The sequence below is a fragment of the Streptomyces canus 299MFChir4.1 genome (genome assembly GCF_000383615.1).
In the GTDB taxonomy this organism is placed as follows: Bacteria; Actinomycetota; Actinomycetes; order Streptomycetales; family Streptomycetaceae; genus Streptomyces; species Streptomyces canus_C.
This window is the reverse complement of sequence record NZ_KB911610.1, coordinates 1-56,433: the sequence shown is the minus strand read 5'-3', so window position 1 is coordinate 56,433 and position 56,433 is coordinate 1. Positions and strand designations below refer to the sequence as shown.

Genomic DNA, 56,433 nt, shown 5'->3' with positions numbered 1-56,433 from the left:
GCGACTTCGTCGACCAGGAGGGCTTCGAGAAGCTCCTGTCGACCAAGGGCATCGCCAACGACACACTGGTGATCCTCTACGGCGGCAACAACAACTGGTTCGCGTCCTACGCCTACTGGTACTTCAAGCTGTACGGCCACGAGAACGTCAAGCTTCTCGACGGCGGCCGCAAGAAGTGGGAGCTGGACGCCCGCGAGCTGGTCGAAGAGGTGCCCGAGCGCCCGACGACCGACTACAAGGCCAAGCCCCAGAACAAGTCCATCCGCGCCTTCCGTGACGACGTCGTCGCCGCGATCGGCTCGCAGAACCTGGTGGACGTCCGGTCCCCCGACGAGTTCTCCGGCAAGCTGCTCGCCCCGGCCCACCTGCCGCAGGAGCAGTCGCAGCGTCCGGGCCACGTCCCGTCCGCGCGCAACATCCCGTGGTCGAAGAACGCCAACGACGACGGCACCTTCAAGTCGGACGAGGAGCTCAAGGAGCTCTACACCGAGGAGCAGGTCGACCTCGCCAAGGACACCATCGCGTACTGCCGCATCGGTGAGCGCTCGGCCCTGACCTGGTTCGTGCTGCACGAGCTGCTCGGTGTCGAGAACGTCAAGAACTACGACGGCTCCTGGACCGAGTACGGCTCCCTGGTCGGCGTTCCGATCGAGCTCGGCGCCAACAAGTAAGACACCCCGTCCAACCCGACCGGCCTTCCTTCCGGTCAGACCCTTCTGAATCTGGAGAAAGACATGTGTGGAGCGAAGGCCGGCGGCCCCGACGCCTCGACGATCAAGCCCGGTGAGACCACGATCCAGGGTCAGGTGACGCGTGACGGCGAGCCTGTGGTGGGTTACGTCCGCCTCCTGGACTCGACCGGCGAGTTCACGGCGGAGGTCCCGACCTCCGCGACGGGCCAGTTCCGCTTCTACGCGGCCGAGGGCACCTGGACCGTCCGCGCCCTGGTTCCGGGCGCCACCGCCGACCGCACGGTCGTCGCCCAGCAGGGCGGCCTGGCCGAGGTCGCGATCGCCGTCTGAGGCAGCCGACCAGCTGATCGGCCGAAGGGCCGTACCCCGGATCACGGGGTACGGCCCTTCGGCCTTGCCGGGCCTACATTGGACGTATGCTGGCACGCCGACGTCATGTCTACTTCGCCATGATGGGCACCTGTATCGGGCTGTTCGTCCTGGCCTGGGGAGTCGTGCGGCTCTGGTCGATCCCGGTGGCCGTGGGGATGTGCGTGGTCGCCATGGTGATCCCGCCGGTGGCCGCGATGGTCGCCAACCGGCGCGGACCCGACGACCGCTGGTGGGACGACCCCTCCGGCGACCCCAAGTCCGACGAGTGGTGGGACGAGCTGGACGGGAAGCGGCGGCGGCAGTAGGAAGGCGGGCAGGTCCTTCTCCGCGCGGCTGTCCACCGTGGTCCTCAAGGAGCCGAACTGGACGTCCCGCCGGTCTGGCCCACGCGCAAGCCCGGCGACCAGCAGATGATGCCGCACCTCGACGTCGAGGTGGACGATCTGGAGGCCGAGACCGCGCGGGCGGTGACGGAACGGGCCCGGCTCGCCGAGCACCATCCCCAGGACGACGTACGGGTGCTCTACGCCCCGTCCGGGCACCCGTTCCGCCCTGGACCGAGACGCCCCCGCCGACGCCCCCGCCGACCTAGCCGATCGCCCGGCCCAGCACGTACACCGCCGGGGCCGCCGCGGCCAGCGGCAGGGCCACGCCGGCCGTGAAGTGCACGAAGCGGGAGGGGTAGTCGTAGCTCGCGACCCGGTGGCCGATCAGCGCGCACACCGCCGCGCCCGCACCGAGCAGGGCGCCCTTCGCGCCGAGGCCCGTCATGCCGCCGACGGCGATGCCCGCACCCGCCGCGGCGAGCAGCGAGACGACCACGGAGGCCGGGGTGGGCAGGGGCAGCGCGCGGGCCAGGACCGCCACGGCCACCGCGGCCGCGCCGACCGTCACCGCGTCCGGGTCCGCCGCGAGGTGGCCGGTGGCGACGATCGCCAGGGCCGCCGAAGCGACGGTCGCCATCAGGCCGTACATCCGCTCGTCGGGGTCGGCGTGCGAGCGGAGCTGCATGACCAGGCTGAGCAGGACCCAGACACCGAGGGTGCCGAGGATCGCCGCGGGCGCGTTCTCCCGGCCGGCCGTCAGCAGGGCCGCGTCCGCGACCAGCGCGCCGAGGAACGCCAGCGCGATGCCCTGCCGGGCGGGCCACATGCCGTTCAGCCGGAACCAGCCGGCCGCGGTGACGGCCTGGAGGACGACGAGCGGTACCAGGAGGGCGTACGACCCGACGGCCGCCGCACCGGAGAGCAGCAGGCCGAGCAGCGCGGTGAGCGCGGCGGGCTGGATGCCGGGTTCGATGATCGGGGACCGGCCTTCGAGCCGGGCACGCTGGGCATCGGTGACGCGGGCGTTGCCGGCGACGGTGGCGGGGCCGTAGCCGGAGGAGTCGGCCCCGGGGGCGGCGGGTGCGGGAGCCGTCGGCGCGGGTCCGTAGGCGCCCGGACCGGGAGCACCTGCCGGGGAACCGTAGGGGGCGGAGCCGTAGGGGGCGGAGCCGTAGGGGGCGGAGCCGTAAGGGCCGGGCGACGGTGCCGGGGCGCCGTACGCGCCGGGGCCCTGTCCGGGTGCGGCGGCCCCCTGCTGCCCCGCGCCGTATCCCTGGGCCTCCGCGTCGTACGTCTGCTGGGGCGGATACGCCGTCTCCGCGGCCCCCGCGGCCGGTGCCTGGACCTGGGTGTCCCAGGTCTGGCCCTGCCACTGCTGGGTGTACTGCTGCTGGGCGGCCTGCGGGTCGTCGTACTCCTGCTCCTGCTGGGCCGGCCAGCCCTGCTGCGAGTACGGGTCGTAGCCCTCGTACGGCTGGTTCGTCATCGTCACCCTCCTGCGAACGGCGGAAGCACCTCGACCGTGCCGCCGTCGGCCAGCCGTACCGTCTCATGTCCGCGGGTGCCCACGGGGTCACCGTCGACGAGGAACGAGCATCGCCGCAGGACGCGCACGAGTTCACCCGGGTGTCGCTCGCGCGCCGCGTCCAGCGCCTCGGCGAGGGTGGCCGCGTCGAACGGCTCCTCGGCGATCCCGGCCGCGGCCTTCGCGGCGGCCCAGTAGCGCACCGTGACCTTTGGCATCCGCTTCCTCAATCGTTCGGTGGTGTACGGGGCCAGGCTAGCCGCCCGCTGTGACAGCCCAGTCCCCGATCCGGCCCAGCAGCTCGTCGCCGACCGCGTGCTCGGCGTGACCCATGGGCTCGATCCACAGCTCCCCGTGGTCGCCGGCGGCCTCGGCGAGCATCCGCGGGTGGTCGAGGGGGAAGTACCCGTCGCGGTCGCCGTGGACGATGAGCAGGGGGGTGGGGGCGATGCTCGGGACCGCCTCGACCGGGGAGAGCGGGACGGGGTCCCAGTCGCGGTGGTGGATGCGCGTACGGAATCCGTAGCGGCTGACCAGGCGGCCCGAGGGGCGGGTCACCAGCCAGTGGAGCCTGCGCATGGGGGCTGTGCCGCGGTAGTACCAGCGGGCCGGTGCGCTGACCGAGACCACCGCGTCCGTGTGCGCGTCCGTGCCGGCGCTGGTCTCCAGGCGGTACAGCGCCGCGTGCCGCAGCACCACCGAACCGCCCATGGAGAAGCCGACGGTCGCCACGCGCGCGTGGCCGAGTTCGCGGGCCCACGCCACCGCGGCGGCCAGATCCAGCACCTCGCGGTCGCCGACCGTCGAGCGCCCGCCGGAGGCTCCGTGGCCGCGGAAGGAGAACGTGACCACGCCGCCGTACCGCGTGAACGCCTCCACCACCCGGCGAACATGAGGGCGATCCACGTCGCCGGTGAAACCGTGCGCGATCACGAACACCAGGTCACGCGCGGGTGGCCGGGAGGCGTCGTATACGAAGGAGGGCGGATCGTATACGGAATCGATCGTCACGCCGTCGTCGGTGTGCAGAAACGTCCGTATAGGTGCAGGTCTGCGCGTCTCAGAGTGCGGACTCACGATGGAACGAGCCACACGACCTGCCGGATCAATGCTCATGTGGGCTATTCTCGTCGGAACAGGACTCGGGCAATGCAGCCCCCGGGTCCTTTTGTGCTTTCGGATACCCCTGTATACGAAGCCATGACCTCGCGGGACCGAGGAGGAACCAGACATATGAGTTCTCTGCTGCTCCTGACCAATGCCCTCCAGCCGTCGACGGAGGTGCTTCCGGCCCTCGGCCTGCTCCTGCACAACGTGCGCGTGGCTCCGGCGGAAGGCCCCGCACTCGTCGACACCCCCGGTGCCGACGTCATCCTCATCGACGGACGCCGTGACCTGCCCCAGGTCCGCAGCCTGTGCCAGCTGCTGCGCTCGACCGGGCCCGGCTGTCCGCTCATCCTCGTCGTGACCGAGGGCGGCCTCGCCGCCGTCACCGCCGACTGGGGCATCGACGACGTGCTCCTCGACACCGCCGGTCCGGCCGAGGTCGAGGCGCGGCTGCGTCTCGCCATGGGCCGGCAGCAGATCGTCAGCGACGACTCCCCCATGGAGATCCGCAACGGCGACCTGTCGGTCGACGAGGCGACCTACTCCGCGAAGCTCAAGGGCCGGGTCCTGGACCTCACCTTCAAGGAGTTCGAGCTCCTGAAGTACCTCGCCCAGCACCCGGGCCGCGTCTTCACGCGCGCGCAGCTGCTCCAGGAGGTCTGGGGCTACGACTACTTCGGTGGCACCCGAACGGTCGACGTGCACGTACGACGGCTGCGCGCGAAGCTCGGCCCCGAGCACGAGTCGCTGATCGGGACCGTCCGGAACGTCGGTTATCGATTCGTTACGCCCGAGAAGGGCGACCGGGTCAGCGACGAGGCGAAGGCCAAGACGGACCGGGCAAAGACGGAGGATGTGGACGAGAGCGTCGCCCTTGAGGACGTAGAGGCGTAGCGGGCCCCGAGCATGGGCATGGCTTCGGCACCGACGTACTCCCGTATGCCGCTCGGCGGGAGTGCAGGGACCTCCTTCATGCCCTGCCCAGAGCGGGTTTATCCGCGTAGACTCCGCGCGTGGCCAAGGTAACCAGGGATGACGTGGCGCGGTTGGCGGGAACGTCCACCGCCGTAGTCAGCTATGTCATCAACAACGGACCCCGGCCGGTCGCCCCGGCCACGCGCGAGCGTGTCCTCGCCGCGATCAAGGAGCTGGGGTACCGGCCCGACCGGGTCGCCCAGGCGATGGCGTCCCGGCGCACCGATCTCATAGGCCTGATCGTGCCGGACGCGCGCCAGCCGTTCTTCGCGGAGATGGCGCACGCGGTCGAACAGGCCGCGTCCGAGCGCGGCAAGATGGTGCTCGTCGGGAACTCCGACTACATCGGCGAACGCGAGGTCCACTACCTGCGGGCGTTCCTCGGGATGCGGGTCTCCGGGCTGATCCTGGTCTCGCACGCGCTGAACGACAACGCCGCCGCCGAGATCGACGCGTGGGACGCCCGGGTCGTGCTGCTGCACGAGCGGCCCGAGGCGATCGACGACGTGGCCGTCGTCCTCGACGACCTCACCGGTGCCAAGACCGCCGTCGAGCACCTGCTGGGCCATGGCTACCCCTACGTGGCCTGTATGGGCGGTACGGCCGACACCCCCTCCGTCGGCGACCCGGTCTCCGACCACGTCGAGGGCTGGCGCCAGGCCATGGAGGAGGCCGGACTGCCGACCGAGGGACGGCTCTTCGAGGCGCCGTACAACCGCTACGACGCGTACCAGGTGGCGCTCGGGGTGCTTTCCGGGCCCGATCGGCCGCCCGCGGTCTTCTGCTCCACCGACGACCAGGCGATCGGCCTGCTGCGGGCCGCGCGCGAGCTGCGCATCGACGTGCCGGGGGAACTGGCGGTCATCGGGTTCGACGACATCAAGGAAGCCGCGCTCGCCGATCCGCCGATGACGACCATGGCGTCGGACCGGTCGGCGATGGCCCGGGCCGCGGTGGATCTGGTGCTCGACGACGGGCTCCGGGTCGCGGGGTCCCGACGGGAGCGGCTGAAGGTGTTCCCGTCGAAGCTGGTCGTGCGGCGCTCCTGCGGCTGCGAGTGAGTTTCTGAAGACCGTCTGAGAACACCTGGCCGGAGGCCGGCGGCGGCTTTATATCGGGCATACGAGGTTCTGCCGGGCTTCTCAGCCGGCACTCAGGAAGCTCTCATGGTCGCGGGACAAGCTTTTTGTCATGACCGAGAGCTTCCGCCGCGACGGCGAGTACGAGCAGTACGAGAACCCCCACCAGGGCGCCCAGCAGCAGCACGCTTCGTCGCCCGTGAACCCCGAGTGGCCGCCCCCGCCGGCCCAGCCGCCCACGACGCCCCCGCAGCCGGTCGTCGAGCCGACCACCGTGTGGCCGGGACACCAGCAGCCCCAGGCGCAGCCCGCCGCCTTCGCCTCCGGGGGCGCCGGCTCCCACGGCGGCGACGGCGATGGCGGCGGAACCGCTCTCCTCACCGCGGCCCCCGCGGAGCCCGGCGCACCCGCCCCCGCTCCGAAGAGGCGCACCCGCGGCCCCCTCGCCCTCCTCGCCGCCGTCGCGATCGTCGCCGCGGCGATAGGAGGCGGCACCGCCTACGGCATCCAGGAGCTGACCGGCAACGACACCGTCGCCTCCAGCAGCACCAGCACCAACGTGGTGCCGTCCTCCGCCAAGGGCACGGTCGCCGGGGTCGCCAAGGCGGTCAGCCGGAGCATCGTCGAGATCAACGCCACCTCGAACGCGGGGGAGTCCACCGGCTCCGGTGTGATCATCACCAGCGGCGGCGAGATCATCACCAACAACCACGTCGTCTCCGGCGCCTCCACCATCAAGGTGAGCACCAGCGACGGCAAGTCCTACACCGCGAAGGTCGTCGGCACCGACAGCAAGAAGGACCTCGCCCTCATCAAGCTGGAGAACGCCTCCGGCCTGAGCCCGGCCATCCTCGGCAACTCCGCCGGCGTCCAGGTCGGCGACCAGGTCGTGGCGATCGGCTCCCCCGAGGGCCTGACCGGCACCGTGACCAGCGGCATCGTCTCCGCCCTCAACCGGGACGTCACCGTCTCCACGGACGAGGGCCAGAGCCAGGGGCAGGGCGGCGGCAGCGGCCAGTGGCCGTTCGAGTTCGGCGGGCAGCAGTTCAACGGCGACACCGGCTCCTCGACGACGACGTACAAGGCGATCCAGACCGACGCGTCCTTGAACCCGGGCAATTCCGGCGGCGCGCTGATCGACATGAACGGCAACATCATCGGCATCAACTCGGCGATGTACTCGGCCAGTTCGGACTCGTCCACGGCCGGAAGCGCGGGTCTCGGTTTCTCCATCCCGATCAACACCGTCAAGTCCGACCTGACCACGCTGCGGGCCGGCGGCACCGACAGCTGACCCCCTGACCCTCGCGAGGAGTACGTCGTGATCAAGCAGGTTTCGCACACGGTGGCCGGCACCGACCCGGCCGGAATCGCCCTGGCCCTCGACGTGGCGTACGCACTGCACGCCCCGGCACCCCGGGCGCCCGAGGTGGCGTCCCCGGCGGTGGCCCGCCGCGGGGCGACCGCCGCCCGCAGCCGCCGCCGTACCGTACGCGGCTGACCCCCCGCACAGCACGTCCTTCAGCGCCGGCGGGGAACCGTGCGAGGCTGAAAGCGCTCACTCCCTTCAGTCCCCGTTCTCCGACCGCACCCGAGGAAACCCCAGCCATGAGCCCCGCCGAAGGCGACCGTGACCCCCAGCGCATCCTGATCGTCGACGACGAGCCGGCGGTGCGCGAAGCACTCCAGCGCAGCCTCGCCTTCGAGGGCTACGACACTGAGGTCGCCGTGGACGGAGCCGACGCCCTCGACAAGGCGACCGCGTACCGGCCCGACCTGGTCGTCCTCGACATCCAGATGCCCCGCATGGACGGGCTCACGGCCGCCCGGCGCATCCGCGGCGCGGGCGACACCACCCCCATCCTGATGCTGACGGCCCGCGACACGGTCGGCGACCGCGTCACCGGGCTCGACGCGGGCGCCGACGACTACCTGGTCAAGCCGTTCGAGCTGGACGAGCTGTTCGCCCGGGTCCGTGCGCTGCTGCGGCGCAGCTCCTACGCGGCGGCGGCCGGGGCGGCGGCCGTCGACGACGAGGCGCTCACCTTCGCCGATCTGCGCATGGACCTCGCGACGCGTGAGGTCACCCGGGCGGGGCGGCCGGTGGAGCTGACCCGGACGGAGTTCACCCTGCTGGAGATGTTCATGGCCCACCCGCGCCAGGTGCTGACGCGTGAGCAGATCCTGAAGGCGGTGTGGGGCTTCGACTTCGAGCCCTCCTCCAACTCCCTGGACGTCTACGTCATGTACCTGCGCCGCAAGACGGAGGCGGGCGGTGAGCCGCGGCTCGTGCACACGGTGCGGGGCGTGGGGTACGTGCTGCGGCAGGGTGGCGCGGAGTGAAGAGGCTCGTACGGCGGTACCGCTCCCTTCCGATCCGGTCCCGGCTGGCGCTGCTGGTGGCGGCGGCGGTGGCGTTCGCGGTGGCGGCGGTTTCGGTGACGTGCTGGTTCATCGTGCAGGGGAAGTTGTACGACCAGGTCGACGACGACCTCACCAAGGCTTCGATGAGAATGCCGGGCCAGCTCCAGGACGCCCTCAACAACTGCACCGAGACTCCGTATGGCAGCGGGGTCTTCCGCAACTACTCCCAGCTGGTCCAAGAGAACGGGACCGTCTGCATCCTCCAGGACTCCGTGGCAGCGGTGAAGGTGACCCAGGCCGACAAGGACGAGATCAAGCACGGGGACACCGGCAAGATCTACTATCGGAACGGGAGCACCGGCGACGGAACCGATGTCCGCATCCTGACCCGGCCGCTGGGCCCTACCCGCACATCCACCGGCGAAGCCGGACCCAACGTGGGCCTCGTCGTGGCCGTCTCCCTCAAGAGCACCCAGGACACCCTCAACGACCTCGCCCTCATCCTCCTCCTCGTCTCCGGCATCGGAGTCCTCGGTGCCGGGGCCGCGGGTCTCTTCGTGGCCCGGGCCGGTCTCCGGCCCGTCGACAAGCTCACCGAGGCCGTCGAGCACGTGGCCCGGACGGAGGACCTCGGCATCCGCATCCCCGTCGAGGAGGACGCCGAGGACGAGGTCGCCCGGCTGTCCCGGTCCTTCAACTCGATGACGAGCTCCCTCGCCAGCTCCCGCGACCTCCAGCAGCAGCTCATCGCCGACGCGGGGCACGAGCTGCGCACCCCGCTCACCTCCCTGCGCACCAACATCGAACTCCTCACCCGCAGCGAGGAGACCGGCCGCCCCCTCCCCGAGGCCGACCGCAAGGCACTGCTCGCCTCGGTGAAGGCACAGATGACCGAACTGGCCGCCCTGATAGGAGACTTGCAGGAGCTGTCCCGCTCGGAGGGCCAGCGCGGCGAACGGGTGCAGGTCGTCTCGCTGGAGGACACCGTCGAGGCGGCCCTGCGCCGGGCACGGCTGCGCGGACCCGAGCTGACCATCAACGCCTCGCTGGAGCCCTGGTACACCCGCGCGGAACCGGCCGCTCTGGAGCGCGCGGTGGTCAACGTCCTCGACAACGCGGTGAAGTTCAGCCCCGGGGCCGGCACCGTCGAGGTGCGGCTCAGCGACGGCGTGCTGACCGTCCGGGACCACGGCCCCGGCATCCCCGCCGAGGAACTCCCGTACGTCTTCGACCGCTTCTGGCGCTCCCCCAGCGCCCGCGCCCTGCCCGGTTCCGGCCTCGGCCTGTCCATCGTGGCCCGCACGGTCCAGCAGTCCGGCGGCGAGGTCACCCTCGGTCGCGCCGAGGGCGGCGGCACCATCGCGACCGTACGACTGCCGGGGGCGCCGACTCCGCCACCGGAGGGTCCCGCCGTCGCGCAGTGACCGCAAAGCTGTCGATGTCCTGTCAACACTCACGCGTTCTCGACCCTACTCGCGGGTTCTCTGCCAGCTTCCTGAGTCGTCGAACAGGTGCCCCACGCATCTGTCCTGAGCACTCAGGAGTGAAGAACCCCCCATGCGTTCGTTTCGTACATCGACTCTGAAGAAGAGCCTCCTCGCCGCCGCGTCCGCGGCCCTCGCCGTCACCGGCCTGCTGGCCGGCGCCGGGGCCGCGCAGGCCGCCGGTCCCGGCGGGGCCCAGAACGTCCGGGGCGTGGACCCCGGGAACACCGACGTCATGCTGGACCGGCTGTGCGGCCAGGAATCCAGCCTCACCGGCGTCTACGGCGCGCTCAACGTCGACACCGGCGAGTTCAAGACGCGGGACGAGTACCTGCGGGGCGTCGTCGGGCTGTGGGTGCCCGCCGGGCCGTGGGAGCTGTTCCGCGGCTGGTGCGGGTACGCGCAGGCCTCGACCTGGTCCGTGAAGGGCGAGCCCGTCCGCACCTCGGAGTGGACCGGCAACCACGGCACGACCGAGGACAAGGTGACCTTCGTCAGCGGGTACAGCACCAAGACCTTCGCCAAGAAGAGCGTCGGCGCCAGCATCAGCCTCTCCCTGGCGAAGAGCATCTTCTCGGGCACCCTGGGCGGCAGCGCCGGCTACGAGTGGGGCTGGGAGAAGACCTCGTCCTTCGAGCGGCGCAGCGAGAAGTCCATACCGCCCTGCACCCAGGTCGCGACCACCTGGACGCCGTACCAGCGGGTGGTCCGCGTGAACCCGGTGTTCTACGTCGAGGACTACCAGTGGAACAAGGGCGACGGGGACGTCACCGCGCACACCTGGCGTGGCCGGGACGCGAGCTGGAAGACGATCTACTCGTACGGCTACTACATCGACGGCATCTCCGACAAGCTCCTGCCGAACGGTCAGCCGGACGGCCGTGAGGACAAGTGGCAGGAGAACCTCGACCCGAAGTCCTGCGCCAAGTAGGCGAATTCAGGCGGCAACCTTCCGTGCGGGGGCGGCGACTGCTCTGGTGTCCCTGCCCCCGCACGGAACGGATTCCCCCCATGGCCCAGCATCGCCGACGCCGAACCACCGCACTCGCCCTCGGTGTTCCGCTCGTCCTGACGGCCGCCGGAGGGCTCGCCCCCGGCTTCCTGCCAGGCACCCAGCCCCAGGACCTCCGCCGCCACCACCGCCGCCCCCGCCTCACCCGCCTGGGCCACCGCCACCGCGGACGGCTTCGCCTCCGTCGACGCGCTGGGCCAGAACGGCACCTACGGCGGCCGGGACGGTCAGCTCGTCACCGCGAGGACGCTCGCGGACCTGGAGGTCTACATGAGGAACTCCTATGTCGTCGGCAACGTCGACTTCATCTTCGGCCGGGCCACCGCCGTGATCGACAAGTCCGTCATCACGCTGAAGAAGCGCTGGAACGGCACCTCGGCCGGCTACGTCACCGCGCCCAGCACCGCCGCGAACCGCAAGGGCATCCTCATCGCCGACTCGACGGTCAACGGGGACGTCTCCTCCGCGAGCTTCTACCTGGGCCGCCCCTGGCACGCCGGCGGCGACACGACCCTCGACCCGCAGACCACCGTCCGCGACACGTCGTTGAGCGCCGCGATCAAGTCCACGCCGTGGACCGACATGAGCGGCTTCTCCTGGAAGGACGACCGGTTCGCGGAGTACAAGAACACCGGCGCGGGCTCGGGTGCGGCCTCCTCCGACCGGCCGCAGCTGACCGACGCCCAGGCCACCGGCCAGGAGATCGCGTACTGGCTGGGCGACTGGACGCCGAGCACGGCCTGATCTGCCCGGCTCCTCTGTCAGTGCCTCGATCTACGCTGGTTGTCCGGATCGAACAGGACTGACGGGGGAGCGGAAAAGTGATGCGTATCGAGAGGCATCGGGTCGGCGAGGCAGCCGTTTCGGCGGTGCGGAAGGACTTCGCGAACAGGATCGGTTCGCAGGTCCACTCCATGTCCAAGGCCGGCCCGGTGACGGCGTGGGAGTGGTGGCTGATCGCCCAGGAGTTCGTCGAGTACCTCGGCGCGCTCTCGGTGGAGACTCCCGACCTCCACTCCCCCGAGGCCAAGGCGGTCCTGGAGGACGCCGCCGAGGCGGCCGCCGGCGCGGTGGCGTACGCGGCGTACTTCCCGCGCGACCACTTCGAGGTCTTCCTCACCTACCCCGACTGGGGCCTGGTGTACGACCGCGAGCCCGGCGGCACCCCGGAGCCGGTCACCGCCGCCAAGTGGCTGGACGCCTTCTGCCTGGCGATCCTCGTCGAGAAGGCCCAATGGCACGGCGAGGCCTTCCACTTCGCGCGCGAGGTGCCCCAGCAGGGCCGCTCCGGACGCCCCGACACCGAACTGATCAACGGCTTCATGGCGTACGTCATCGGCGACACCGGCGACGACGACGCCGACCGTCCGCCCTCCCGGGAACAGAAGCTCACCGCGCTCGACGCGGCGCTCGACCGGGTCCGGGCGCTGGAGAAGGAGACCGGTGAGCGGCTCGCCGACCAGCCGTACGGCATCGGGCTGAAGGCGCTGCGCGCGCTGACCGCGGGCGACCGGGAGGGGTTCGGCGAGGCGGTCGTCCGCCTGCTGAGGCCGCTGACCGGCACCCCCGGGCCGGGAGCCCGGCCGGGCAGTCTCCTCCCCCTCCTGCCGATCGCCCTGACGGCGCTGGCGTACCGCGACGAGGGCTGGCCGCCGGCCGTCGACAGCGACTATCTGCCGGACGCGCTGGTCACCGGGTTCAGGGCCACCCCGCCGCGGGTGGGGCCCTACGGCCGGGACCGCCGCCCGGACGCGGTGGCCGAACTCGCCGCGGGAGTGGTCGAGTTCGGGCGGGCCCTGGAGCCGCGCCCCCTGGACCCGGACAGCGAGGAGCAGTTCGAGCGGTACACCCGCGACGCCGTCACCCCGGTGCCGGGCAAGTCGCTCACCACCTTCGAGCTGGCCTACGCCGTCACCTATCAGGAACTCCTCTTCCGCACCCGGGCCTCGCACACGCCCGACGCGAGCGACGCCCAGCTGCGGAACCTGCGGCTGGCCGCGGAGCTGGGGGCCGCGCTGTTCCGTACGACGCTGGCGGAGCCCGGCACCGACGTGCCGGTCACGATCGACGGCAGGACGGTGACGTACCCCGCCTGCCGGGACGAGGACGCCGGGCCGGGGGCGTGGCACCGGGCGGTGCACCTCGCGCTGATCACGGGCCGGCGGGAGCATCTGGCGCCGCTGGTCCTGGCGGGGCCGGAGCGGGTCGGCCAGGACCGCTCCGTGTCGGCCTCCTACCGGCGGGCCCTGCACGCCTATCTGCGCGGCGAGGACCCCGGACCGGCCACGGACCAGGCCCTGAGGGACGCCGGGAAGACCCGCGACCAGGGGTTCCTGCCGCCGCCCGCGGTGCTCTTCTCCCAGTTCGTCGAGGGCGACGAGGAGAGCTTCAACCTGGCTCTCCTGGACGCGCTCACCGCCCACCGCGACTACTACGCGGTCGCCGACCGCCCCTCCGACCCCGACGCCGCCCTCAGCCTCGACATCCTGGCCCTCGGCTGCCACGCGCGCCGGCGGGGCTGGGAGATCAGGGTGCGATCGCCGTATCTGCCGGCGCGGATCGTGGCGGCGGCCGAGCCGTTCTGACGTGTACAGACTGCGCGTCAGCGCCTGAGGGTCATCGTGTCGTCGGGCGGCTTCCTGAGGACCATCCTGTCCTCCGGGAGCGGGCCCAGCGGAATTCAAAGGCGGACATCTACGGACCGACCGCCAGCCCGGAGCCCTCGACACGCACCCGGATGCCGTCCTTCACCACGCGCACGTCCCGCAGGCGCAGCTCGCCGCTCGGTGGCTCGGGCAGCCGGAAGCCGAGGGAGAGGCGGTCGGCGAGGACCGGGCGGGTCAGGTGGGAGAGCGCGCCCAGGAGCGCCGGGTCCAGGCCCAGGCGGTCCAGGAGTTCGGGGTGGGCCAGGGCGAGGTCGAGGAGGTTCAGGCGCATGACCTGCCGTACGAACGCCGGGCGGCCGGTCAGGCGGGACAGCGCGGTGTCGGAGCGCTGCGCCTCGCGCACGGTGGCGTCGGGCACGCCCAGCGCCCGCACCAAGGACGGGACCGCCAGCACGGCCCGGGCCCTGTGCGCCTGTCGGGCCAGGGCCGCGGCGGACCCGGGCGTCAGGTGCAGGCCCTCCGAGGCACGGCTGCCCGGCCGGTAGGTCGCCAGGTCCCCGATGTCCAGGCGCATCCCGCCGATCCGGGTGTCGACACCCCGCTCCCCGTCGCGCGCCACGCGCACCTCGGCCCGCAGCCGCAGATCGTGCCCGGCGACCGGGAGCGTGCCGCGCACGGCGACCCGGTCACGGCCGGCTCCCCTGAACGTCACCTGGGACGCGCCGAGTTCACGGTTCATGTCGGCGAAGGAGAGCAGGGCGTCACCGTGCACTTCGGGAACGCGCGCCCCGCGTACGGAGGTCGGCCCGTCGCCGAGGAGCCGTAGGTCATGGGCGGTGGCCGACACCGCGGCCAGCGTGACCCGGTCGGCGGCCACGTCCGGGACGGTCACCTTCACCGAGTCCAGCCGCCCGCCCACGAGTTGGGGCAGGAAGGGGAAGCCGCCGATCTCCACCTCGGGCGCCGCGGTCAGCCGCAGGCGGTCCTTGAGGGTGTCCGCGGCCCGGTGCTCGGCGTAGAGGACGGCCCAGCGGTCGGCGAGGGTGAGGAAGGCGGCCAGGACCAGCAGGGCGGCGACCGTCTTCAGCGCGAAGGGCAGGCCCGTGAAGCGGCCCCGCCGACGCCTCCGCCCGGTGCGGCGGTGGGTGGTCGGCGGGGCCGGAGGCTCTTCGTACGGGACGTCGTACGGGTGGGGATGCGTGGGTATGGGGTGGGGGGAACGCATCGATCCATCCGATCATGCGAACGCCCCCCACCCGCAACCCGCTCCGGGCCGGTGCGACTCAGCTCACGATCTACTGAACGACCGTGATCCGGTTCGCGGCCGGCGGCGCGATCGGGCTGCCCGCCGACGAGTTGGCCGTCAGGTAGTCCACGAGAGCGGCGAGGTCGTCGCCGCCCACGAGGTCGTTGGTGCCCTGGCCCAGCGTGGTGAAGCCGTCGCCGCCGCCCGCGAGGAAGCTGTTGGTCGCGACGCGGTAGGTGGCCGCCGGGTCGACGGCCGTGCCGTTCAGCTTCACGGAGCCGAGGACGATCCGCTCCGCGCCGGTCTTCGTCAGGTCCAGCGTGTACGTGAGGTTCGCCGACGGCTGCAGGATCTTCGGCGAGGCCGTGTTCGATCCGCTCACCTGCTCCTGGAGGACCTTGATCAGCTGGGCCCCGGTGAAGTCCTGGAGGTTCACGGTGTTGGAGAACGGCTGCACGGTGAAGCCCTCGGCGTACGTCACCACCCCGTCCCCTTCGGTCCCCTTGGCCGCGTAGGTCAGGCCGGCCCGGACCCCGCCCGGGTTCATCAGCGCGAGGTCGGTCCCGGCGTCGAGCGACTTCCCGTACGCGAGCTGCGCGTCGGCGATCAGGTCGCCCATCGGGGACTCGGTGCCGGTGTTCGGGACGTCGGCGGAGATGTAGCCGATCGCGCGGTTGCCGATGGGCGCCGCGAGCGTGTTCCACTTGCTGATCAGCTGGGTCATGTCGGGCGCCTTGGCGACGGTCCGGGTGACCACGTGGTTCGCGGACTTCACGGCGGTGCGGGCGATGTCGCCGGTGAAGCGGTCGTACGTCAGCGTGGTGTCCGTGTAGAGGCGGCCGAAGGACGCGGCCGAGGTGACCATGCGGGGCTTGCCCGACGGGTCGGGGATCGTGCAGACGTACGCCGCGTGGGTGTGGCCGGTGACCAGCGCGTCCACGGACGGGGAGATGTTCTTGGCGATGTCGACGATCGGGCCGGAGATGCCGTCACCGGCGCCCGGGGAGTCACAGTTGTAGTTGTACGAGCCCGAGGCGGGCTGGCCGCCCTCGTGGATGAGGGCCACGATCGACTTGACGCCCTGCTTCTGCAGCACCTTGGCGTACTTGTTGATCGTCTCGACCTCGTCCTTGAACTTCAGGCCCTTGACGCCCTCCGCGGAGACGACACCCGGGGTGTCCTCCAGGGTGACGCCGATGAAGCCGACCTTGACGTCCTTCTTCTTCCACACCCAGTACGGCTTCAGGATCGGCCTGCCGGTCTTCTCGTCCAGGACGTTGGCCGCCAGGTACGGGAAGTCGGCGCCCTCGAACTCCTGGTCCGTGTAGCAGCCGGCCGTCGGGTGGCAGCCGCCGTTCTGCAGCCGGGCCAGTTCCTTCGCGCCCTCGTCGAACTCGTGGTTGCCGACGCTCGTCACATCGAGGTCGAGCTTGTTCAGCGCCTCGATGGTGGGCTCGTCGTGGAAGAGTCCCGAGATCAGCGGCGAGGCACCGACCATGTCACCGCCCGCCGCGGTGACGGAGTACGGGTTCCCCTTGCGCGCCTCGCGCAGATGGGTCGCGAGGTACTCGACGCCCCCCGCGTCGATCGTCTTCGTCGTCCCGTCCGCCTGGAGCTCGCTGACCCGGCCGGAGGAGCCGGACGGCGGCTCCAGGTTGCCGTGCAGGTCGTTGAAGGACAGCAGCTGGACGTCCTGGTAGCGGCTCGGCAGCGGCTTGCCGTGCTGGTTGTCGTGCGCTCCCGCGGGCAGCGCGGCGGCGAGGGCACCGGCGGTGGCGAGACCGGCGGCCGCGGCGACCAGACGGTACGTACGACGTCTGCGGCGCACCGTGTCCGACCGGTGCGGCTGGGATATGGCTGGCATGCGCCCCCCTGGGCTTGTACTGGCGGGAGAGGAAGTGGCCCCGTTCGGGCGCAGCCTAGGGTCAACGCGCGTAGCGCGACAGGGGTTTCGCGGTTACATCCTGGTTGCTTCTTTGCCGCCGCTTTGCCCGGACCTCCCCTTACCCTCGTAGCCATGACCAGCGACGACATCGCACGCCCCGGCATCTCCCGCTCCATCGAGACCGTTTCGGCGCTCTCGCCGGACCAGACCGAGGCGGTCCTCGGGCTCCTCTCCGAGGCCGCGCACCAAGACGGGCAGCAAGCGGTGTCCGAGCAGGGCCGGCTGCAACTGCGGGGCGGGGCCCGCGAGGGCGTGTCCCACCTGCTCCTCTCCGTCGGCGACGAGCTGGCCGGTTACGCCCAGCTGGAGGACACCGACCCGGTGGAGGCGCCGGCCGCGGAGCTGGTCGTCCACCCCGCCCACCGCGGCCACGGCCACGGCCGCGCCCTGGGCTCGGCGCTGCTCGCCGCCTCCGGCAAACGGCTGCGGGTATGGGCCCACGGCGGCCACAGCGCCGCCCGCCACCTCGCCCAGGTCCTGGGCCTGACCCTCTTCCGTGAGCTACGGCAGATGCGGCGCCCCCTGACCGGGTTCGAGCTGCCCGACCCGGTGCTCCCGGCGGACGTGACGGTCCGAGCCTTCGTGCCCGGCGAGGACGACACCGCCTGGCTCGCGGTGAACGCGGCCGCGTTCGCCCACCACCCCGAGCAGGGCTCCCTGACCCAGCGCGACCTCGACGACCGCAAGTCCCAGCCCTGGTTCGACCCCCAGGGCTTCTTCCTGGCCTTCCGGGACGGCGAACTGGTCGGCTTCCACTGGACCAAGGTGCACGCGGCCGAACAGCTCGGCGAGGTGTACGTCCTCGGCGTCCGCCCCGGCACCCAGGGCGGCGGCCTCGGCAAGGCCCTCACCACGATCGGCCTGCGCCACCTCGCCGCCCAGGGGCTGCCGACCGCGATGCTCTACGTCGACGCCGACAACAAGGCGGCCGTCTCGGTCTACGAACGGCTCGGCTTCACCACGTACGAGACGGACCTGATGTACCGCACGGAGACGTGAGGACCGATGGAACTGAGCGAGCTCGTCGCCCTGGTCCTCGCCGACCTGTCGGCCGGGACCTCCGCCGCCCCGAAGGTGTCGTACACCCCCCTCGACGAGGGCCGGGTGGAGGTGCTGCTCCGGGACGAAGACGGCATGGGCGTCGGCTTCGGGGTCGACCCGGCCCGCCCCGAGGCCGAGGTGCTGTGCACGCTCGCCGACCGGATTCCCGACGCCTACGTCGAGTTGTACGCCGTCGGCCTGCCGGTCGTCCCCGGCACCCCGCGCCCCGCCCGGGCCGACGTGGTGGACGGAACAGCGGTCTGGACGGACCCGGCGGGCGGCCCGTGGTCCTGCCCGGTGGGCCGGTACGGCGACACCGGGCGGGCGGGAGGCCGGGCGTGAACTGACGTCGGCACCGGGGACGTCAGGGGGCCAAGGCGGCCCGGCAACGCCACCGTCACCGTCGGGACGCGATGCCTGATCCGACCGCCGCCCACTACGGTCGGGACGCCGGGCCCGGTCGGACGCGACGCCGGGCCCCGGGCCCGATCCGTCACCGACACCGACACGACCGGGACCTCGATCCGACGCCGGCCACCGTCACAGACAGGCCCCCGGCCCCGACCCGACACCGTTCCGATCAGGTCGCCGGACGGAGTCTGAAGCCGCGCACCGGTTCCACCGTGCAGGCCGCTCCCAGCAGCGCCGCGGCCGCCAGCAGTACGGCCCACCGCATGTGCGCCGCCTGCCAGTTCGGGTCTCCCACCGCGACGAACAGGTCCCAGCGGGCGGGGAGCAGGAGAGGGGCGAGGAGGCCGAGGGTCAGGAAGCCGGCCGCCACCGAGGGTCCGGGTTCGGGTTCGTCGGTGAAGCGGACCGCCACCGCCGCGGCGGCCACCGCGAGGACGGCCGTCGCCGCGGCCTCCAGGGTGACCGCGCCGACCGGGGGGCGGCCCGGTGCGGGGACGAGGGCCACTGCCGCCGTCCACCACAGCGCGGCGACCGGCGCGACCAGCGCGACCCGCAGCCCGCTGCGGACCCAACGCCGGGTGGGGACCGGGGTGGTGAGCCGGCGCGCCGGGTCGTCCAGGAGGAAGGCCAGGCCCAGGGCGAAGACGAGAGCGGCGGCCCGGAGCAGGGTGAGGCCGAGCCACGCGTCGGGCGTGGCGGACAGCAGCCGTGGCAGACCCACGATCAGCAGCCCCACGACCGCCCCGGCACCGACCGCCCGCCACGGCACGGTCCGTGCCACGGCCGCCAGCAGCGCCCCGCGGGCGCCCCCGTCACTCCTCCGCACAGTCCTTCGCCCCCTTCGGCACCTCGGTCCCCAGCACCCGCGCCACCCGGGCCGTCGAGACCCCCGGCGCGGTCAGCTCGGTCCAGTGCCGCCTGACGGAAGCGGTCACCTCGCCGCGCGGTCGGTGCAGCAACTCCCGTACGACATCGGTCTGTCCGGCCGTCATGGACAGCCCGCTGGTCGGGGCGAGGACGTACGCCGACCCGGTCACGCTGTCGTCGAGGCGGACGTTCGCGAGGTCGGCCATCGGGTGCGGGTCCCCGCCCAGGGCCAGCCACATCGCGGTGACCACCCGGCCGTCGCACAGCTCGCCGCCCTTCGACTCGTCACCGGCGACCAGCACATAGGCGACGCCGACCGCGAACTCGGGAACCCGGTTGCCGCCCCACCGCGTGCCGACGGTGACCTGGTACGGCGTGGTGAGCGGATCGATCGCCGAGTCGCCGCCCAGGCCGTAACGGGCCTCGACCCGCTGCCGTACGAGAAGGGGCTGCCGGGCGGCCGTACCGCCGGCCAGGGACTGGACGCGGTCCACGACCCCCGCCCAGTCGCCCGCCCGGACGGACCACTCGGGGAAGGCGCAGTACGTCGAGCCGCCCCGCCGCACGCACGACTGGTCCCGGTGCGGGGCGACCGAGGCCTGTTCGCGGGCCGCGGTCAACTCCGGTGACGCGCCCCCGGCCTGGCCCACCGCGCCGGCCAGCGTCAGCGCGAGCGCGCCCGCCGCACCGGCCTTCAGGGACAGTGTCCGGCCGCCGCTCGCCAGGACCGCGCAGAGGGCGAGCAGCAGGATCAGCCCGGTCAGATACAGCGCGTGCCAGGCCGCCGGGCGGCCGATGAGGTCCGAGGGGAGGACCGTGTTGCCGCCGTCCTCGCCCACGATCGGGGGCAGCCACCGGGTCCACTCCGCGTCGTTGGTGCCCGCGGAGACGAACACGCTGAGGACGAAGAGCCCGATCACGCCGACCGGCGCCGCGAACGTGGACGGGACCAGCCGGGCGAGCAGCACCCCGAACGCGCCGCACAGCAGCACGTACAGGGGGCCGACGGCCAGTTCGGCCGGTGATCCGTGGCCCACCGCGCCCGCCCTGAGGGCCTGCCGGGTGAACTCGCCGAGCACGACCAGCGCGGTGACGGCGGCGAAGGGCGTCACCGACAGCACGTGCGCGACCGTCCGCCGCCACGGCTCCATGACCAGCACGTCGAACTGCCGGTCGGTTCCGCGTTTGCGGGAGCGCAAGGTGCACCGGTTGACGCACACGAACAGGGCGATCCCCAGCAGCAGGGGCCCGGCCTGGGTGGCGCGGTCGGCGTCCTGGAGGGCGGGGAAGGCGTCCATGCCGTCGTGCTGGTGGAACAGGGTCCAGGCGGCGTAGCCGACGTACAGCACGAGGGTCACCAGCACCGGGATGTACCGCAGCAGGTCGCGTGCCTCGAACCGGGCGAGGGCGAACACGGCGGCCCAGGCGCGTCGTTGATCGTCTTCGGGTACGGCGGCGGACTCGGCCGGCGTCTTCGTCGCCAGGCTCATGCGGTCGCCACCTCCGCGTCCACGTCGTCCAGGGTGAGCAGGTAGCCGTCCTCCAGGGTGGGTTCGAGGAGGTCGGCACCGGCGGGCGGGTCGCCGACGTTGCGGAAGGAGCCGGTGCCGGTGCGCCAGCCCGCCTTGGCGCCCGGGGCGCGTTCCGTGCTGCTCCACACCCGGCCGGCCGCGCGGGCGGTGAGTTCGGCGGGGGTGCCCTCGAAGAGGATGCGGCCGCGGGCCATGACGAGGACCCGGTGGCAGAGCATCGCCACGTCCTCCGTCTGATGGGTGGACAGGAGCACGGTCCGCCCCTCCCCCGCCTGCGCGATCAACTCCCGGAACCGCATGCGCTGTTCGGGGTCGAGGCCGACGGTCGGCTCGTCGAGGACCAGGAAGCCGGGGTCGCCGACGAGGGCGGCGGCCAGCGCGACCCGCTGCCGCATCCCGCCGGACAGCTTCTTGATGCGCTTGGCTCGTACGTCCCCGAGGTCGACCTCCTCCAGCACCCGCCGCACCTCGCGGTGGCGTGCGGTGCGGTCGCTGAGCTCCTTGAGGATCGCCACGTAGTCGACGAACTCGAAGGCGCTGAAGTCGGGCTGGAGGCCCGGGCTCTGCGGCAGATAGCCGAGCGAGCGCCGGACCTCCTGGCGGCCGTGCGAGCTGCCCGGGTCATGGCCGAGGACGGTGAAGGAGCCACGGTCCGCGGGCACGGCGGTGGCGAGCACCCGCAGCAGAGTGGTCTTCCCGGCTCCGTTGGGCCCGAGCAGCCCGGTCACGCCCGGCGTGAGCCGCAGCGACACGTCGTCGAGGGCGCGGGTGCCGCCGTAGCGGAGATGAAGCCCGGAGGCGGAGACGGTGGCGGTCATTCGGCGCTCCCGTTGAAGAGGTCGAAGCGGTCACGGAGAAGGAGGAGCAGCCCGGCGGCGAGCGCTGCGACGGCTCCGGCGACGCCCTGCCCGGCCGCGGTGAACGGCGCGAGCGGATCGGCGGCCGTCTGCTGTGCGGCCTGCGCGGCCACCAGTACGGCGATCCAGGCGCCGCCGACCAGGGACGGGGCGAGGACGGGGCCGAGCCTCGGGGTGAGGGCGAGGCCGGCCGCGGTGAGGGCGAGCGCGGGCAGCAGCCAGGCCAGGGCGCGCAGGCCGTAGCCGGGCAGGGCGAGGGTGGCGAGCCCGTTGAGGCCGAGGCCCGCGACCAGCACGGCGAGCGTGCGGATCATCAGCAGCCGGAAGCCGTGCAGAGGCGCGACGACCGTCATCTCGTAGGTCGGATCGAGCGCCGGGCCGTAGGACAGCGCCACGCCGGCCAGCGGCAGCAGCGGGGCGAGGGCGAGGAACAGGGTCGGCGAGTCGGTCGTGTGCACCGCGCCGACGGTCGCCAGCAGCAGGAACACCACGGCCGCCAGCCAGGAGCGCCTGAGCACCGGCGTGGCCGCGAGCAGCCGCGCGGTGTGGTCGGCGATCCCGACCCGGGTCAGCAGCGACTCGAACCACCCCGTCCGGGGCGCGTCCAGCTCGGCGTCCAGCCGCTCCCACCCGGCGTCCAGCACCACCGGGTCGGTGACACCGGCCAGCAGCCCCCGGCACTCTGCGCAGGCGGCGAGATGGGTGTCGGCGGACCAGAGCAGGGGGGCGGCCAACTCGCCCCGGGCATAAGCCCGCAGATCCTCTTCGGCCACATGCCAGGTCATGCCGCCACCTCCTCGACTCGTCCCTGTACCGGAGCACCGTGCGCCCCGGGCCCCGTTCGCCTCCGCGGTCGTCCGTCGCCACTCACGCGAGGGCCTCCCTCAGCTGCTTGCGGGCTCGCATCGCCCGGGTCTTGACCGTGCCGGGCGGGATGCCCAGGAGGACGGCGGCCTCGCGGGTGGTGAGGCCGTCGATCACCGTCGCCTGGAGCACCGCCCGCAGCTCCGGAGACAGCCGGACGAGGGCGCCCGCGAGGTCCCCGTGCTCCACCCCCGCGAGCACGCGTTCCTCCGCTGACACCTCGTCCCGGTGCCGCAGGTGGGACAGGGCCTGCCTGAGCCGCCCCCGCGCCCCGTCACCGCGCAGCGCGTCGATCAGCCGCCGCGAGCCGATCCGCCACAGCCACCCGGCCACATCGCCTTCCTCGCGGTAGCGCGCGGTCCCCCGCCACACCGCGAGGAACGTCTCCTGTACGACGTCGTCGACCACGCCCGCGTCCGCGCACCGCCCCCGCAGCCGGGCGAGCAGCCAGGGCGCGTACCGCCGGTACAGCTCCTCGAAGGCACGCCGGTCGCCGTCCGCCGCGATGGCCCGCAGCAGATCCCCGTCGCTTCTCGTTTCCCTCACGCCCCTTCATCGGACGACCCCCGCCGACCGGTTCACATGGCTTCGAAGAAACCACGCTTGACTTTCATGACCACCTTCCACCACCCTTTCACTACTCAATTAGTGAAAGGGTGGTTGTCCGCGTGGTCGACTACCGCATCGACCGGCGCTCCGGCGTCGCCACCTACGTGCAGATCGTCCAGCAGACCAAGCAGGCCCTGCGACTGGGCCTCCTCGAACCCGGCGACAAGCTGCCCACGGCCCGCGAGGTCGTGGAGGCCACCGCCATCAACCCGAACACCGTGCTCAAGGCGTACCGCGAACTGGAGCGCGAGGGCCTCGTCGAGGCCCGCCGCGGTCTCGGCACCTTCGTCCGCCGCACCCTCGGCGCCGGTGTCCAGGCCGCCGACACGCCCCTGCGCGCCGAACTCGACGACTGGGCGAAGCGCGCCCGGGCGGCGGGACTCGGCCGCGAGGACGTCGACGCGCTCTTCACCGCCGTACTAGACGAGCACTTCCCGAAGGGGGACCAGTGAGTTCCACCAGCGCCACCCCGGCCGTCGCCCTGGAGGCGTCCGGCCTGGGCAAGCGGTACGGCAGACGGCCCGCCGCCCTCGACGGCTGCTCGTTCCGGCTGCCCACGAGCCGCATCAGCGCACTGGTCGGCCCCAACGGCGCCGGCAAGTCCACGCTCCTCGCCATCGCCGCCGGCCTGCTGCGACCCACCTCCGGCACGCTCACCGTCCTCGGCGAAGCGCCCGGCGCGGCCCGCGACCGGATCTCCTACCTCGCCCAGAACAAACCGCTGTACCCCCAGCTGACCATCGCCGAGACCCTGCGCATGGGCGCCGAGCTCAACCCGGCCCGCTGGGACGCCGCCTGCGCCGCCCGGATCGTCGAGCAGGGCGACCTCGACCCCAAGTCCCGCATTCGCGGACTCTCCGGCGGTCAGCGCACCCGCGTCGCGCTCGCCCTCGCGCTCGGCAAACGGCCCGAACTGATGCTCCTCGACGAGCCGATGGCCGACCTCGACCCGCTCGCCCGACACGAACTGATGGGCACTTTGATGGCCGACGCCGCCGAGCACGGCACCACCGTGCTGATGTCCTCGCACATCGTCGCCGAACTCGCCGACGCCTGCGACCACCTGCTGCTCCTGGGCGGCGGCCGGGTCCGGCTCGGCGGGGGCATCGACGACCTGCTCGCCGCACACACCCTGGTGACCGGCCGCGGCACCCCTGCCGACCTGGCCCCGCACACGGTGATCGAGTCCCGTACCGCGGGCCGCGGCCTGACCGCCCTGATCCGCCGCGACGGCCCCGTCGGCGAGGGCTGGGCGGCCGAGGAGCCCTCACTGGAGGAACTGCTGCTCGCCCACCTGCGCGCCCCCGAGGCCCCGGCCCTGCTCACCCCGGGCACCACCGCGACCGCCGAGGCGGTGACCGCATGAGCACCGCGACCCTGCGAGAGACTCCCGCCGCCGCCACGGTGACGACGGCACCGCGCGGCCTGGTCCGCACCGTCCTGCGCCTGCACCGCGGCGCCCTGTGGATCTGGCTCGCCTTCGTGGCCGGCACCACGGGTTTCCTGCTCTGGCTCCTCGGCCCCGGCGCCCACACCGCGCAGCGCGCGCTCGCCACCTACGGCTACTCCGGGCTCATCAGGGCCAACGGCTCGGCGGACGAGTACAGCAGCCTGTTCTACTACCCCGACACCCTGATCACCCTGGCCTCCTTCGCCATCGCCCTGTTCGCCGGCGGCCCGCTGATCGCCCGTGAACTGGAGAGCGGCACCGCACAGCTCGCCTGGACCCAGTCGGTCTCCCCGGCCCGCTGGCTCACCGCCAAGCTCGCCGTGCCCGCGGCCTTCATCGTCCTCGGCACCTGCCTGCTCACCGCGGTGTACCGGCAGCTGTGGTCCGCCCACGGCAATCTGCTGATCGCCGGCATCGGCCCCCGCTCCCTCTACTTCTCCCTCGGCCCGGCCACCGTCGCCGCGCCGCTGCTCGGCCTCGCCCTCGGCGTCCTCGTCGGCCTCGCCGTCCGCCGCACCCTGCCCGCGCTCGCCTTGAGCGGGTTCGCGTACTTCCTGGTCTACGCCTTCCGCGGCAACCACTGGCCCTTCCAGGGCCGCTACCAGCAGCCGGAGCTGTACTCCCGCAGCCGGGCGTTCACCTCCGCCGGCGCCGAGATCCGCGATCCCGGGTGCTACGACGACAAGGCATGCCTCGCGAAGCACGACGTCGTCCGCTTCACCCGCGAGTACCTGCCGTCCTCCGACTACTGGCCCCGCCAGCTCCTGGAGACCGGCGTCCTGCTCGCCCTCACCGCCGTGGCCGTCGCCCTCGCGTTCGCTCTCCTGCGCCGGCGGGCGGCCGCCGGATGACCCTGTCCGTCCTGCCGAGGGGGCTCGCCCGGAGCGTGCTGCGGCTGCACCGCACGGCGCTGATCGTGTAAGCCGTCTTCGTCGCCGGCTCGGTCGGCTACCTGGTGTGGCTGACCGAGGTCACCGCCGACTCCGCGTACGCGGCCCTGGACGCCTGTCCCAGAGGCGAAGCCTGCGGGCTCGGGGCCGCGTACGCCTACAGCACGGCGATGGGCTGGATCAGTACGGTCATGTACTACAGCTTCTGGGCCGTCGCCGCCTGGGCGGGCGGCGCGCTCATCGGCCGCGAGCTGGAGAGCGGCACCGCGCGGCTCGCCTGGTCGCAGGGTGTCTCCCCGGCGCGCTGGCTCACCGCCAAGCTCGCCCTGCCGGCGGTCGCCCTCGTCCTCGGCGGCGCGGTGTTCGTGCCCGTCCACCGCTGGGCCCGGTCGGCGCACCGGGACCTGATGGGCGACCACCTGCTCTTCAACGACGTGTTCACCGACCACGGGCCGCTGGTGGTGGCGTACGGCCTGTGCGCGCTCGCGGTCGGCACGCTCACCGGGCTGCTGCTGGGCCGCCCGCTGCCCGCCCTCGCGATCTCGGTAGCCGCGACGACGCTCCTCAACCGCACCCCGGAACACCTCCGCCCCGACCCCCTGCCCCGCTCCGACTTCTGGCCCGCCCACCTCACCGAAACCGGCCTCGTCCTCGCCATCACCGCCCTGGCAACCACCGCCGCCTTCAGCCTCCTGCACCACCGCACAGCCTGACCCTCGGTCCCCATACACAGACGCCCACCCACCCCCCGAACCCCGGACACGGCCCAGGCCCACACGCAGACCGCGGACGCCCGCCCCCACCCCCCGGCCCACACCCTGCGCACCTAGACGGCCACCGCCGCTCCCGCCCCCAGGCCGCACGCCCCCGACCATGACAAAGACGCACACACAGACCCGGGGACATCCCCAAACCCCGGACACGACCCAGACCCGCACGCACACCGCGAACGCCCGCCCCACCCCCCAGCCCCCTCCCCACGCACCTAGACGGCCACCGCCGCTCCCGCCACCGCGCCAGGGCCCCCGACCACGAAACGGACGCACACACAGACCCGGGGACACCCCCGAACCCCGGACACGACCCAGGCCCGCACGCGGGCGCCCGAGACACACCCCGGACCCCGGCGTCCCGCACCGCCGCCTCACCCCCCCGTGGCCCCAACCGCACGGCCCCCGCCTGGACACCCACGGGCCCCCGCATCTACACCGCGTGCCCTCACTTCCTCGCACGGCCCGCCCCACCCAAGAGAGACCCGCGGCCCCCATACCCAGAAGCCCAGGCCACCCGCCCCGCCCCCTCCCGACCCAGCCACCACCCCCATCCGCCCCTCACTCCCCCACACCCCCTGACACCCCCACCACACGCCCCTCCGACCCGGCCAGGGCCCCGCGCCCCCGGCACACAGACGCCCGGGAGCCGTCCCCCGATATCCCGAACGCCATGTCGCCGTAACCGTTGGTTCAGACAGGCTTGCGAGGCTCACCGAATGAAGCCCGCTGTGCCAGAGCCTTCGCCGCCGCCCGAGGGGGCAGCGAGGAACGGGAACCTCCCGGTCGCCGCCGTGCTCCCACTCGCTGCATCCGACGCGCCCGTTTCGCTCCCGGCGCGGAAGAATGGGGGCATGAGCCAGTCGAACAGTCAGGCAGAGGTCCAGCACGTGCAGCCCTCCGTGGGCTCCATAGCCGCGCATCGACCGCACACCGTGTCGGCCACCGTCTCCGATCTGGAGCCCGACCTCGACGCCGATCTCGACGCGTACGAGGAGGTCCCGGTCGACGGGGCCGCCCAGCTCCCGCAGGGTCGTTTCCTCGACCGGGAGCGCAGCTGGCTCGCGTTCAACGAGCGAGTCCTGGAACTCGCCGAGGACCCGAACACCCCCCTCCTGGAACGCGCGAACTTCCTCGCGATCTTCGCCAGCAACCTGGACGAGTTCTTCATGGTCCGGGTGGCCGGACTGAAGCGCCGTATCGCCACCGGCGTCGCCACCCGCTCCGCCTCCGGCCTCCAGCCGCGCGAGGTCCTGGAGATGATCTGGGCCCGCTCCCGCGAGCTGATGGCCCGGCACGCCGCCTGCTACCACGAGGACGTCGCCCCCGCACTCGCGGAGGAGGGCATCCACCTGGTCCGCTGGAGCGAACTCCAGGAGAAGGAGCAGGCCCGCCTCTTCACCCTGTTCCGGCACCAGATCTTCCCGGTCCTGACCCCCCTCGCGGTCGACCCGGCGCACCCCTTCCCGTACATCTCCGGCCTGTCGCTGAACCTGGCCGTGATCGTGCGCAACCCGGTCAACGGCAAGCGCCACTTCGCCCGGGTCAAGGTCCCGCCGCTGCTGTCCCGCTTCCTGGAGTCCTCCCCCGGCCGCTACGTCCCCATCGAGGACGTCATCGCGGCCCACCTGGAGGAGCTGTTCCCGGGCATGGAGGTGCTGGAGCACCACACCTTCCGGGTCACCCGCAACGAGGACCTGGAGGTCGAGGAGGACGACGCCGAGAACCTCCTCCAGGCCCTGGAGAAGGAGCTCATGCGGCGCCGCTTCGGCCCGCCGGTGCGCCTGGAGGTCGAGGAGTCCATCGACCGCGAGGTGCTGGACCTGCTGGTGCGCGAGCTGAAGATCTCCGAGGCGGAGGTCTACCCGCTCCCCGGCCCCCTCGACCTCACCGGCCTCTTCCGCATCGCCGGCCTCGACCGCCCCGAGCTGAAGTACCGCAAGTTCGTCGCCGGCGTCCACCGCGACCTGGCGGAGGTCGAGTCGGCTTCCGCGCCCGACATCTTCGCGTCCCTGCGCGCCCGCGACGTCCTGCTGCACCACCCCTACGACAGCTTCTCGACGTCCGTCCAGGCCTTCCTCCAGCAGGCCGCCGACGACCCGGACGTCCTCGCCATCAAGCAGACCCTGTACCGCACTTCGGGCGACTCCCCGATCGTCGACGCCCTCATCGACGCCGCCGAGGCCGGCAAGCAGGTCCTCGTGCTGGTCGAGATCAAGGCCCGCTTCGACGAGCACGCCAACATCAAGTGGGCGCGCAAGCTGGAGGAGGCGGGCTGCCATGTCGTCTACGGCCTGGTCGGCCTGAAGACCCACTGCAAGCTGTCCCTGGTGGTCCGTCAGGAGGGCGACACGCTACGGCGGTACAGCCACGTAGGCACCGGCAACTACCACCCGAAGACCGCCCGGCTGTACGAGGACCTGGGTCTGCTCACCGCCGACCCGCAGGTGGGCGCGGACTTGTCCGACCTGTTCAACCGGCTGTCCGGCTACTCGCGCCGGGAGACCTACCGCCGCCTCCTAGTGGCCCCCAAGTCCCTGCGCGACGGCCTCATTTCACGCGTGAACAAGGAAATCCAGCACCACCGCGCAGGACGTCCGGCCTTCATCCGCATCAAGGTCAACTCCATGGTGGACGAGGCCCTCATCGACTCGCTCTACCGCGCGTCCCAGGCGGGCGTGCCGGTCGACGTCTGGGTGCGCGGCATCTGCGCGATCCGCCCGAACGTCACGGGCCTGTCCGAGAACATCCGGGTCCGCTCGATCCTCGGCCGGTTCCTCGAACACTCCCGGGTCTTCGCCTTCGGCAACGGCGGCGAGCCCGAGGTGTGGATCGGCAGCGCCGACATGATGCACCGCAACCTCGACCGCCGGATAGAGGCACTGGTCCGGGTCACCGATCCGGCCCACCGGGCAGCCCTGAACCGGCTGCTGGAGACCGGGATGTCCGACACCACCGCGTCCTGGCACCTCGGCCCGGACGGTGAGTGGACCCGGCACGCCACGGACGCGGACGGCCAACCCCTGCGCAACGTCCAGGAGATGCTCATAGACGCCCGGAGGCGCCGGCGTGGCACAGCAACACCTTGAACCGACGGAACCCGTGTCCGGGCACCTCGGGCCGTCCCCCACCGGGGACGCCCTCGCGGGCTACCTGCGGTCCCAGGCCACGGAGTTCCTCCGCGCCCTGCGCCAGCACCGCGAATCGGGCGGTACGGCGGCGGGCGCGGAGGACCCCGTCGACGCGGTCCGGGCCCTGCGCCGCTCGGTCCGCCGCGTCAGCGCCAGCCTCCACACCTTCCGCCCCCTCCTGGACCCCGACTGGTCGGAGTCCCTCCGCCCGGAACTGGCGTGGCTCTCCGGCACGTTGGGCATGGAGCACGCGTACGAGTCCCGCCTGGAGCGGCTGTTGCTGGCGCTGCACAGGCTGTCGGGCGCGGCGTTCCCCACCCAACCGGCCACTGTCGGCGGCGGCTCAGCGGCAGCCACGGCGTCGTCCTCCCCCGACCGCGGCAACCTCACCGTGGGCGCGGCGAAGGCGGGCGCCCTCCTGGACCGCCAGCTCACCCTCGCCCGCACCCGCGCCCACTCGACCGCCCTCCAGGCCCTCGGCTCCTCCCGCTTCCACGCGGTGGCCGACAGCATCGCCGTACTGGCCAGCGAGGTCCCCTTGACGAGAACGGCCGTCACCACCGACATCCGGCCCCTGGCCGGCGCGGCCCAGGAGCGCCTGGAGGACGCGGTGTCCGCTCTCCCCCTGGTCACCGCGGGCAGCCCCTACAACGCCGAGGCCCTCATCCACGGCCTCTCCCCGGACCCCTCCCCCCACCCCCAGGACGCCCCCTGGCACCAGGTCCGCCTTCTCCTTCGGCTGCACCGGTACGCGCGCGAGGTCCTGACCTCCTCGGTGGACGTACGGCTCCTCACGGCGGGCCAGTGCCTGGACCGCCACCGGGACGCCTCGGAGGCCGCGTCCGCGGCCGCCGCCGCGGCCCGCACCCCCCGCATCGCGCCGGCCACCGCCTACGCCCTGGGCGTCCTGCACGCCGACCAGCGTCACGAGGTGGAGGCCGCCCGGTTCGCGTTCCAGCAGTGCTGGCAGAAGCAGGCGGTGAGTACATGACCCGTCCCGTTGACGACGACTCCGTCGTCCAGGCAGCCGGCTGCGTCCTGTGGCGACGCTCACCGGTCGACGGCGACCTTGAGATCTGCCTGGTCCACAGGCCGAAATACGACGACTGGTCGCACCCCAAGGGCAAGTTGAAGCGCGAGGAGGACGCCCTCGCCGGCGCGCTGCGCGAGGTCGAGGAGGAGACGGGCTGCACCGCCGAGCCCGGCACCGAGCTGCCCACCGTCCACTACATGGCCAACGGCCGCCCCAAACGGGTCCGTTACTGGGCGGCCGAGGCAACCGGAGGCCACTTCACCCCGAACGACGAGGTGGACCGCATCCTGTGGCTCTCCCCCGCCGCGGCCCGCAGCCGTCTGACGCAGTACCGCGACCGCACCCTGATCGACGAGCTGCTGCCGTTCTAGCCTCCGTCCGCATGCCCCTGCGCGTCCGCCCGCGCCTGGCTGCGGGCTCTGCGCGCCGGTCCGCGCCAGCCGCAGGTGCACCGGGCCAGGCAGAAACGGCCTTGTTCCACCATCTGCGTGTGGTGGGCCGGTCGGTCGGAGGGAGCTGGGGGGGTCCTGTCCTGCTGCGCCACTCCGACAACGTTACCCAGCTCGGGTAAAGCCCCGGTATGCGCGTGACGACCCCTCCTACCCGTCGTTAAGCGAGCGACAGGGGGTCCTTGACGGACGTATCGGCTGGGGGTTGGCGGCGATGGCGGAGCGGCAGCAGAGGCAGGCCGGCGGGTCGGTCCTCGTCGCGGCGGTGCTCATGGCCTGCGCCTGCGCCACCGGTTGTTCGGGAACCGGCGCGGCCCTGGACGACTCACGGGCGGCCGACCCGGTCGGGATCCTGCGCCGGGCCGCCGACACCCTGGTGGACGCGGGCAGTTCGAAGACCCGTACGTCGATGGAGATGGCCACCGGCGGCACCCGGGTCACCATTCGCGGCGAGGGTGTGTACGACTACCAGGAGCGCCTCGGCCGGCTGAAGGTGATGCTGCCGCAGGACCCGGCCGGCACCAGCGAGCACCGGCCGATCACCGAACTCCTCGCCCCCGGAGCCCTGTTCATGAAGAACCGGGGCGCGGGTGTGCCCGCCGACAAGTGGGTGCGCGTCGACACCACGACTCTCTCCGACGGCAATCTCGTCACCGGCGGGGCCACCGATCCGCTCGCCGCGGCCGAGGTGCTGCGCGGGACCAGGACGGCGACGTACGTGGGCGCGACCGAGCTCGCCGGGACCGAGGTGCGGCACTACCGGGGCACGGCGGATCTGGCCGACGCGGCGAAGGGCGCGGCCGGCGCCAACAAGGGTGTGCTGGCCGCGGCGGCGAAAGGGTTCGCCACGGCCGCGGTGCCGTTCGACGTCTACCTCGACGGCCAGGGCCGTATCCGCAAGATCCGCCACTGCTTCAGCTTCGTCAACGGACAGCGGCACGGCACCGTCGCGGTCGCCTCGACGACGCTGCTGTTCGACTTCGGGGTCGCCACGGACGTACGGCTGCCGACCGCCCGGGACATCTACGCCGGCAAGATCGCCGAGGGGTGAGCGGTCGTGACGGGTGTCAAGAACTAGCCCGTCCGTGCCATGCGCGGTGCGTACGCCGCTCCCTACTCTAGGAAGTCGGTAACGGCAGAGAAGAGGTGATGCGCGTGGCTCCGGTCGGCGGTACGGCGGTTCAGGACCACGTGGCCCTCGCCGAGATCGAACTGTGCGGAGAGCTGATCATCGCGGCGTCGGCCGCCGACGACCGGCTCAGCCTGGAGAGCATCGACGAGGTGCTGAAAGTGGCCGAGGAACGCGCGGACGCCCCCGGCCGGTGAGCCGGGGGCGCCTGTTCCGTCGCGGGGAAGGCCGGATCACGTCCGCAGCAGACGGCCGATGGCCTTCGTCGCCTCCTCGACCTTCGCGTCGATCTCGGCGCCGCCCTTGACGGCCGCATCGGCGACGCAGTGCCGCAGGTGTTCCTCCAGGAGCTGCAGCGCGAAGGACTGCAGGGCCTTGGTGGAGGCGGACACCTGCGTGAGTATGTCGATGCAGTAGACGTCCTCGTCGACCATCCGCTGCAGGCCCCGGATCTGGCCCTCGATCCGGCGCAGGCGCTTGAGGTGTTCGTCCTTCTGCTTGTGGTAGCCGTGCGTGGTGGGCTCGTGGGTCTCGTGGGGGCTGGTTTCCGCCACTGTCTCGGAGGGCGCCGTGGCGCCGGCCTCGGTCGTCGTCATCGCGTCCTCCACATCACGGCCACAACCCTGAGGGAATCACATACCCCTCCTGGGTATATCGTACCGAAGTTTCCCGGGTATAGGGCCTGCGGACGGCCCCCGTGCCAACCACTGTGCCCGATGGGCGACACTGGGGGACGGCCCATTAGCCGTGGCCGGATGATGCACTTAGCATCACCCTGACCGAAACCGATGCACCCCGAGGACCCCTTGTGCGCTTTCGTCTGACCCCCAGGGAGACGAGCTTCTACGACATGTTCGCCGCCTCCGCGGACAACATCGTCACGGGCTCGAAGCTCCTGATGGAACTGCTCGGGGCGGACACCGCCGGCCGGGCCGAGATCGCAGAGCGTATGCGGGCCGCGGAACACGCCGGTGACGACGCCACCCACGCGATCTTCCACCAGTTGAACTCCTCGTTCATCACGCCGTTCGACCGCGAGGACATCTACAACCTGGCGTCCTCCCTCGACGACATCATGGACTTCATGGAGGAGGCCGTCGACCTGGTCGTCCTCTACAACGTCGAGGAGCTCCCCAAGGGCGTCGAGCAGCAGGTCGAGGTGCTCGCGCGGGCCGCCGAACTCACGGCCGAGGCCATGCCGAACCTGCGGACCATGGACAACCTCACCGAGTACTGGATCGAGGTCAACCGGCTGGAGAACCAGGCGGACCAGATCCACCGCAAGCTGCTCGCCATGCTGTTCAACGGCAAGTACGAGGCCATCGAGGTCCTCAAGCTCAAGCAGATCGTGGACGTCCTCGAAGAGGCCGCGGACGCGTTCGAGCACGTGGCGAACACGGTGGAGACCATCGCCGTCAAGGAGTCCTGAACCCCTCCATGGACACCTTCGCTCTGGTCGTGACCATCCTGGTCGCGCTCTTCTTCACGTACACGAACGGCTTCCACGACTCGGCGAACGCGATCGCGACCTCGGTGTCGACACGGGCGCTGACGCCGCGCGCCGCACTGGCGATGGCGGCGGTCATGAACCTGGCGGGAGCCTTTCTCGGCTCCGGGGTCGCCAAGACCGTCAGTGAGGGCTTGATCGACGCGCCGGAGGGCTCCAAGGGGATGGGAATCCTCTTCTCCGCCCTGGTCGGCGCGATCGTGTGGAACCTCGTCACCTGGTACTTCGGACTGCCCTCCTCGTCCTCGCACGCGCTGTTCGGCGGCCTGGTGGGAGCCGCGCTCGCGGGCGGCACCGAGGTGATCTGGAACGGCGTGCTCGACAAGGTCGTCATCCCGATGTTCCTCTCACCGGTCGTCGGTCTGGTCGCCGGTTACCTGGTGATGACGGCGATCATGTGGCTCTTCCGGCGGGCCAACCCGCACAAGGCCAAGCGCGGTTTCCGGATAGCGCAGACCGTGTCCGCGGCCGGCATGGCCCTCGGACACGGCCTCCAGGACGCCCAGAAGACCATGGGTGTCGTGGTGATGGCCCTGGTGATCTCCGGCCACGAGACCTACGGCGACCCGATCCCGGTCTGGGTGAAGATCGCCTGCGCGGTGATGCTGTCGCTGGGCACGTACGCGGGTGGCTGGCGCATCATGCGCACGCTGGGCCGGAAGATCATCGAGCTCGATCCGCCGCAGGGCTTCGCCGCCGAGACGACCGGCGCGGCGATCATGTTCACCACCGCGTACCTGTTCAAGGCGCCGGTGTCGACGACCCATGTCATCACCTCGGCGATCATGGGCGTCGGGGCCACCAAGCGCGTCAACGCGGTCCGCTGGGGCGTCGCCAAGAACATCGTCCTCGGCTGGTTCATCACCATGCCGGCGGCGGCGATCGTGGCGGCCTGCTGCTTCGGCATCGTGAACCTGCTGTTCCTGTAGGCGCCCGGCCGGGTGTACGACAACGGGCCCGCCCCCGGAATCCGGGGGCGGGCCCTCTGTGTCCTCGCGGTGGCACCGCCATGCAGCACCGCGAGGGGTCTTCAGGGGATACGGCTCAGCCGAAGCGGCCCGAGATGTAGTCCTCGGTGGCCTGGACCGACGGGTTGGAGAAGATCCGCTCCGTCTCGTCGATCTCGATCAGCTTGCCGGGCTGCCCGACCGCGGCCAGGTTGAAGAAGGCCGTACGGTCCGAGACCCGGGCCGCCTGCTGCATGTTGTGCGTCACGATGACGATCGTGAAGCGCTCCTTCAGCTCACCGATCAGGTCCTCGATGGCGAGCGTGGAGATCGGGTCCAGGGCCGAGCAGGGCTCGTCCATGAGCAGGACCTTGGGCTCCACCGCGATCGCGCGGGCGATGCACAGACGCTGCTGCTGACCACCGGAGAGACCCGAACCCGGCTTGTTCAGCCGGTCCTTGACCTCGTTCCAGAGGTTCGCGCCCTTGAGGGACTTCTCGACGACGTCCGACAGTTCCGACTTCTTGTACGAGCCGTTCAGGCGCAGGCCCGCCGCCACGTTGTCGAAGATCGACATCGTGGGGAACGGATTCGGGCGCTGGAAGACCATGCCCACCTCGCGGCGGACGGACACGGGGTCGATGCCCTGGCCGTACAGGTCCTCGTCGTCGAGGAGCACCTTGCCCTCGACCCGGCCGCCCGAGGTGACCTCGTGCATCCGGTTGAGCGTGCGCAGGAACGTCGACTTGCCGCAGCCGGAGGGGCCGATGAAGGCCGTCACCGAGCGGGGCTCGACGGTCATCGAGATGTCTTCGATCGCCTTGTGGGAGCCGTAGTAGGCGGTGAGCCCGCTTACGTCGATTCGCTTGGCCATGTCTTCTTCACTTCCAGATCAGTCGCTGAGGGGGTCACGCCCGGCGGAGCCGGAAATTGTCGCCTTAGCGACCGGTCTTCGGGGCCTTCCAGCGGGCGATGCCGCGAGCCACCAGATTCAGGATCATCACGAAGGCGATCAGCGTCAGGGACGCCGCCCACGCACGGTCGTACGCCGCACCGGCGCCCGCGCTGTTCGCGTACTGCTGATAGATGTACAGCGGAAGCGACTGCTGCGCACCCTCGAAGGGGTTGGCGTTGATGATCGAGTTGCCCCAGACCAGGAGCAGCACCGGCGCGGTCTCGCCCGCGATACGGGCGATCGCCAGCATGATGCCCGTGGTGATGCCGCCGATGGAGGTCGGCAGGACCACCTTCAGGATGGTCCGCCACTTCGGGATGCCCAGTGCCAGGGACGCCTCGCGCAGCTCGTTCGGGACGAGCTTGAGCATCTCCTCCGTGGAGCGGACGACGACCGGCATCATCAGGATGGCCAGGGCGAGCGACCCGGCGAAGCCGAAGGGCTGCATGTCGAACATCAGCATGATCGAGAGGATGAACAGACCCGCGACGATCGACGGGATGCCCGTCATGACGTCGACGAAGAACGTGACGGCCTTGGCGAGGTTTCCGCGCCCGTACTCGACCAGGTAGATCGCGGTGAGCACACCGATCGGCGCCGCGATCAGGGTGGCGAGGGCGACCTGCTCCAGGCTGCCGAGGATGGCGTGGTAGATACCGCCGCCCGGCTCGGAGTCCGAGATCAGGCCCATCGAGTGGGTCAGGAAGTAGAAGTCGAGGACCTTCACACCGCGCGAGACCGTCGACCACACCAGGGAGACCAGCGGGACGACCGCGAGGAGGAAGGCGACCCAGACCAGAGCCGTCGCGACCCGGTCCTTGGCCTGGCGGCGGCCCTCCACGCGGGCCGCGATGACGTACGTGCCGAGGACGAACAGGACCCCGGCCATCAGGGCCCACTGGATGCTGCTGTTCAGGCCTGCCGCCGCGCTGATGCCGAGGCCGAGGGCGACGGAGCCGGCGGCGATGGCGTACGGGGCCCACTTGGGGAGGCTGGCGCCGCGCAGGGTGCTGGGGCGCTTCTCGGCGATTGCGGTGCTCATGCGTTGGCCCCCGAGTACTCCTTGCGACGCGCGATGATCATGCGGGCCGCGCCGTTGACCAGCAGGGTGATGACGAACAGGACGAGACCGGAGGCGATCAGCGCGTCCCGGCCCAGCTCGCTGGCCTCACCGAACTTGCTGGCGATGTTCTGGGCGAAGGTGCCGCCGCCCGGGTCGAGCAGGCTGGCCTGGATGTCGAAGGTCGGGGAGAGCACGGTGGCCACGGCCATGGTCTCGCCGAGCGCGCGGCCGAGGCCGAGCATCGAGGCGGAGATCACACCGGAGCGGCCGAAGGGGATCACCGCCATGCGGATGACCTCCCAGCGGGTGGCGCCGAGCGCCAGGGCCGCCTCTTCGTGCATCTGCGGGACCTGGCGGAAGACCTCGCGGCTCACGTTGGTGATGATCGGCAGGATCATGATGGCCAGCAGGATGCCGACGGTGAGCATCGACCGGGGTGCCCCGCCCTGCCAGGAGAAGATGCCGGTCCAGCCGAGGTAGTCGTTGAGCCAGCCGTAGAGGCCGTTCATGTGCGGTACGAGGATCAGGGCGCCCCAGAGGCCGTACACGATGGACGGCACGGCGGCGAGCAGGTCGATCACGTATGAGATCGGGCCGCTCAGCCTGCGCGGGGCGTAGTGCGTGAGGAACAGCGCGATGGCGACCGCGATCGGGACCGCGATGACCATGGCGATGATCGAGGAGACGATCGTGCCGAAGACCAGGACCGCGATGCCGAACTTCGGCGGGATGAGCTGGGTGTTCCACTCGAACGTGGTGAAGAAGTCCGCCTCGTCCTTGCTGATCGCGATCGAGGCGCGGTAGGTGAGGAAGCCGGCGATGGCGGCCATGATCACCAGGAGCAGGATGCCCGACCCGCGGGACAGACCGAGGAAGATCCGGTCACCGGGACGGGTGGCGCCACGGGCCGCGCGCTTCTGCTCGGGCGCGGGGATGTGGGGTGCGGGGGGAGGTGCGTCTGTTATCTGTGTGGTGTCCATCGGGTTCTCCGGTCTGCTGAGCCCCACGCGAGGTGCGGCTCCTGGCGGCGGTGCACCGGACGGTGCGGTCCGGACCGGCACCCTCGACGGGGAGCTCGGGCCGGACCGCACACTCAGGTCAGCTCAGGCTCTCGATGGTGGTGCGAACCTTGGCGATGATGTCGTCGGGGATCGGGGCGTAGTCGTTGTCCGCGAGGACCTTCTGGCCGTCCTCGGAGGCGGTGTAGCGCAGGAACGCCTTGGTGGCGGCCAGGGTGTCGGCCTTGTTGCCCTTGTCGCAGACGATCTCGTACGTGACGAGGACCATCGGGTAGGCGCCGTCGGCCTTGGTCCCGTAGTTGAGCTCCAGCGCCAGGTCGGAGCCGGTGCCGACGACCTTGGCGTCCGCGATGGCCTTGGTGGCGTTCTCGACGGTGGGCGGGACCGCGGCGGAGGCACCGGTGTCGATGCTGACCGGCGTGATGCCGTCCTTGGCGTAGGAGAGCTCGAAGTAGCCGATGGCGCCGTTGGTCTGCTTCACCTGCTGGGCGACACCGGAGGACTGCGCGGCGGACTGGCCGCCCTTGGCCACCCAGGTCTTGCCGTGCTCGTAGGGCCAGTCGCTCTTGGCGGTGGCGATCAGGTACTTGGTGAAGTTGTCCGTGGTGCCGGAGTCGTCCGAGCGGTGGAACGCCTGGATCTTCAGGTCCGGCAGCTTCACGCCCGGGTTCAGCTTGGCGATCGCCGGGTCGTTCCACTTGGAGATCTTGGCGTTGAAGATCTTGGCGATGGTCGGCGCGTCCAGCGTGAGCTTGTCGACACCGGAGATGTTGATGCCGAGGGCGATCGGGCCGCCGACCATCGGGAGGTCGATGCCCTGGCCGCCGGAGCAGACCTTCTTGGAGGCCGTGACCTCTTCGGGCTTCAGCGCGGAGTCGGAACCCGCGAAGGCGACCTGGCCGTTGTTGAACGCGGTGACGCCCGCGCCGGAACCGCCGCCCTTGTAGTTGATCTGCACGCCACAGGCCTGCGTGAACTGCTTGACCCAGGCGTCGATCGCGTTCTTCTGCGCGGAGGAGCCGTCGGCGAGGAGCTGGCCCTTGGCGTCGTCACACTTGATGTTGCCCGCGGCGGCCGTGGCGGACGCGCTGCTGCCGCTGCCACCGCTCGTGTCGTCGGAGCCGCACGCCGTGAGGGCCAGGGCGCCGGAGACGGCGAGAGCACCGAAGGCGAGGGCCCGCCGGTTCTTGCGCTGAAGCTTCACTTGAGTTCCTTCCGGGAGCCGCCGTCCTGAATCCGGCGGCGTGCGCGAAGTCTGGGTGACGCGGATGCGCGTTCGAGGCACACCACGCATCGCGTAAGGCCGAAATTAGGCAGATCAGGTGAAGGCGTTTATGGCCGGAAGTGAACGCAGGGTGAACCCCTGCAGAAGGTGCGGTGAGGTCACGGAACGCTTACATCGAGGGCACAGTGTGATTCCGGAACCCACCCGGGAACCCTCACCCCCACAGTCCCGTCTCGTTCCACGGAAGCCGACGAGGCCGACGGAAGGCAAGGACACATGGAACGGCGTACGTTCATCGGGGCCGGCGCGGCCGCGATCACAGCAGTGGCCACGACCGCGTGCGACAGCGGAAGCAGCGCCGACGCCACGCAGAGCACCGTCGGCAGGTCTCTATCCTCCCGTACGCCCGCCACCTCCGCGAACTGGACCGCCCTCGCCCACGACCTGGACGGCCCCCTGGTCCGCCCCGGCGAGGCGAACTGGGCGACGGCGCGGCAGCTCTACAACACCCGCTTCGACTCGCTGCAGCCCGCGGCGGTGGCGTACGTGGCGCACGCCGACGACATCCGCACCACGCTCGCCTACGCCCGCGCCCACGGCGTGCGGGTGGCGATCCGCAACGGCGGCCACTCCTACGCCGGCTGGTCCTCGGGAAACAACCGGCTGATCGTCGATGTCTCGAAGCTGAACCGCGTCCGCGCCTCGGGCGGCACCGCCGTGGTCGGCGCCGGTGCCAAGCTGATCGACGTCTACCGGGCCCTCACCGCGAAGGGCGTGACGATCCCGGCGGGCTCCTGCCCGACCGTGGGCGTCTCCGGCCTGGTGCTCGGCGGGGGTCACGGCGTGGCCTCCCGGGCCTACGGGCTCACCTGCGACAGCCTCACCCAGGCCACCCTGATCACGGCCGACGGCAAGCAGCTCACCGCGAGCGCCACCACGAACACGGACCTCTTCTGGGCCCTGCGCGGCGCGGGCAACGGCAACTTCGGCGTGGTGACCGAACTGCACTTCAAGACCCACCCGGCCCCGCAGGGCGTGACCGCGTACGCGACCTGGCCGTGGTCCAAGGCCGCCGCCGTGGTGAAGGCCTGGCAGGAGTGGGGTCCCGGCCAGCCCGACGAGATCTGGTCCTCCTGCCACCTGGAGAACGGCGGCTCGCCCTCGGTGGCGGTCGCGGCCTTCTCCATGGGCACCTACGGCGAACTCCAGAACGCGCTCGACCGCCTGGCCGACCGGATCGGCTCACCGGCCCGCAGCGTCAGCCTCCGGCGGCACTCCTACGAGAGCGCGATGGAGGCGTACGCGGGCTGCTCGTCCTTCTCCACGGACGCCAAGTGCCACCTGCCCGGCTCCACCCCGAACCGCAACCCGCAGGGCGCCCTCGGCCGGGAGACCTACGCGGCCCACTCCGACTTCTTCGACCGCTCGCTGTCCGCGGCCGGCATCCAGACCCTCCTGAGGCAGGTCGCCGCGGTCCGGGGCGGCTCGGGCAGCATCGCCCTGACCGCCCTCGGCGGCGCGGTCAACCGCGTCTCGCCCACGGCCACGGCCTTCGTCCACCGCCGCTCCCGCATGCTGGCGCAGTACATAGGGTCCTGGCGGGCGGGCACGACGGGCACGGCGGTCCAGTCCTGGCTGACGGGAGCCCACGACGCGATGAAGCCGTACGCCTCGGGAGCGGCCTACCAGAACTACACGGACCCGACGCTGAGGGACTGGCGGAAGGCTTATTACGGCGAAGCGGCGACCAAGCTCGCCAAGGTGAAGAAGGAGTACGACCCGCAGGGGTTCTTCACGTTCCCGCAGGCGCTGTAGCCGTTCCCCGCTACGCGGCGAGGTCCCGCTCGGAGGCCGCGGCGTCCTGCCGGGCTCCGGGGATCACCGAGGCCCCCCGCCCGGCCCCGCGCGCGCGAATCAGCCACGCGCCTTTCGAGGAGCGTTCGACGGCCTTCAGCAGCGGCGTCAGAAGGGCCATGGCGAGCGGCGACAACAGCAGGGCCACGGCCGTTCCGAGCGCGAACCCGCCGATGACGTCGGTCGGATAGTGCACTCCCATGTAGACCCGGCAGAAGCCTTCGAGCAGCGCCAGCGCGATTCCGACGAGCCCGAACTTCCGGTTGGCCACGAACAGCCCGACGGCCATCGCCATGGTGATCGTCGCGTGGTCGCTCACGAAGGAGTAGTCGGTCTTCCCGGAGACCAGGACCTCAAGCCCCTCATGGGTCCGGAACGGCCGGGGCCGCTCGACGAACCCCCTTATGGGCACGTTCACCAGCACGGCCAGCGCGGCGGCGAGCGGCGCCCACACCAGCGCGGCCACGGAGGACGCGGCGTCCTCGCCCCCGCGCCGGCGCCCGGCCCACCAGCACCAGAGGATGAGCAGCACCATTCCGAGCAGGATGCCGTACTCCCCGACGTACTCCATGACCCGGTCGAACCAGTGCGGTGCGTCCTTGGCCAGGCCGTTGATGTCGTAGAGCAGGTCGACGTCGGGGTTCGACCCGGATTCGGCGAGAACAGCCATGGTGCTGCGGCCCCTTCGTCGTCTTTCCCGGCGTACCCATGTGCGCTCGGCTACGCCCCCAGGAACGCACGGCTCCCGTTAATACGTTCCACACTCCACTGAATGATCACGCAGACGTTATCGAAGAGAGATACATCGCCGCAGCTCAGGGGGTGGGTTTCACGCTCGGTCACACCGTGGTGGGCAACGCTTTCGCGCCATCTTCGGTGACCCGGGTGGCGCCGAAGTACTCAGAAGTGTCGATCGGGTCGAACCGGATCACAGCACCTGTTCTCGGTGCGTCGATCATGTATCCGCCGCCCACATAAATCCCCACATGATGGATGGCACGCGAATTTGTCGGGTCCTTGGAGAAGAACACCAGGTCCCCCGGCAACAGTTCACTTCTGGCCGGATGCGGGCCCGCGTTGTACTGATCGTTCGCGACGCGCGGCAGCGTGATGCCGACACTCTCGTACGAGGCCTGCGTCAGCCCCGAACAGTCGAAGCGCCCGTTCTGCGCCGCGGTACCGGTTCCGCCCCACAGATAAGGCGTCCCGAGCTTCTTCTGCGCGTAGTAGATGGCACCGGCGGCCTGCTGGGAGGGATCGACCCGGCTCACGGGCGCCGCGAAACTCTCCTCCAGCGTCGTGATGGTCTTCACGTAGTTCTGGGTTTCCTTGTACGGCGGCACGCCCCCGTACTTGATGACCGCGTACGCGCCCGCGTTGTAGGAGGCGAGCATGTTCTCGGTGATGTTCCCCGGGACGTCCTTCACATAGGACGCGAGCGAGCAGTCGTAGGAAGCCGCCGAGGGAATCGCGTCGTTGGGATCCCAGACGTCCTTGTCGCCGTCCCCGTCCCCGTCGACCCCGTGCGTGGCCCAGGTCCCGGGAATGAACTGCGCTATTCCCTGCGCCGCCGCGGCGCTCTGGGCCTTGGGGTTGAATCCGCTCTCCTGGTAGAGCTGGGCGGCGAGCAGGGCCGGGTTGATCGCGGGGCAGAGGTTGCCCCACTTCTGCACGAGGGGCTGGTACGCGGCCGGAACGGCCCCCTTGGCCAGCGCCCTGGTGGCCCCGCCGACCCCGTTGGCCAGGTTGCCCGCGACGACGTAGACCCCCACGACGAGCAGCATCACGAAGCTGAGCCCCGCCCCGAGAACGGCGCCCGCCACCAGCCACGCCTTACGCACCGTCAACCGCCCCTCGCCCGCCGGGAGTCCGCCCGGGTCAGTCTAGGAGCTTCCCCGAAGGAAACCGGGGTACTCGGCGGGGTCGGCGCAAAGATCAGCGGACCGCGTCACGGTGGAGCGCGCGGGCCTCTGCCCCGAGCACCACGCTGTACGACACGTCGGGCGTCGCCCCGCCCCCCTCGTGGCCGCCCACCACCCCCACGACCTGTCCGTCCCCGTTCACCCAGGGACTGCCGCTGGTACCCCCCGTGAAGTCGGGGCACGCTATTCGCTGCTGTGTGCGGCTGTGCACGGTCGGCTTGTTGGTGCAGCTGATCGGCACGTCACGGGAGGAGGGGTACCCGATGACGGTGACGGCGGTGGCCCCGGTGGCGGTGCCGGTCGCGAAACCGTTCCCGCCGACGACGTCCTGGACCTTCCCCTCCACCGTGGCGAAGGCGACGTCGCTGTCCTCGTCCTGCCCCTTGGACCACCCCTCGGGCAGGTACCGCGTCCGCACCTTCCATCTGCCGTACGGCGCCTTGCCGTTCCGGTATCCGGGCACGAACACGAGGTCGTCGTCGCCGTCGAGACAGTGCGCGGCGGTGACGAGGAGGTCCCGGTGCGCGCTGCGGACGACGGAGGCGGTGCAGTGGTGCTGTCCGCCGTTGAACAGGGGTCCCACGCGGGCGGTCGGCGAGTTCGCCGCGGCGACCGTCGTCACCCCGAAGGGCCCCGCCCCGTCGTCGGCGGCCGCCTCTGAGGCGGAGGTGACGGTGAGCAGGACAGCGGCGGCGTGGAGAGCGAGACGTGGCGTGCGCTTCACGGAAGAAAGCATTCCGCACGAAGGTGAGAAACGCATCAAGCGGAGGTTTCGCGACGGTGCGGTTTCGCGAGGGCCCTGGGCGGGTGTGGATCCCGCGCCCCGGGGCAGCCGAGCCCCGACGACAGGGGCCGGGCCCGGGAGGCTGGCGTGTTCGACGGATTCGAACTGAAGCGGTGCGAGGGCGAGGACGGCGTCCGGCTGCGCGTGCGGCACGGCGGCAGCGGACCCGCCGTGCTGCTCCTGCACGGGCACCCCCGTACGCATGCCACCTGGCACCGTGTCGCCCCGCTGCTGGCCGCGGCGGGCCACACCGTCGTCTGCCCCGATCTGCGCGGCTACGGCCGTTCCGACAAGCCCGCGACCGACCCGGAACACCGGCCGTACTCCAAACGGGCGATGGCCGGCGACTGCCTCGCGGTCATGCGCCGGCTCGGGCACGAGCGGTTCGCGGTCGTCGGGCACGACCGGGGCGCGTACGTGGCCACCCGCCTCGCCCTGGACCACCCCGAGGCGGTGTCCGCCGTCAGCGTGCTGGACGCGATCCCCATCGGGGAGGCCCTGCGCCGCTGCGACGCCGGCTTCGCCGCGAGCTGGTGGCACTGGTTCTTCCTCGGCCAGACCGCCAAGCCCGCCGAACGCGTCATCAACGCCGACCCCGACGCCTGGTACACGGCCACGCCCGAGCAGATGGGCGCCGAGGCGTACGAGGACTACCGGCAGGCGATCCACGACCCGGCCACCGTGCACGCCATGTGCGAGGACTACCGGGCCGGCCTCGGTGTCGACCGCGAGCACGACGACGCCGACCGGCGGGCCGGCAGGCGCATCGACCGCCCGCTCCAGATCCTGTGGGCCACACGTGACGACATGGCCGACCTCTACGGCGACGTCCTGGCCGTCTGGCGCGACTGGGCGTCCGGCCACCTGGAGGGCGGTCCGATCGACTCGGGACACCACATGGCCGAGGAGGCGCCGGAGGCTCTCGCGGGCGCACTGCGCGCGTTCTGGGAGAAGGCCGGCCACCCGGCCTGGGCTCCCTGAGATTCAGGTACCGGGCCGGAGCCCACTGGGCCGGACCTCAGCCCCGCGTCTCCACACCCTGGGGAAAACGCGTCCCCGTCAGCTCCTCCGACGCCGTCCACAGGCGCCGGGCCACGGCGGGGTCGCTCGCGGCCGCGCTCCGGCCCACCAGCGTGGGCGCGCCCCGCATCTCCCCGAGCCCGTCCGGTCCCACATAGCTCGCCCCCGGCAGGTCCTGCGTCGCCGCGTACAGCGTGGGCAGCGCGCCCGCCGTGTCGTCCTGCGCCAGGAACCTGTTGCCGAACCTCATGAACAGCCGTGCCGCCGAACTCGCCGCATGGCTCTGGAGGTTCGTGGCCGAGTAGCCGGGGTGCGCGGCCAGGGCGCGGACCCGGGAGCCCGCCTCCGTGAGCCGCCGCTGGAGTTCCAGCACGAACAGCAGGTTCGCCAGCTTCGACTGGCCGTAGACGCCCCTCGGGTCGTAGGCCGACGTCCTGTCCAGGTCCTCGAAGTGGATCCGCTGGTCGCCCCAGCGGTGCGCGCCCGAGGACACCGTGACGACCCGGTCGGTGACATGCCGCAACAGCAGGTTCGTCAGGGCGAAGTGACCCAGATGGTTGGTGCCGAACTGCATCTCGAAGCCGTCCGCCGTCCGCTGCTGCGGGATCATCATCACGCCCGCGTTGTTGACCAGCAGGTCCAGCGGGCGGTCCCAGGCCGCCGCGAACTCCCGTACCGACGACAGGTCCGCCAGGTCCAGCCGCCGGACCTCCGTGCTGCCGTTCACGGTCCTGGCCGCCGCCTCGCCGCGCTCCGGGTCCCGTACGGCGAACACGACGTGCGCGCCCGCCCCCGCCAGGGCCTGCGCGGCCCGGAGTCCGATACCGCTGTTCGCCCCCGTGACCACCGCCGTGCGGCCGGTCTGGTCCGGGAGGCGGGTCGCGTTCCACTTCTGCTGCCTGTCCGTAGCCATACGCCGAATGTAGGCGCCGCCAACAATGCTGTCAATGACAACAAAGCTGGCATCGACTACATCCGGATACGATGGCGTCCATGCCAGCCGAGAAGCCCGAGACCCGCCCCTACCACCACGGAGACCTGCGCTCCGCCCTCCTCGAAGCCGCCGAGCGCACCCTCCGCGACAGGGGCACCTCCGCCTCCCTCTCCCTGCGTGAACTCGCCCGCGACCTCGGCGTCAGCCACGCGGCCCCCGGCCGGCACTTCAAGGACAAGCAGGCCCTGCTCAACGCCCTCGCCCTGGTCGGCTACGACCGCATGGCCGAGGTGCTCGAAGCCGCCGACGACCCAGGACTGGCCCTCCAGGACCGTCTCACCACCCTCGCCCGGGCCTATCTCGGCTTCGCCATCGACAACGCCGAGCTCCTTGAGCTGATGTACGCCCGCAAGCACGAGCCCGACGCCGCCGAGCAGATGGCCGCCGCGATCGACCGCACGGTGGGCGCCCTGGAGCGGGCCGTCGCCGCCGCCCAGCAGCGCGGTGAGATCGTCGACGGCGACCCCGAGCACCTCACCCTGGTGGTGGGCAGCGCCCTGCACGGCCTGGCATCCTTCGCCGTCACCGGCAAGTTCACCACCGAGGCCGCGATGGGCGCCGTTCCGGGACTGGTCCATCACCTGCTGTACGGCCTCAAGCCCCGCTGACCGGCAGCGCCGACCCGCCCGCACGCACCGGGAGTTGTGCGCGACGCGTGTAGATGGTCAAGCCGTGACCATCCCCCGCCCATCCGCCGGCCATTGATCAGCAATCCCCCAACGCCCTTCGGTAAGGCGGAAGTCAGGATTCCGTCGCCTGTCTTGTTGTCACGTACTCAACAAAGGGATGGTCGTCGCGGGTCGCCGCCCCCACCGGGAACCTCACCGGTGGTCCCCCACCGCAGGCCTCTGCAACCACTTCCTGGAGGCTTTACGTTGCGTATGTCCACCCCCACCACCCCCCTCATATCCGGCAGATGGCGTCGATACGGCTCCGTCGCCGCGGCCACCGGCGCGCTGCTGCTCGCCGGCCTCGGCACCGCCGCACACGCCGGCGCGGCCCCCGCGACCACCCCCCACAAGGTGAGCAGCAAGGCCATCGCGGCCGCTGTCGCCAAGGCGCACGTGACGTACGAGAGCGCGTGTGGCGCCACTCCGAAGAAGGGCTACGCCGCCTGCAACGCCTTGCGCGTGACAGGTGGCACCACCGCCTTCCAGTTGGAGCAGGCGGCGAAGAAGGGCACGAGCCCCGCGACCGTCTCCCCGAAGGCGTCCTCCGCCACCCCGACCGGCTACGGCCCGAGCGACCTCCGGTCCGCCTACGGCCTGACCTCCGCCGCCGCGAACAACGGCTCCGGCCAGACCATCGCCATCGTCGATGCCTACGACGACCCCAACGCGGCGGCCGACCTGGCCACTTACCGCTCCTACTACGGTCTGCCGGCCTGCACCACGGCCAACGGCTGCTTCAAGAAGGTCTCCCAGACCGGCTCCACGACCTCCCTCCCCACCGCCGACAGCGGCTGGGCAGGTGAGATCTCCCTCGACCTCGACATGGTCTCCGCCATCGCCCCGAACGCGAAGATCCTCCTCGTGGAGGCCAAGTCGGCCACCATGGCCAACCTGGGCAAGGCGGTGAACGAGGCCGTCACCCTGGGCGCCAAGTTCGTCTCCAACTCCTACGGCGGCTCCGAGTCCTCCTCGGACACCTCCTACGACTCCTCGTACTTCAACCACCCCGGCGTCGCCATCACCGTCTCCGCCGGTGACGAGGGCTACGGCGCCGAGTACCCCGCCGCCTCCAAGTACGTGACCTCGGTGGGCGGCACCGCGCTCTCCAAGTCCTCCACCACTCGAGGCTGGACCGAGAGCGTCTGGAACACCAGCAGCACGGAGGGCACGGGCTCGGGCTGCTCCACCTACGACGCCAAGCCCTCCTGGCAGACCGACACCGGCTGCACCAAGCGCATGATTTCGGACGTCTCCGCCGTCGCCGACCCGGCCACCGGCGTCTCCGTCTACGACTCCTACGGCTCCGACGGCACGGGCTGGAACACCTACGGCGGCACCAGCGCCTCCGCCCCGATCATCGCCGCCGTCTACGCCCTCGCGGGCACCCCGGGCAGCAGCGACTACCCGGCCAAGTACCCCTACGCGCACCCGTCCGCCCTCAACGACGTGACGTCGGGCACCAACGGCTCCTGCTCGACGAGCTACTTCTGCACCGCCACCTCGGGCTACGACGGCCCGACCGGCTGGGGCACCCCGGAAGGAGTAACCGCCTTCACCGGCTGACCCTCCGTCAACGAACGGGCCGCGGCTCCCCTTCCGCGGCCCGTTCGTCATGCCCAGGGCCCTCCGGGTTAGCCTTCACCCGCGGAACATCGGTGCCAGAAGCGCCGCAGGTCGTAAGAGGGGTCAACGACGGAACCACACGACAGGTTCCGCTCAGGCCTCATTGCCCGGCGTGACCTGCCGTGATACACAGAGTGACCAGACAGTCATTCGTACGAAACTCGCCAACCGATGACGCCAAGTCGACATACGACGGCGGAATTGTCGGCGACAATGATGCCTGACCTCTGCGCCCACGCAGGGGAGACGGAACTACCCACCAGGGGCGGTGACTTACATGCTCTTTGCGGCCGACAAGGGAGACATCAACACCATCATCGGCGGGATCGCTCCCGACTGGGGCCCCTTCGGGGCACTGGGTACCGAGGCGAAGACGCTGATCCAGGTCGTCATGGCGGTCGCCATCCTGCTCTGCCTCGGCATCGCCATCTGGGGCGCCGCCAAACAGCGCATCGGCGCCACCGCCCTGCGGGACACCTTCAGCGCGGAACAGGGCAAGGGACTCATCATCGCGGGCCTGACCGGCGTCTTCATCATCGGATCGCTGGGCACGCTCTTCACCATCGTGTACGGCATGGCCGTATAGCCGCCGCGTCCGGTCGACGCACCTCCGGTCCGGCCGGGCGCGCCCGGTACCCCCTCTACCCCACCCGTCCGCAGTGCCCACCGGCTGAGGTTGCGTCCCCCCGATGTCTCCGATCTCCTCGATGACTCCGATGACTCTGATGCCGAGTCACCACACCGCGCCCGCGCGGGAACCAGCGGGGCTACCGTCGTACTCGTACGCGTTTACCCGCACTTTCCCGCACCACGTCGAGGGGGCGTAAGCGGCATGAGTCTCGGAGACGACCAGGAGGGCTCCGGCGGATACGGCGGCACCGGCCAGACCCGCACACACCTGCCGGGCGGCACCACGGACGTGTACGGCGGCGCCCGCCGCACCGGCCGCTCGTCCTCCCGAAGCCTGGTCACCGTCGTCGGCGTCGTCGTCCTCCTGATCGCCGCGATCGCCTTCGCGAACCGCGGAGGAGACGATTCCTCCTCCTCGGCGAAGGGCGCGGGCAGCCGGCCGGACGCCTCCGCAACCACCCCCACCGGCACCAAGCCGGTGCAGTCCACCCCGGGCACCATCCCCACGGGCTACGCACACGACGCCCAGGGGGCGCAGAGCGCGGCGGCGAACTACGCGGTGGCGTTGGGTGCGGTCGGCATGTTCAACAAAACCGAGCGCGACGCGACGCTCCAGGCCATCGTCGCCCCCGCGCGCCTGGCCGGGTTCGAGTCGGCCATGGACAGCGCCTACACCCCTGCCTTCAGCAAGAACGTCGGCCTGAACGACGACGGCTCCACACCCGCCGGCTACACCTTCGTGTCCCGTACGAATCCCATCGGCACCAAGGTCACCGAGTCCGCCCAGAACAACATGACCGTCGAGGTCTGGTGCAGCGGCCTGCTCGGCATGGCGGGCGAGAACTCCACCAACCCCGTCACCAACAGCTGGTTCACCGTGACCATGAAGCTCGAATGGGCGGCCGGCGACTGGAAGGTCGTCACACAGTCCCAGAAGGAAGGCCCGGCGCCCGTCCCAGGCGACGACACGGCCTCCAGCGCCGACGACATGGCGAAGGCCGTTGACGAGTACGGAGGGTTCACCTATGCGCGGTAATCGCTACGTACTCAAGACAGCCGCGGCGGTCACAGCCGTACAGACGGCGACCGTCCTCCTGGCGACCCGGGCCTTCGCGGCCCCGTCACCCTCTCCGTCCCCCTCCACGAGTGACAAAGCCTGCGACCTGATCACCGGCACCGCCCGGCAACTGTGCGAGAGCGACCGCAACAGCAAGCGGAGCGGCGGGTCGATCAACGACGACCCCACCTCCACCCTCGACCCCATGTCCTCCCTCGCCAAAAGCTGCGCCAAGGCCGCCGCCTGGACCATCGGCAAGCTCAGCGAGGCCGTGAAGGAGACCGCGAACGTCGACTTCACCAACCAGAAGTTCCTCCAGCAGTACGCCGTCGTCTTCGCCGCATCCACCATCCTCACCCTTCTCCTGTGGCTGCTGGCCGTCGCCAAGCGCGCGGTGCGAGGCGTCCCCCTCACCACCGCCATCAGCGAGGCGATCGGGTTCCTCTGGCTGACCGTGCTCGCGTCCGCCTTCACCCCCCTGATCCTCTACACCGTCGTCTCCGCCACGGACGGCGTCTCAGAGGTCCTCGCGAAGGCCACCGGCGACCAGACAGACACCTTCTTCGGCACCTTCTCCGGCGCCCTGGAGAAGGGCAACGACATCGGCGGCGGCCCCATCATGCTGATCGTCGTCTCCCTGGTCAGCATCCTCGCCGCCGGAGTCCTCTGGCTGGAGCTCGTCATCCGCGCCGCCCTCCTCTACGTCGGCGCCCTCCTCGGCACCGTCGTCTACGCCGGCCTCGTCGACAAGAACCTCTGGGGCCACGTCCGCCGCTGGGCCGGCATCATGATCGCCGTCATCCTGGTCAAACCGGTGATCGTCATCGTCCTCGGCCTCGCCGGCGCGCTCTCCTCCGACGACGGCCCCGACGCCTTCTCCGCCGTCGTCTCCGGCCTCGCCATCATCCTGCTCGCCATCTTCGCCAGCGCGATGATCTACCGTTTCGTCCCCGGCTTCGGCGACGAGATCGCCGGCTCCCGCAACAACCGCATCATGCAGAACGCCGAGGGCAAGGCCGCCGCGGTCATCAGCTCCCCGGCCACCCTGGTCGCCCAGGGCATCAAGACCCACAGCTCCCGGGCCGACAACAACGGTCAGGCCTCCGGAGGTTCGGGCGCCCGCCCGAGCAACCCGGCGTCCGGCGGAGTCGCCGCCCACAGCTCGCGCACCCCGAACGGAGGCGGCGGATCTGTCCCCTCCGCCGCTCCCGCTCCCCGCACGGGCAACCCGGTGAACACCCCGCACGCCGGCAACCGCAACGCAGGCAGCAACAGCACAGGAGGTGACGGGCGTTGACGACCGAGTCCCACGTGTCGCATACGGTCACGCCCCGCCGTACATATCTGATCGGCCGCGCCCGGCCGAACGCGATCGTCGGCCGCAACCGCGAGACGGGCGAGATCGCGCTCATCATCGTGGGCGCGTTCCTCGGCATGATGTGCGGGCTCCTCGTCCCGGTCCTGTCCCTGCGCATCGTCCTGCTGACGGGCTTCCCGCTGCTCGCCCTGGCCGCGGTCTACGTGCCGTACAAGCGCCGCACCTTCTACAAGTGGTTCGAGATCAACCGCAGTTACAAGCGCACCCTGCGCCAGGGCACGACCTACCGCTCCTCCGTGATGGAGGCCGGCACCCACGTCGACGGCCGCGAGGTCGAGGTCGGCCCGCCCCCGGGCATCGGCCGGATCAACTGGCTCGCCGCCCCGTTCGGGCCCGACGAGATCGCCGTACTCCTCCACGCGGACCGCCGGACCGTCACCGCCGCCATCGAGATCGAGGGCCCCGGCGTCGGCCTGCGCGACTCCGAGGACCAGGAAGCCCTCGTCGACCGCTTCGGCACCCTGCTCAAGCACGTGGCCAACGGCGACGGCTTCGTCACCCGCATCCAGATGCTCGCCCGCACCCTCCCCGCCGACCCCGACGCCCACGCCAAGGACGTCGCCCTGCGCGGGGACGACAAGGCGCTGCCCTGGCTGCAGACGTCGTACGATCAACTCCAGTCGATGGTGTCCACCAGCAGCGAGCAGCACCGCGCGTATCTCGTCGCCTGCATGCACTACACCCGTGAACTGGCGGCGGAGGCCCACGCGATGGCCCGCGCCGCCCGCCCCCAGTCCGGCCGCAGGCTGGACAAGGACGCGGGCCTCGCGGTCGTCATGGCCCGCGAGCTGACCGACATCTGCTCCCGCCTCCAGGAGGCCGACATCCGGGTCCGCCAGCCCCTCGGCCAGGGCCGGCTGGCCTCGCTGATCCACTCCATGTACGACCCCGACCACCCCATCGACCACATCCAGGCGATGACCAAGCGCAACGCCTGGCCGGCCGAACTCGACGCCATGGAACCGACCTTCCTCCAAGCGAAGACGAGGGAATCCAGCACCCGCGCGCCCTGGTGCCACGCCACGGCCTGGGTGAAGGAGTGGCCGATGACCCCGGTGGGCGTCAACTTCCTCGCCCCCCTCCTCGTCCACACCCCGGACGTCATCCGCACGGTCGCCGTCACGATGGACCTCGAACCCACCGAGATCGCCATCGAGCGCATGCTGACCGAGAAGACCAACGACGACGCCGAGGCCTCCCGGGCCGCCAAGATGAACCGGACCGTGGACCCGCGCGACATCGCCGCCCACAACCGGCTCGACCAGCGCGGCGAGGACCTCGCGAGCGGCGCGGCCGGGGTCAACCTGGTCGGCTACATCACCGTCTCCTCCCGTAACCCCGAGGCCCTGGCCCGCGACAAGCGGACCATCCGGGCCTCGGCCGGAAAGTCGTATCTGAAACTGGAGTGGTGCGACCGGGAGCACCATCGCGCCTTTGTGAACACACTTCCGTTCGCCACCGGCATTCGAAGGTAGGGGCAAAAGCATGCGGGATCCGCTGTCCGTCCTCTCCGACGCCTTCGCGGCCTTCCTCTTCGGAAAGGTCGAGACGACCCGCCTGCCGGTCCGCACCTCCACCGGCCAGGCGCAGGCGGTCTACCTCCCGACCGCCGCGCCCGGCCTCGGCGACTCGGGCGTGATCATCGGCCGTGAGGTGTACTCCGGCAAGGGCTACATCTACGACCCTTTCCAGCTCTACGGCCAGCAGCTGCCGGCACCCCACTGGCTGGTCCTTGGCGAGTCCGGCAACGGCAAGTCGGCGCTCGAGAAGACGTACGTCCTGCGGCAGCTGCGCTTCCGTGACCGCCAGGTCGTCGTCCTCGACGCCCAGGGCGAGGACGGCGTCGGCGAATGGAACCTCATCGCGCAGGAGTTGGGGATAACTCCCATCCGCCTGGACCCGATGGCCGCCCTGGACATGGGGATCCGCCTCAACCCGCTCGACCCGGCGATCACGACGACGGGGCAGCTCGCCCTGCTCCGGACCATCATCGAGGTCGCGATGGGCCACGGCCTCGACGAGCGCTCCGGCTTCGCGCTGAAGGTCGCGCACGCCTACGTCAACGAGACGATCGTCGAACGCCAGCCGATCCTCACCGACATCGTCGAGCAGCTACGGCACCCCGAACCCGAGTCGGCCGAGGCGATGAACGTCGACATAGAGGACGTCCGCGCGTGGGGCCTCGATGTCGCCCTGGTCCTGGACCGCCTGGTCGACGGTGACCTGCGGGGCATGTTCGACGGCCCGACCACGGTCGGCATCGACCTCGACGCGCCGCTGATCGTCTTCGATTTGTCCCACATCGACCGCAACTCCATCGCCATGCCCATCCTCATGGCGATCGTCGGTGTATGGCTGGAACACACCTGGATCCGCCCCGACCGCAAGAAGCGCATCTTCCTGGTCGAGGAGGCCTGGCACATCATCGCCAGCCCGTTCGTGGCCCAGCTCTTCCAGCGCCTGCTGAAGTTCGGCCGCCGGCTCGGCCTGTCCTTCGTGGCGGTGGTCCACCACCTGTCCGACGTGGTGGACGGAGCGGCGGCGAAGGAAGCGGCAGCCATCCTGAAAATGGCCTCGACCCGTACCATCTACGCCCAGAAGGCCGACGAGGCACGAGCGACGGGCCGCGTCCTGGGCCTGCCCCGCTGGGCGGTCGAGATCATCCCGTCCCTCAGCCCCGGCATCGCCGTCTGGGACGTCAACGGCAATGTCCAGGTGGTCAAACACCTGGTCACCGAGACCGAACGCCCCCTGGTCTTCACGGACCGAGCGATGACGGAGTCCTCCAGCGACCTCACCGACGACGCCCTGCGCGCCGCCGAGCTGGAGGCGGAGGAGCGGGCGGCGGCCTTCGTGGAACAGCACATGGGCGACTCCGAGTCGACGGTGGCGTAGGAGGCCGGGCAGTGGTGAGACCGGACGACCGCCACCAGGGCGGTCAGGGAGCCCAAGGAGGCATCCCGGACGGGCTGTTGGTCGGCATACTCGCCTTCCTCCTCGGCATGACCCTGCTGGTCTGGTCGGCCACGGGCCTCGCCGGCCTGTTCACCCACGGCGACTGGCCCCAGGGCGTCACCTTCACCCGCACCCCCCTGGCCATGCGCCACCTCATCGGCCACCCCCAGGACATCCCCGGCGCCTGGCCCGACACCCCGGCCGGCCAGCTCGCCGGATACGGCCTGCTCTGGGGCCTGTTCATCGGCCAGCTGCTGATCCTCATCGTCCTGACGATCTTCGTGATGGGGACGCTGGCCCGCTGGCGGGCGGTACGCGCACGGACGCGAGCGGAGAAACTGGCGACACGGGAACGCCTTACGGCCCCGGAACCCCGTCACGAGGTACCGGCACCCAGACCGGCGGCGGAGCAACAACCGACGGCCACGGTGCCGCTGACCAACCCGCTGCTGCCGTCGGCCGGACAGCCGCAGCCGACGACGGCGCTCCACTCCCATGGGGGCCACCCGCACCCGACGACGAATGTTGAACGGGTCGGCGGGTGGGAAGCACAACGCGCCGAAGGCGCGATCCTCTACGCCCCCCGTGAAGCCCGCCACCCCACCGCCACCCAGGCCATCAGAGACGCGGAGGGCCCCGCCCTCGTAGTCACCTCGAACCCCGCCCTCTGGTCCGACACCAAGGACGCCAGAGCCAAACTCGGCCCGGTCCACGTCTACGACCCCACCCACCTCTGCGACACCCCGGCCCGCCTCCACTGGTCCCCCACAGCCGGCTGCGAGCACAAGGAGACAGCCAAGGCCAGAGCCAGCGCCCTCCTCGCCCCCATCCGCCCCACCGCAAAGATCGACCAGGCCGTCACCGACGTAGCCGAAACGCTCCTGCGCAGCTACCTCCACGCGGCGGCCATAGAGGCCCGCACCATCCGCCACGTCCACCGCTGGTGCCAGGGCACCCAGGTCCAGGACGCCGTCAGAACCCTCCGCACCCACCCCAAGGCGGCCCCCGGCTCCGCAGGCGAACTCGAAGCCGCCCTCACCGCGCACCCCGAACGCCGTGACATCGCCCAGGAGTTGACCAGCCGAGCGCTCTCCGCACTCTTCACGGTCAACATCCGCGAGGCATGCACTCCCAACCGAAATGATGCCCTCGCCTTGGATTCCTTCGTCGACGAAGGGGGCACGCTTTATGTGGTCGGTGAATCGATCGAGGACCCCAGGACCAACCCGGGCGCGATGCCCCTGCTGACGGCCCTCACCTCAAGCGTGGTCGAGCGTGGCCGGCGCATGGCCGAACGGTCATCCTCCGGTCGCCTCGACCCACCACTCACGCTCGTCCTGGACGACGTCGCCGCCGTCGCTCCGCTCCCCCAACTCCCGGAGCTGCTGGCCACCGGAGCGGACCGCGGCCTGCCGACCCTGGCCCTCCTCCGGTCCCGCGAACAGGCCCGCACCCGCTGGCCGGACGCGGACCTCCCGGCGTAGAGCTCAAAGGTCGAAGCCCAGAAGTCGTACACCATCTTGGCTCGCGCCCGTGAACAGCACGACATCCGTGGCCCCCGCGGCCGACGCGGCCCGGCTCACCCCGCCCGTCACAGCACCCGCGTAACCACGCTCTCGCAGGTGGGCCGGCACGGCTCCTTTCGGGGAAGCGGGTGCCGGCCCAGGAGCCGGCGTCGATGGTGACGGCCGCACCCACGTCCGCGGCGAACCCGCGGCACAGGTCACTGAGTTGCTCATGATCGCGCTCTCCCACGAGCCGTCCCCGGGCCCGCCGGAAGCGGCTCCGGCGGCACGAGCGTGCCGCTGCCACGCCTGACGCAAACGGCGGCGGTGGCGTCGTCCGCGCTGACGGAGGGCACGGAACGCCCTAGCGCGAGCAGACGGCCGACGAGGGCTCCGGCCTGCTCGGCGCTGAGCGGAGTCAGACGCGTTCCAGCGCGAACTCCAACTCGGACTGCCCCGAAGCGGCCGTCAGCGGCACGACGACACCCGTGGGCTCGAATCCCGCCTTGCGGTAGAACCGCTGCGCCCGCCCGTTGTCCTCGTGCACGATCAGCCGCACCCGCTCGGCACCGTGCGCCCACGCCCACTCCACCGCGGCATCGAACAGCACATCGGTGAGCCCGTTCCCGCGCTCCTCGGGCCGCACGAACACCCCGACGACATGCCCCTGCTTCCGCTCGACCGGAAACCCGGCCCAGTCCGTGGTCCCGGGCTCCTCCAGCAGCACGGTCACCGTGCCGACCCAGCGCCCGTCCGGCGCCTCGGCGATGACCGTCTGCGCCCCGTCCGCACCGTCGGCACCCTTGGCCGTCCGCTCTCGCCAGAAGGAGTCGGGCCGTGCCGCGGCCTCCTCATAGGTCTCCAGGAAGGCGAGAGGCGCGACCGGATCCTGGAGCGCCACAAGCCGCAACTCCTTCGCGGCGGGCCACTCATCGGCGCGGACGGATCTGATCACGTAGCTCATGCGGGCCACAGTAGTACTCGGGTACTACCCGCCTCACCTGGAATACTGCCCACGGTCCGACGCCCGCCGCCCCGGTCCGCACGAGCATCGAAGCATGATTACGGCAAAGGACCTCACCAAACGCTACGGCGCCAGGACCGTGGCGGCCGACCGGTCCTTAAGCATCTCACCGTCGCCAGGGTGAAATAGAAAAACCCCCGTGCCGAATGGCACGGGGGTTTTCTTAAAATTTGTTCGGCGGTGTCCTACTCTCCCACAGGGTCCCCCCTGCAGTACCATCGGCGCTGTAAGGCTTAGCTTCCGGGTTCGGAATGTAACCGGGCGTTTCCCTCACGCTATGACCACCGAAACACTATGAAGTTCGACCGGAAAAAGACACAGTCGTTGCCTCAGAACTAACACAGTGGACGCGAGCAACTGAGGACAAGCCCTCGGCCTATTAGTACCGGTCACCTCCACCCATTACTGGGCTTCCAGATCCGGCCTATCAACCCAGTCGTCTACTGGGAGCCTTAACCCCTCAAGGGGGTGGGAGTCCTCATCTCGAAGCAGGCTTCCCGCTTAGATGCTTTCAGCGGTTATCCCTCCCGAACG

General features: G+C 71.0%; 55 protein-coding genes, 2 rRNA genes and 1 pseudogene (1 of these 58 only partly in view). 36 read left to right on the top strand and 22 right to left on the bottom strand.

The genetic code is table 11. The annotated features are described in order from the left end of the window. The 4 genes from H293_RS0137625 to H293_RS58635 form a co-directional block, all read left to right on the top strand. Nucleotides 1–671, top strand: partial view of a sulfurtransferase gene (locus H293_RS0137625; RefSeq protein ID WP_020122956.1) — the 3' portion only. 169 nt of this gene lie to the left of the window's left edge; the window shows 671 of its 840 coding nt (coding positions 170–840); the start codon falls outside the window, past its left edge; the stop codon is at nt 669–671. Nucleotides 672–734: 63 nt separating this feature from the next. After that, nucleotides 735–1,022 carry a DUF1416 domain-containing protein gene (locus H293_RS0137620; protein ID WP_020122955.1) on the top strand — a complete coding sequence of 96 codons (288 nt, stop codon included), beginning with the start codon at nt 735–737 and terminating at the stop codon, nt 1,020–1,022. 86 nt (nt 1,023–1,108) lie between these two features. Continuing rightward, nucleotides 1,109–1,369, top strand: coding sequence for a DUF3099 domain-containing protein (locus H293_RS0137615; protein WP_020122954.1), 261 nt, complete (start codon nt 1,109–1,111; stop codon nt 1,367–1,369). Between the two features lie 105 nt (nt 1,370–1,474). After that, entirely contained in the window at nt 1,475–1,726 is a 252-nt protein-coding gene (locus H293_RS58635; protein WP_397895968.1) for a VOC family protein, read from the top strand. Here H293_RS58635 and H293_RS0137610 read toward each other — a convergent pair. Genes H293_RS0137610 through H293_RS0137600 form a run of 3 tightly spaced genes read right to left on the bottom strand, consistent with a single transcriptional unit; the run spans nt 1,653 to nt 4,031 of the window. Then, nucleotides 1,653–2,876, bottom strand: a complete 1,224-nt coding sequence (locus H293_RS0137610) for a hypothetical protein (protein ID WP_020122953.1) — start codon at nt 2,874–2,876, stop codon at nt 1,653–1,655. The genes H293_RS58635 and H293_RS0137610 overlap by 74 nt on opposite strands. Before the next feature lie 2 nt (nt 2,877–2,878). Beyond that, nucleotides 2,879–3,133, bottom strand: a complete 255-nt coding sequence (locus H293_RS0137605) for a MoaD/ThiS family protein (RefSeq protein ID WP_007382997.1) — start codon at nt 3,131–3,133, stop codon at nt 2,879–2,881. A gap of 37 nt (nt 3,134–3,170) precedes the next feature. Continuing rightward, nucleotides 3,171–4,031, bottom strand: coding sequence for an alpha/beta hydrolase (locus H293_RS0137600; RefSeq protein ID WP_028808533.1), 861 nt, complete (start codon nt 4,029–4,031; stop codon nt 3,171–3,173). Between the two features lie 117 nt (nt 4,032–4,148). Here H293_RS0137600 and H293_RS0137595 point away from each other — a divergent pair, with 117 nt between their 5' ends. From H293_RS0137595 to H293_RS0137555, 9 genes and pseudogenes are all read left to right on the top strand, one after another. Continuing rightward, nucleotides 4,149–4,916: a response regulator transcription factor gene (locus tag H293_RS0137595; protein WP_020122951.1), complete on the top strand. Its 768-nt coding sequence runs from the start codon at nt 4,149–4,151 to the stop codon at nt 4,914–4,916. 119 nt (nt 4,917–5,035) lie between these two features. Then, a complete protein-coding gene (locus tag H293_RS0137590) occupies nt 5,036–6,058 on the top strand; it encodes a LacI family DNA-binding transcriptional regulator (protein ID WP_078612781.1) in 1,023 nt (340 codons plus the stop codon). Between the two features lie 130 nt (nt 6,059–6,188). Further along, nucleotides 6,189–7,370, top strand: a complete 1,182-nt coding sequence (locus tag H293_RS0137585; RefSeq protein ID WP_020122949.1) for a S1C family serine protease — start codon at nt 6,189–6,191, stop codon at nt 7,368–7,370. A 27-nt stretch (nt 7,371–7,397) separates the two neighbouring features. Beyond that, nucleotides 7,398–7,577: a hypothetical protein gene (locus tag H293_RS0137580; protein WP_020122948.1), complete on the top strand. Its 180-nt coding sequence runs from the start codon at nt 7,398–7,400 to the stop codon at nt 7,575–7,577. A 107-nt stretch (nt 7,578–7,684) separates the two neighbouring features. Then, a complete protein-coding gene (locus H293_RS0137575) occupies nt 7,685–8,419 on the top strand; it encodes a response regulator transcription factor (protein WP_020122947.1) in 735 nt (244 codons plus the stop codon). After that, the gene (locus H293_RS0137570) at nt 8,416–9,864 is read left to right on the top strand and encodes a HAMP domain-containing sensor histidine kinase (protein WP_020122946.1); all 1,449 of its coding nucleotides are present in this window, start codon (nt 8,416–8,418) and stop codon (nt 9,862–9,864) included. The genes H293_RS0137575 and H293_RS0137570 overlap by 4 nt, the downstream gene beginning before the upstream one ends. A gap of 133 nt (nt 9,865–9,997) precedes the next feature. Further along, complete coding sequence (locus H293_RS0137565; RefSeq protein WP_020122945.1) at nt 9,998–10,855, top strand: hypothetical protein; 858 nt, start codon at nt 9,998–10,000, stop codon at nt 10,853–10,855. A gap of 345 nt (nt 10,856–11,200) precedes the next feature. Beyond that, a pseudogene (locus tag H293_RS0137560) lies at nt 11,201–11,680 on the top strand (pectinesterase family protein); the annotation flags it as partial. An 80-nt stretch (nt 11,681–11,760) separates the two neighbouring features. After that, nucleotides 11,761–13,521, top strand: a complete 1,761-nt coding sequence (locus H293_RS0137555) for an immunity 49 family protein (RefSeq protein WP_020122943.1) — start codon at nt 11,761–11,763, stop codon at nt 13,519–13,521. 109 nt (nt 13,522–13,630) lie between these two features. Here the strand turns inward: H293_RS0137555 and H293_RS0137550 are convergent, their stop codons facing one another. Further along, entirely contained in the window at nt 13,631–14,767 is a 1,137-nt protein-coding gene (locus H293_RS0137550; RefSeq protein WP_020122942.1) for an LmeA family phospholipid-binding protein, read from the bottom strand. A gap of 70 nt (nt 14,768–14,837) precedes the next feature. Continuing rightward, nucleotides 14,838–16,652, bottom strand: coding sequence for a bifunctional metallophosphatase/5'-nucleotidase (locus H293_RS0137545; protein WP_028808532.1), 1,815 nt, complete (start codon nt 16,650–16,652; stop codon nt 14,838–14,840). Nucleotides 16,653–16,805: 153 nt separating this feature from the next. On the opposite strand from H293_RS0137545, the gene mshD reads away from it, so the two are divergent. Together mshD and H293_RS0137535 are read left to right on the top strand one after the other, a co-directional pair. Then, nucleotides 16,806–17,732 (top strand): mycothiol synthase, encoded by a 927-nt coding sequence (gene mshD, locus H293_RS0137540; protein WP_020122940.1) that lies wholly within the window; start codon nt 16,806–16,808, stop codon nt 17,730–17,732. Between the two features lie 6 nt (nt 17,733–17,738). Next, a complete protein-coding gene (locus tag H293_RS0137535; RefSeq protein ID WP_020122939.1) occupies nt 17,739–18,116 on the top strand; it encodes a hypothetical protein in 378 nt (125 codons plus the stop codon). Nucleotides 18,117–18,354: 238 nt separating this feature from the next. Here the strand turns inward: H293_RS0137535 and H293_RS0137530 are convergent, their stop codons facing one another. From H293_RS0137530 to H293_RS0137510, 5 genes are all read right to left on the bottom strand, one after another. Beyond that, nucleotides 18,355–19,011, bottom strand: a complete 657-nt coding sequence (locus H293_RS0137530; RefSeq protein WP_020122938.1) for a hypothetical protein — start codon at nt 19,009–19,011, stop codon at nt 18,355–18,357. Further along, complete coding sequence (locus tag H293_RS0137525; RefSeq protein ID WP_020122937.1) at nt 18,998–20,542, bottom strand: hypothetical protein; 1,545 nt, start codon at nt 20,540–20,542, stop codon at nt 18,998–19,000. The genes H293_RS0137530 and H293_RS0137525 overlap by 14 nt, the downstream gene beginning before the upstream one ends. Next, nucleotides 20,539–21,402: an ABC transporter ATP-binding protein gene (locus H293_RS0137520; RefSeq protein WP_020122936.1), complete on the bottom strand. Its 864-nt coding sequence runs from the start codon at nt 21,400–21,402 to the stop codon at nt 20,539–20,541. Before H293_RS0137520 ends, H293_RS0137525 begins: the two co-directional genes overlap by 4 nt. Then, a complete protein-coding gene (locus tag H293_RS0137515; protein ID WP_020122935.1) occupies nt 21,399–22,226 on the bottom strand; it encodes a cupin domain-containing protein in 828 nt (275 codons plus the stop codon). The genes H293_RS0137520 and H293_RS0137515 overlap by 4 nt, the downstream gene beginning before the upstream one ends. 82 nt (nt 22,227–22,308) lie before the next feature. Beyond that, nucleotides 22,309–22,851 carry an RNA polymerase sigma factor gene (locus H293_RS0137510; protein ID WP_007383017.1) on the bottom strand — a complete coding sequence of 181 codons (543 nt, stop codon included), beginning with the start codon at nt 22,849–22,851 and terminating at the stop codon, nt 22,309–22,311. A gap of 122 nt (nt 22,852–22,973) precedes the next feature. Between H293_RS0137510 and H293_RS0137505 the strand changes: the two genes are divergently transcribed. The 9 genes from H293_RS0137505 (at nt 22,974) to H293_RS59340 (ending at nt 31,963) form a co-directional block, all read left to right on the top strand. Further along, nucleotides 22,974–23,366 carry a GntR family transcriptional regulator gene (locus tag H293_RS0137505; RefSeq protein WP_020122934.1) on the top strand — a complete coding sequence of 131 codons (393 nt, stop codon included), beginning with the start codon at nt 22,974–22,976 and terminating at the stop codon, nt 23,364–23,366. Further along, nucleotides 23,363–24,280, top strand: a complete 918-nt coding sequence (locus tag H293_RS0137500; RefSeq protein ID WP_020122933.1) for an ABC transporter ATP-binding protein — start codon at nt 23,363–23,365, stop codon at nt 24,278–24,280. The genes H293_RS0137505 and H293_RS0137500 overlap by 4 nt, the downstream gene beginning before the upstream one ends. Further along, on the top strand, nt 24,277–25,215 hold the full coding sequence (locus tag H293_RS0137495; RefSeq protein ID WP_020122932.1) for a hypothetical protein: 939 nt from the start codon (nt 24,277–24,279) through the stop codon (nt 25,213–25,215). The genes H293_RS0137500 and H293_RS0137495 overlap by 4 nt, the downstream gene beginning before the upstream one ends. Before the next feature lie 104 nt (nt 25,216–25,319). Beyond that, nucleotides 25,320–25,967, top strand: coding sequence for a hypothetical protein (locus tag H293_RS53070; protein ID WP_020122931.1), 648 nt, complete (start codon nt 25,320–25,322; stop codon nt 25,965–25,967). Nucleotides 25,968–26,878: 911 nt separating this feature from the next. Continuing rightward, nucleotides 26,879–29,113, top strand: coding sequence for an RNA degradosome polyphosphate kinase (locus tag H293_RS0137485; RefSeq protein ID WP_020122930.1), 2,235 nt, complete (start codon nt 26,879–26,881; stop codon nt 29,111–29,113). Beyond that, nucleotides 29,094–30,146 carry a CHAD domain-containing protein gene (locus tag H293_RS0137480; protein ID WP_028808531.1) on the top strand — a complete coding sequence of 351 codons (1,053 nt, stop codon included), beginning with the start codon at nt 29,094–29,096 and terminating at the stop codon, nt 30,144–30,146. The genes H293_RS0137485 and H293_RS0137480 overlap by 20 nt, the downstream gene beginning before the upstream one ends. Next, nucleotides 30,143–30,559, top strand: coding sequence for an NUDIX hydrolase (locus tag H293_RS0137475; protein ID WP_020122928.1), 417 nt, complete (start codon nt 30,143–30,145; stop codon nt 30,557–30,559). The genes H293_RS0137480 and H293_RS0137475 overlap by 4 nt, the downstream gene beginning before the upstream one ends. 292 nt (nt 30,560–30,851) lie before the next feature. Beyond that, complete coding sequence (locus H293_RS0137470; protein WP_020122927.1) at nt 30,852–31,688, top strand: SCO4651 family lipoprotein; 837 nt, start codon at nt 30,852–30,854, stop codon at nt 31,686–31,688. Nucleotides 31,689–31,786: 98 nt separating this feature from the next. Then, nucleotides 31,787–31,963 carry a hypothetical protein gene (locus H293_RS59340; RefSeq protein ID WP_020122926.1) on the top strand — a complete coding sequence of 59 codons (177 nt, stop codon included), beginning with the start codon at nt 31,787–31,789 and terminating at the stop codon, nt 31,961–31,963. A 36-nt stretch (nt 31,964–31,999) separates the two neighbouring features. Here H293_RS59340 and H293_RS0137460 read toward each other — a convergent pair whose 3' ends face one another. Further along, the gene (locus H293_RS0137460) at nt 32,000–32,362 is read right to left on the bottom strand and encodes a metal-sensitive transcriptional regulator (protein ID WP_028808530.1); all 363 of its coding nucleotides are present in this window, start codon (nt 32,360–32,362) and stop codon (nt 32,000–32,002) included. A gap of 212 nt (nt 32,363–32,574) precedes the next feature. On the opposite strand from H293_RS0137460, the gene H293_RS0137455 reads away from it, so the two are divergent. Beyond that, a complete protein-coding gene (locus H293_RS0137455; protein WP_020122925.1) occupies nt 32,575–33,195 on the top strand; it encodes a DUF47 domain-containing protein in 621 nt (206 codons plus the stop codon). 8 nt (nt 33,196–33,203) lie between these two features. Beyond that, the gene (locus H293_RS0137450) at nt 33,204–34,202 is read left to right on the top strand and encodes an inorganic phosphate transporter (protein WP_020122924.1); all 999 of its coding nucleotides are present in this window, start codon (nt 33,204–33,206) and stop codon (nt 34,200–34,202) included. A gap of 115 nt (nt 34,203–34,317) precedes the next feature. Here H293_RS0137450 and pstB read toward each other — a convergent pair whose 3' ends face one another. From pstB to pstS, 4 genes are all read right to left on the bottom strand, one after another. Continuing rightward, on the bottom strand, nt 34,318–35,094 hold the full coding sequence (gene pstB, locus H293_RS0137445; protein ID WP_007383025.1) for a phosphate ABC transporter ATP-binding protein PstB: 777 nt from the start codon (nt 35,092–35,094) through the stop codon (nt 34,318–34,320). A gap of 64 nt (nt 35,095–35,158) precedes the next feature. Then, on the bottom strand, nt 35,159–36,217 hold the full coding sequence (gene pstA / locus H293_RS0137440; protein ID WP_020122923.1) for a phosphate ABC transporter permease PstA: 1,059 nt from the start codon (nt 36,215–36,217) through the stop codon (nt 35,159–35,161). Further along, complete coding sequence (gene pstC / locus H293_RS0137435; protein WP_020122922.1) at nt 36,214–37,218, bottom strand: phosphate ABC transporter permease subunit PstC; 1,005 nt, start codon at nt 37,216–37,218, stop codon at nt 36,214–36,216. Before pstC ends, pstA begins: the two co-directional genes overlap by 4 nt. A 118-nt stretch (nt 37,219–37,336) precedes the next feature. Then, nucleotides 37,337–38,461 carry a phosphate ABC transporter substrate-binding protein PstS gene (gene pstS / locus H293_RS0137430; protein WP_020122921.1) on the bottom strand — a complete coding sequence of 375 codons (1,125 nt, stop codon included), beginning with the start codon at nt 38,459–38,461 and terminating at the stop codon, nt 37,337–37,339. Between the two features lie 297 nt (nt 38,462–38,758). On the opposite strand from pstS, the gene H293_RS0137425 reads away from it, so the two are divergent. Then, complete coding sequence (locus H293_RS0137425) at nt 38,759–40,297, top strand: FAD-binding oxidoreductase (protein WP_020122920.1); 1,539 nt, start codon at nt 38,759–38,761, stop codon at nt 40,295–40,297. A gap of 10 nt (nt 40,298–40,307) precedes the next feature. Here the strand turns inward: H293_RS0137425 and H293_RS0137420 are convergent, their stop codons facing one another. The 3 genes from H293_RS0137420 to H293_RS0137410 all read right to left on the bottom strand — a co-directional run bounded on the left by H293_RS0137420 (nt 40,308) and on the right by H293_RS0137410 (nt 42,982). After that, a complete protein-coding gene (locus H293_RS0137420; RefSeq protein ID WP_020122919.1) occupies nt 40,308–41,006 on the bottom strand; it encodes a phosphatase PAP2 family protein in 699 nt (232 codons plus the stop codon). A 169-nt stretch (nt 41,007–41,175) separates the two neighbouring features. Beyond that, nucleotides 41,176–42,183: a C40 family peptidase gene (locus H293_RS0137415; RefSeq protein WP_020122918.1), complete on the bottom strand. Its 1,008-nt coding sequence runs from the start codon at nt 42,181–42,183 to the stop codon at nt 41,176–41,178. An 88-nt stretch (nt 42,184–42,271) separates the two neighbouring features. Further along, a complete protein-coding gene (locus H293_RS0137410; RefSeq protein ID WP_020122917.1) occupies nt 42,272–42,982 on the bottom strand; it encodes a trypsin-like serine peptidase in 711 nt (236 codons plus the stop codon). 147 nt (nt 42,983–43,129) lie between these two features. On the opposite strand from H293_RS0137410, the gene H293_RS0137405 reads away from it, so the two are divergent. Continuing rightward, complete coding sequence (locus tag H293_RS0137405) at nt 43,130–44,023, top strand: alpha/beta fold hydrolase (RefSeq protein ID WP_020122916.1); 894 nt, start codon at nt 43,130–43,132, stop codon at nt 44,021–44,023. Between the two features lie 37 nt (nt 44,024–44,060). On the opposite strand, the gene H293_RS0137400 is transcribed toward H293_RS0137405, so the two are convergent. Next, nucleotides 44,061–44,975: an oxidoreductase gene (locus H293_RS0137400; protein ID WP_020122915.1), complete on the bottom strand. Its 915-nt coding sequence runs from the start codon at nt 44,973–44,975 to the stop codon at nt 44,061–44,063. Between the two features lie 71 nt (nt 44,976–45,046). Between H293_RS0137400 and H293_RS0137395 the strand changes: the two genes are divergently transcribed. The 8 genes from H293_RS0137395 (at nt 45,047) to H293_RS0137360 (ending at nt 54,854) form a co-directional block, all read left to right on the top strand. Next, nucleotides 45,047–45,664 carry a TetR/AcrR family transcriptional regulator gene (locus tag H293_RS0137395; RefSeq protein WP_020122914.1) on the top strand — a complete coding sequence of 206 codons (618 nt, stop codon included), beginning with the start codon at nt 45,047–45,049 and terminating at the stop codon, nt 45,662–45,664. A gap of 273 nt (nt 45,665–45,937) precedes the next feature. Beyond that, nucleotides 45,938–47,290 carry a S53 family peptidase gene (locus H293_RS0137390; protein WP_020122913.1) on the top strand — a complete coding sequence of 451 codons (1,353 nt, stop codon included), beginning with the start codon at nt 45,938–45,940 and terminating at the stop codon, nt 47,288–47,290. Nucleotides 47,291–47,627: 337 nt separating this feature from the next. Next, the gene (locus H293_RS0137385) at nt 47,628–47,936 is read left to right on the top strand and encodes a hypothetical protein (RefSeq protein ID WP_020122912.1); all 309 of its coding nucleotides are present in this window, start codon (nt 47,628–47,630) and stop codon (nt 47,934–47,936) included. Between the two features lie 246 nt (nt 47,937–48,182). Further along, nucleotides 48,183–49,016 (top strand): DUF8175 domain-containg protein, encoded by an 834-nt coding sequence (locus H293_RS0137380; protein WP_020122911.1) that lies wholly within the window; start codon nt 48,183–48,185, stop codon nt 49,014–49,016. Beyond that, nucleotides 49,006–50,334: a membrane protein gene (locus H293_RS0137375; RefSeq protein WP_020122910.1), complete on the top strand. Its 1,329-nt coding sequence runs from the start codon at nt 49,006–49,008 to the stop codon at nt 50,332–50,334. The genes H293_RS0137380 and H293_RS0137375 overlap by 11 nt, the downstream gene beginning before the upstream one ends. Further along, complete coding sequence (locus H293_RS0137370) at nt 50,331–51,890, top strand: SCO6880 family protein (protein WP_020122909.1); 1,560 nt, start codon at nt 50,331–50,333, stop codon at nt 51,888–51,890. The genes H293_RS0137375 and H293_RS0137370 overlap by 4 nt, the downstream gene beginning before the upstream one ends. A 10-nt stretch (nt 51,891–51,900) precedes the next feature. After that, nucleotides 51,901–53,310, top strand: coding sequence for an ATP-binding protein (locus tag H293_RS0137365; RefSeq protein WP_020122908.1), 1,410 nt, complete (start codon nt 51,901–51,903; stop codon nt 53,308–53,310). Nucleotides 53,311–53,324: 14 nt separating this feature from the next. Further along, a complete protein-coding gene (locus H293_RS0137360) occupies nt 53,325–54,854 on the top strand; it encodes a type IV secretory system conjugative DNA transfer family protein (RefSeq protein WP_028808529.1) in 1,530 nt (509 codons plus the stop codon). Between the two features lie 439 nt (nt 54,855–55,293). On the opposite strand, the gene H293_RS0137355 is transcribed toward H293_RS0137360, so the two are convergent. From H293_RS0137355 to H293_RS0137345, 3 genes are all read right to left on the bottom strand, one after another. Beyond that, nucleotides 55,294–55,839: a GNAT family N-acetyltransferase gene (locus H293_RS0137355; RefSeq protein ID WP_020122906.1), complete on the bottom strand. Its 546-nt coding sequence runs from the start codon at nt 55,837–55,839 to the stop codon at nt 55,294–55,296. Nucleotides 55,840–56,071: 232 nt separating this feature from the next. Further along, a 5S ribosomal RNA gene (rrf, locus tag H293_RS0137350) occupies nt 56,072–56,188 on the bottom strand. Nucleotides 56,189–56,258: 70 nt separating this feature from the next. Continuing rightward, nucleotides 56,259–56,433, bottom strand: a 23S ribosomal RNA gene (locus H293_RS0137345); the annotation flags it as partial.

Excerpts from the sequence above, each read along its gene's own strand:
- H293_RS0137620 (WP_020122955.1), top strand. The coding sequence starts at position 735 with ATGTGTGGAGCGAAGGCCGGCGGCCCCGACGCCTCGACGATCAAGCCC.
- H293_RS0137615 (WP_020122954.1), top strand. The coding sequence starts at position 1,109 with ATGCTGGCACGCCGACGTCATGTCTACTTCGCCATGATGGGCACCTGT.
- H293_RS58635 (WP_397895968.1), top strand. The coding sequence starts at position 1,475 with ATGATGCCGCACCTCGACGTCGAGGTGGACGATCTGGAGGCCGAGACC.
- H293_RS0137610 (WP_020122953.1), bottom strand. The coding sequence starts at position 2,876 with ATGACGAACCAGCCGTACGAGGGCTACGACCCGTACTCGCAGCAGGGC.
- H293_RS0137605 (WP_007382997.1), bottom strand. The coding sequence starts at position 3,133 with ATGCCAAAGGTCACGGTGCGCTACTGGGCCGCCGCGAAGGCCGCGGCC.
- H293_RS0137600 (WP_028808533.1), bottom strand. The coding sequence starts at position 4,031 with ATGAGCATTGATCCGGCAGGTCGTGTGGCTCGTTCCATCGTGAGTCCG.
- H293_RS0137595 (WP_020122951.1), top strand. The coding sequence starts at position 4,149 with ATGAGTTCTCTGCTGCTCCTGACCAATGCCCTCCAGCCGTCGACGGAG.
- H293_RS0137585 (WP_020122949.1), top strand. The coding sequence starts at position 6,189 with ATGACCGAGAGCTTCCGCCGCGACGGCGAGTACGAGCAGTACGAGAAC.
- H293_RS0137575 (WP_020122947.1), top strand. The coding sequence starts at position 7,685 with ATGAGCCCCGCCGAAGGCGACCGTGACCCCCAGCGCATCCTGATCGTC.
- H293_RS0137565 (WP_020122945.1), top strand. The coding sequence starts at position 9,998 with ATGCGTTCGTTTCGTACATCGACTCTGAAGAAGAGCCTCCTCGCCGCC.
- H293_RS0137555 (WP_020122943.1), top strand. The coding sequence starts at position 11,761 with ATGCGTATCGAGAGGCATCGGGTCGGCGAGGCAGCCGTTTCGGCGGTG.
- H293_RS0137550 (WP_020122942.1), bottom strand. The coding sequence starts at position 14,767 with ATGCGTTCCCCCCACCCCATACCCACGCATCCCCACCCGTACGACGTC.
- H293_RS0137545 (WP_028808532.1), bottom strand. The coding sequence starts at position 16,652 with ATGCCAGCCATATCCCAGCCGCACCGGTCGGACACGGTGCGCCGCAGA.
- mshD (WP_020122940.1), top strand. The coding sequence starts at position 16,806 with ATGACCAGCGACGACATCGCACGCCCCGGCATCTCCCGCTCCATCGAG.
- H293_RS0137535 (WP_020122939.1), top strand. The coding sequence starts at position 17,739 with ATGGAACTGAGCGAGCTCGTCGCCCTGGTCCTCGCCGACCTGTCGGCC.
- H293_RS0137525 (WP_020122937.1), bottom strand. The coding sequence starts at position 20,542 with ATGAGCCTGGCGACGAAGACGCCGGCCGAGTCCGCCGCCGTACCCGAA.
- H293_RS0137520 (WP_020122936.1), bottom strand. The coding sequence starts at position 21,402 with ATGACCGCCACCGTCTCCGCCTCCGGGCTTCATCTCCGCTACGGCGGC.
- H293_RS0137515 (WP_020122935.1), bottom strand. The coding sequence starts at position 22,226 with ATGACCTGGCATGTGGCCGAAGAGGATCTGCGGGCTTATGCCCGGGGC.
- H293_RS0137495 (WP_020122932.1), top strand. The coding sequence starts at position 24,277 with ATGAGCACCGCGACCCTGCGAGAGACTCCCGCCGCCGCCACGGTGACG.
- H293_RS0137485 (WP_020122930.1), top strand. The coding sequence starts at position 26,879 with ATGAGCCAGTCGAACAGTCAGGCAGAGGTCCAGCACGTGCAGCCCTCC.
- H293_RS0137475 (WP_020122928.1), top strand. The coding sequence starts at position 30,143 with ATGACCCGTCCCGTTGACGACGACTCCGTCGTCCAGGCAGCCGGCTGC.
- H293_RS0137470 (WP_020122927.1), top strand. The coding sequence starts at position 30,852 with ATGGCGGAGCGGCAGCAGAGGCAGGCCGGCGGGTCGGTCCTCGTCGCG.
- H293_RS59340 (WP_020122926.1), top strand. The coding sequence starts at position 31,787 with ATGCGCGTGGCTCCGGTCGGCGGTACGGCGGTTCAGGACCACGTGGCC.
- H293_RS0137460 (WP_028808530.1), bottom strand. The coding sequence starts at position 32,362 with ATGACGACGACCGAGGCCGGCGCCACGGCGCCCTCCGAGACAGTGGCG.
- H293_RS0137450 (WP_020122924.1), top strand. The coding sequence starts at position 33,204 with ATGGACACCTTCGCTCTGGTCGTGACCATCCTGGTCGCGCTCTTCTTC.
- pstB (WP_007383025.1), bottom strand. The coding sequence starts at position 35,094 with ATGGCCAAGCGAATCGACGTAAGCGGGCTCACCGCCTACTACGGCTCC.
- pstA (WP_020122923.1), bottom strand. The coding sequence starts at position 36,217 with ATGAGCACCGCAATCGCCGAGAAGCGCCCCAGCACCCTGCGCGGCGCC.
- pstC (WP_020122922.1), bottom strand. The coding sequence starts at position 37,218 with ATGGACACCACACAGATAACAGACGCACCTCCCCCCGCACCCCACATC.
- H293_RS0137425 (WP_020122920.1), top strand. The coding sequence starts at position 38,759 with ATGGAACGGCGTACGTTCATCGGGGCCGGCGCGGCCGCGATCACAGCA.
- H293_RS0137420 (WP_020122919.1), bottom strand. The coding sequence starts at position 41,006 with ATGGCTGTTCTCGCCGAATCCGGGTCGAACCCCGACGTCGACCTGCTC.
- H293_RS0137400 (WP_020122915.1), bottom strand. The coding sequence starts at position 44,975 with ATGGCTACGGACAGGCAGCAGAAGTGGAACGCGACCCGCCTCCCGGAC.
- H293_RS0137395 (WP_020122914.1), top strand. The coding sequence starts at position 45,047 with ATGGCGTCCATGCCAGCCGAGAAGCCCGAGACCCGCCCCTACCACCAC.
- H293_RS0137390 (WP_020122913.1), top strand. The coding sequence starts at position 45,938 with ATGTCCACCCCCACCACCCCCCTCATATCCGGCAGATGGCGTCGATAC.
- H293_RS0137385 (WP_020122912.1), top strand. The coding sequence starts at position 47,628 with ATGCTCTTTGCGGCCGACAAGGGAGACATCAACACCATCATCGGCGGG.
- H293_RS0137380 (WP_020122911.1), top strand. The coding sequence starts at position 48,183 with ATGAGTCTCGGAGACGACCAGGAGGGCTCCGGCGGATACGGCGGCACC.
- H293_RS0137375 (WP_020122910.1), top strand. The coding sequence starts at position 49,006 with ATGCGCGGTAATCGCTACGTACTCAAGACAGCCGCGGCGGTCACAGCC.
- H293_RS0137365 (WP_020122908.1), top strand. The coding sequence starts at position 51,901 with ATGCGGGATCCGCTGTCCGTCCTCTCCGACGCCTTCGCGGCCTTCCTC.
- H293_RS0137355 (WP_020122906.1), bottom strand. The coding sequence starts at position 55,839 with ATGAGCTACGTGATCAGATCCGTCCGCGCCGATGAGTGGCCCGCCGCG.